50 protein-coding genes (1 of these 50 running past the window's edge) are annotated in these 57671 nt (G+C 70.4%); 30 read left to right on the top strand and 20 right to left on the bottom strand.

What is annotated here, in order from left to right:
• A protein-coding gene (locus ABZ441_RS23405; protein ID WP_358977458.1) for a PQQ-binding-like beta-propeller repeat protein crosses the window boundary here: on the top strand, positions 1-1209 show its 3' portion. The gene continues 1161 nt to the left of window position 1, outside the view; the window shows 1209 of its 2370 coding nt (coding positions 1162-2370); its start codon lies beyond the left edge, outside the window; its stop codon occupies positions 1207-1209.
• 4 nt (positions 1210-1213) lie between these two features.
• Here ABZ441_RS23405 and ABZ441_RS23400 read toward each other — a convergent pair whose 3' ends face one another.
• Positions 1214-1879 (bottom strand): hypothetical protein, encoded by a 666-nt coding sequence (locus ABZ441_RS23400; RefSeq protein ID WP_358977456.1) that lies wholly within the window; start codon positions 1877-1879, stop codon positions 1214-1216.
• A gap of 213 nt (positions 1880-2092) precedes the next feature.
• Between ABZ441_RS23400 and ABZ441_RS23395 the strand changes: the two genes are divergently transcribed.
• A complete protein-coding gene (locus tag ABZ441_RS23395) occupies positions 2093-2626 on the top strand; it encodes a hypothetical protein (protein WP_358977454.1) in 534 nt (177 codons plus the stop codon).
• 72 nt (positions 2627-2698) lie between these two features.
• Here the strand turns inward: ABZ441_RS23395 and ABZ441_RS23390 are convergent, their stop codons facing one another.
• The 3 genes from ABZ441_RS23390 to ABZ441_RS23380 all read right to left on the bottom strand — a co-directional run bounded on the left by ABZ441_RS23390 (position 2699) and on the right by ABZ441_RS23380 (position 6604).
• On the bottom strand, positions 2699-2875 hold the full coding sequence (locus ABZ441_RS23390; RefSeq protein WP_358977452.1) for a hypothetical protein: 177 nt from the start codon (positions 2873-2875) through the stop codon (positions 2699-2701).
• Positions 2876-3083: 208 nt separating this feature from the next.
• Complete coding sequence (locus ABZ441_RS23385) at positions 3084-6038, bottom strand: BTAD domain-containing putative transcriptional regulator (RefSeq protein ID WP_358977450.1); 2955 nt, start codon at positions 6036-6038, stop codon at positions 3084-3086.
• 362 nt (positions 6039-6400) lie between these two features.
• Entirely contained in the window at positions 6401-6604 is a 204-nt protein-coding gene (locus ABZ441_RS23380) for a cold-shock protein (protein WP_003967102.1), read from the bottom strand.
• 286 nt (positions 6605-6890) lie between these two features.
• Here ABZ441_RS23380 and ABZ441_RS23375 point away from each other — a divergent pair, with 286 nt between their 5' ends.
• The 4 genes from ABZ441_RS23375 (at position 6891) to ABZ441_RS23360 (ending at position 11751) form a co-directional block, all read left to right on the top strand.
• Positions 6891-7769: a menaquinone biosynthesis protein gene (locus ABZ441_RS23375; protein ID WP_358977448.1), complete on the top strand. Its 879-nt coding sequence runs from the start codon at positions 6891-6893 to the stop codon at positions 7767-7769.
• 393 nt (positions 7770-8162) lie between these two features.
• The gene (locus ABZ441_RS23370) at positions 8163-9827 is read left to right on the top strand and encodes a serine/threonine-protein kinase (RefSeq protein WP_358977445.1); all 1665 of its coding nucleotides are present in this window, start codon (positions 8163-8165) and stop codon (positions 9825-9827) included.
• A 72-nt stretch (positions 9828-9899) separates the two neighbouring features.
• Positions 9900-11099 carry a cyclic dehypoxanthinyl futalosine synthase gene (gene mqnC / locus ABZ441_RS23365; protein ID WP_358977443.1) on the top strand — a complete coding sequence of 400 codons (1200 nt, stop codon included), beginning with the start codon at positions 9900-9902 and terminating at the stop codon, positions 11097-11099.
• Between the two features lie 7 nt (positions 11100-11106).
• Positions 11107-11751, top strand: a complete 645-nt coding sequence (locus ABZ441_RS23360; RefSeq protein WP_358977441.1) for a hypothetical protein — start codon at positions 11107-11109, stop codon at positions 11749-11751.
• Positions 11752-11900: 149 nt separating this feature from the next.
• Here ABZ441_RS23360 and ABZ441_RS23355 read toward each other — a convergent pair whose 3' ends face one another.
• Positions 11901-12839, bottom strand: a complete 939-nt coding sequence (locus ABZ441_RS23355; RefSeq protein WP_358977439.1) for a DUF3152 domain-containing protein — start codon at positions 12837-12839, stop codon at positions 11901-11903.
• 364 nt (positions 12840-13203) lie between these two features.
• Between ABZ441_RS23355 and ABZ441_RS23350 the strand changes: the two genes are divergently transcribed.
• Positions 13204-13896 (top strand): demethylmenaquinone methyltransferase, encoded by a 693-nt coding sequence (locus ABZ441_RS23350; protein ID WP_358977437.1) that lies wholly within the window; start codon positions 13204-13206, stop codon positions 13894-13896.
• A 6-nt stretch (positions 13897-13902) separates the two neighbouring features.
• Here ABZ441_RS23350 and ABZ441_RS23345 read toward each other — a convergent pair whose 3' ends face one another.
• Entirely contained in the window at positions 13903-14421 is a 519-nt protein-coding gene (locus ABZ441_RS23345) for a GNAT family N-acetyltransferase (protein WP_358977435.1), read from the bottom strand.
• 97 nt (positions 14422-14518) lie between these two features.
• Here ABZ441_RS23345 and ABZ441_RS23340 point away from each other — a divergent pair, with 97 nt between their 5' ends.
• Positions 14519-15802, top strand: coding sequence for a geranylgeranyl reductase family protein (locus ABZ441_RS23340; protein ID WP_358977433.1), 1284 nt, complete (start codon positions 14519-14521; stop codon positions 15800-15802).
• 48 nt (positions 15803-15850) lie between these two features.
• Complete coding sequence (gene mptB, locus ABZ441_RS23335) at positions 15851-17332, top strand: polyprenol phosphomannose-dependent alpha 1,6 mannosyltransferase MptB (protein ID WP_358977431.1); 1482 nt, start codon at positions 15851-15853, stop codon at positions 17330-17332.
• Positions 17333-17398: 66 nt separating this feature from the next.
• Here the strand turns inward: mptB and ABZ441_RS23330 are convergent, their stop codons facing one another.
• Positions 17399-18229 carry a C40 family peptidase gene (locus ABZ441_RS23330; protein ID WP_358977429.1) on the bottom strand — a complete coding sequence of 277 codons (831 nt, stop codon included), beginning with the start codon at positions 18227-18229 and terminating at the stop codon, positions 17399-17401.
• 996 nt (positions 18230-19225) lie between these two features.
• On the opposite strand from ABZ441_RS23330, the gene ABZ441_RS23325 reads away from it, so the two are divergent.
• The 15 genes from ABZ441_RS23325 (at position 19226) to recQ (ending at position 37430) form a co-directional block, all read left to right on the top strand.
• A complete protein-coding gene (locus ABZ441_RS23325) occupies positions 19226-19585 on the top strand; it encodes an NADH-quinone oxidoreductase subunit A (protein WP_003992243.1) in 360 nt (119 codons plus the stop codon).
• Between the two features lie 17 nt (positions 19586-19602).
• Positions 19603-20157: an NADH-quinone oxidoreductase subunit B gene (locus ABZ441_RS23320; protein ID WP_014154689.1), complete on the top strand. Its 555-nt coding sequence runs from the start codon at positions 19603-19605 to the stop codon at positions 20155-20157.
• Positions 20154-20864, top strand: a complete 711-nt coding sequence (locus tag ABZ441_RS23315) for an NADH-quinone oxidoreductase subunit C (protein WP_358977426.1) — start codon at positions 20154-20156, stop codon at positions 20862-20864. The genes ABZ441_RS23320 and ABZ441_RS23315 overlap by 4 nt, the downstream gene beginning before the upstream one ends.
• Positions 20864-22240 (top strand): NADH-quinone oxidoreductase subunit D, encoded by a 1377-nt coding sequence (locus ABZ441_RS23310; RefSeq protein WP_358977424.1) that lies wholly within the window; start codon positions 20864-20866, stop codon positions 22238-22240. Before ABZ441_RS23315 ends, ABZ441_RS23310 begins: the two co-directional genes overlap by 1 nt.
• Before the next feature lie 29 nt (positions 22241-22269).
• Positions 22270-23085 carry an NADH-quinone oxidoreductase subunit NuoE gene (gene nuoE, locus ABZ441_RS23305; protein ID WP_358977542.1) on the top strand — a complete coding sequence of 272 codons (816 nt, stop codon included), beginning with the start codon at positions 22270-22272 and terminating at the stop codon, positions 23083-23085.
• Complete coding sequence (gene nuoF / locus ABZ441_RS23300) at positions 23085-24458, top strand: NADH-quinone oxidoreductase subunit NuoF (RefSeq protein WP_358977422.1); 1374 nt, start codon at positions 23085-23087, stop codon at positions 24456-24458. The genes nuoE and nuoF overlap by 1 nt, the downstream gene beginning before the upstream one ends.
• The gene (locus ABZ441_RS23295; protein ID WP_358977420.1) at positions 24455-26962 is read left to right on the top strand and encodes an NADH-quinone oxidoreductase subunit G; all 2508 of its coding nucleotides are present in this window, start codon (positions 24455-24457) and stop codon (positions 26960-26962) included. The genes nuoF and ABZ441_RS23295 overlap by 4 nt, the downstream gene beginning before the upstream one ends.
• Positions 26959-28377 carry an NADH-quinone oxidoreductase subunit NuoH gene (nuoH, locus tag ABZ441_RS23290; protein ID WP_358977418.1) on the top strand — a complete coding sequence of 473 codons (1419 nt, stop codon included), beginning with the start codon at positions 26959-26961 and terminating at the stop codon, positions 28375-28377. The genes ABZ441_RS23295 and nuoH overlap by 4 nt, the downstream gene beginning before the upstream one ends.
• Positions 28370-28966, top strand: a complete 597-nt coding sequence (gene nuoI, locus ABZ441_RS23285) for an NADH-quinone oxidoreductase subunit NuoI (RefSeq protein ID WP_358977416.1) — start codon at positions 28370-28372, stop codon at positions 28964-28966. Before nuoH ends, nuoI begins: the two co-directional genes overlap by 8 nt.
• Positions 28963-29814, top strand: a complete 852-nt coding sequence (locus ABZ441_RS23280) for an NADH-quinone oxidoreductase subunit J (protein ID WP_358977414.1) — start codon at positions 28963-28965, stop codon at positions 29812-29814. Before nuoI ends, ABZ441_RS23280 begins: the two co-directional genes overlap by 4 nt.
• Entirely contained in the window at positions 29811-30110 is a 300-nt protein-coding gene (gene nuoK, locus ABZ441_RS23275) for an NADH-quinone oxidoreductase subunit NuoK (protein ID WP_014154680.1), read from the top strand. Before ABZ441_RS23280 ends, nuoK begins: the two co-directional genes overlap by 4 nt.
• A gap of 12 nt (positions 30111-30122) precedes the next feature.
• Positions 30123-32018 carry an NADH-quinone oxidoreductase subunit L gene (gene nuoL, locus ABZ441_RS23270; RefSeq protein ID WP_358977411.1) on the top strand — a complete coding sequence of 632 codons (1896 nt, stop codon included), beginning with the start codon at positions 30123-30125 and terminating at the stop codon, positions 32016-32018.
• Between the two features lie 4 nt (positions 32019-32022).
• Positions 32023-33633, top strand: coding sequence for an NADH-quinone oxidoreductase subunit M (locus ABZ441_RS23265; protein WP_358977409.1), 1611 nt, complete (start codon positions 32023-32025; stop codon positions 33631-33633).
• Entirely contained in the window at positions 33630-35294 is a 1665-nt protein-coding gene (nuoN, locus tag ABZ441_RS23260) for an NADH-quinone oxidoreductase subunit NuoN (protein WP_358977407.1), read from the top strand. The genes ABZ441_RS23265 and nuoN overlap by 4 nt, the downstream gene beginning before the upstream one ends.
• 117 nt (positions 35295-35411) lie before the next feature.
• Complete coding sequence (gene recQ, locus ABZ441_RS23255; protein ID WP_358977405.1) at positions 35412-37430, top strand: DNA helicase RecQ; 2019 nt, start codon at positions 35412-35414, stop codon at positions 37428-37430.
• 28 nt (positions 37431-37458) lie between these two features.
• Here recQ and ABZ441_RS23250 read toward each other — a convergent pair whose 3' ends face one another.
• The 4 genes from ABZ441_RS23250 to ABZ441_RS23235 form a co-directional block, all read right to left on the bottom strand.
• Positions 37459-38067 carry a Uma2 family endonuclease gene (locus tag ABZ441_RS23250; RefSeq protein WP_358977540.1) on the bottom strand — a complete coding sequence of 203 codons (609 nt, stop codon included), beginning with the start codon at positions 38065-38067 and terminating at the stop codon, positions 37459-37461.
• A gap of 161 nt (positions 38068-38228) precedes the next feature.
• A complete protein-coding gene (gene fahA, locus ABZ441_RS23245; protein ID WP_358977403.1) occupies positions 38229-39458 on the bottom strand; it encodes a fumarylacetoacetase in 1230 nt (409 codons plus the stop codon).
• A 110-nt stretch (positions 39459-39568) separates the two neighbouring features.
• Complete coding sequence (locus ABZ441_RS23240; RefSeq protein ID WP_358977401.1) at positions 39569-41593, bottom strand: CocE/NonD family hydrolase; 2025 nt, start codon at positions 41591-41593, stop codon at positions 39569-39571.
• 9 nt (positions 41594-41602) lie between these two features.
• Positions 41603-43102, bottom strand: a complete 1500-nt coding sequence (locus ABZ441_RS23235; RefSeq protein ID WP_358977399.1) for a peptide MFS transporter — start codon at positions 43100-43102, stop codon at positions 41603-41605.
• 156 nt (positions 43103-43258) lie between these two features.
• Here ABZ441_RS23235 and ABZ441_RS23230 point away from each other — a divergent pair, with 156 nt between their 5' ends.
• From ABZ441_RS23230 to ABZ441_RS23210, 5 genes are all read left to right on the top strand, one after another.
• A complete protein-coding gene (locus ABZ441_RS23230) occupies positions 43259-44269 on the top strand; it encodes a polyprenyl synthetase family protein (RefSeq protein ID WP_358977397.1) in 1011 nt (336 codons plus the stop codon).
• Between the two features lie 260 nt (positions 44270-44529).
• Positions 44530-45762 carry a DUF2092 domain-containing protein gene (locus ABZ441_RS23225; protein WP_358977395.1) on the top strand — a complete coding sequence of 411 codons (1233 nt, stop codon included), beginning with the start codon at positions 44530-44532 and terminating at the stop codon, positions 45760-45762.
• Positions 45763-45892: 130 nt separating this feature from the next.
• Positions 45893-46885 (top strand): ABC transporter ATP-binding protein, encoded by a 993-nt coding sequence (locus ABZ441_RS23220; RefSeq protein WP_358977393.1) that lies wholly within the window; start codon positions 45893-45895, stop codon positions 46883-46885.
• Positions 46872-47759: an ABC transporter permease gene (locus tag ABZ441_RS23215; RefSeq protein ID WP_358977391.1), complete on the top strand. Its 888-nt coding sequence runs from the start codon at positions 46872-46874 to the stop codon at positions 47757-47759. Before ABZ441_RS23220 ends, ABZ441_RS23215 begins: the two co-directional genes overlap by 14 nt.
• A 199-nt stretch (positions 47760-47958) precedes the next feature.
• Positions 47959-48630: a TetR/AcrR family transcriptional regulator gene (locus ABZ441_RS23210; RefSeq protein WP_358977389.1), complete on the top strand. Its 672-nt coding sequence runs from the start codon at positions 47959-47961 to the stop codon at positions 48628-48630.
• A 62-nt stretch (positions 48631-48692) separates the two neighbouring features.
• Here ABZ441_RS23210 and ABZ441_RS23205 read toward each other — a convergent pair whose 3' ends face one another.
• The 5 genes from ABZ441_RS23205 to ABZ441_RS23185 all read right to left on the bottom strand — a co-directional run bounded on the left by ABZ441_RS23205 (position 48693) and on the right by ABZ441_RS23185 (position 52678).
• Positions 48693-49502, bottom strand: a complete 810-nt coding sequence (locus tag ABZ441_RS23205) for an HAD family hydrolase (protein WP_358977386.1) — start codon at positions 49500-49502, stop codon at positions 48693-48695.
• A gap of 65 nt (positions 49503-49567) precedes the next feature.
• A complete protein-coding gene (locus tag ABZ441_RS23200) occupies positions 49568-50017 on the bottom strand; it encodes a VOC family protein (RefSeq protein ID WP_358977384.1) in 450 nt (149 codons plus the stop codon).
• A 111-nt stretch (positions 50018-50128) separates the two neighbouring features.
• Positions 50129-50578: a hypothetical protein gene (locus tag ABZ441_RS23195; RefSeq protein ID WP_358977382.1), complete on the bottom strand. Its 450-nt coding sequence runs from the start codon at positions 50576-50578 to the stop codon at positions 50129-50131.
• A gap of 131 nt (positions 50579-50709) precedes the next feature.
• Positions 50710-51702: an EamA family transporter RarD gene (rarD, locus tag ABZ441_RS23190; protein ID WP_358977380.1), complete on the bottom strand. Its 993-nt coding sequence runs from the start codon at positions 51700-51702 to the stop codon at positions 50710-50712.
• Positions 51703-51817: 115 nt separating this feature from the next.
• Positions 51818-52678 (bottom strand): SDR family oxidoreductase, encoded by an 861-nt coding sequence (locus ABZ441_RS23185; protein WP_358977378.1) that lies wholly within the window; start codon positions 52676-52678, stop codon positions 51818-51820.
• Between the two features lie 129 nt (positions 52679-52807).
• On the opposite strand from ABZ441_RS23185, the gene ABZ441_RS23180 reads away from it, so the two are divergent.
• Positions 52808-53215, top strand: coding sequence for a helix-turn-helix domain-containing protein (locus ABZ441_RS23180; RefSeq protein WP_358977376.1), 408 nt, complete (start codon positions 52808-52810; stop codon positions 53213-53215).
• Positions 53216-53223: 8 nt separating this feature from the next.
• Here the strand turns inward: ABZ441_RS23180 and ABZ441_RS23175 are convergent, their stop codons facing one another.
• The 4 genes from ABZ441_RS23175 to ABZ441_RS23160 all read right to left on the bottom strand — a co-directional run.
• Positions 53224-54282, bottom strand: a complete 1059-nt coding sequence (locus ABZ441_RS23175; RefSeq protein WP_358977374.1) for a 2-oxoacid:ferredoxin oxidoreductase subunit beta — start codon at positions 54280-54282, stop codon at positions 53224-53226.
• Complete coding sequence (locus ABZ441_RS23170; RefSeq protein ID WP_358977372.1) at positions 54275-56221, bottom strand: 2-oxoacid:acceptor oxidoreductase subunit alpha; 1947 nt, start codon at positions 56219-56221, stop codon at positions 54275-54277. Before ABZ441_RS23170 ends, ABZ441_RS23175 begins: the two co-directional genes overlap by 8 nt.
• Positions 56222-56494: 273 nt before the next feature.
• Positions 56495-57154: a response regulator transcription factor gene (locus ABZ441_RS23165; protein WP_358977538.1), complete on the bottom strand. Its 660-nt coding sequence runs from the start codon at positions 57152-57154 to the stop codon at positions 56495-56497.
• Positions 57155-57360: 206 nt separating this feature from the next.
• Positions 57361-57671 (bottom strand): ATP-binding protein (locus ABZ441_RS23160; protein ID WP_358977370.1); only part of this gene is annotated, 311 nt, incomplete at its 5' end.

Raw genomic sequence — 57671 nt, 5'->3', positions numbered from 1 at the left:
CCCGCCGGGCACCCTTCCGCCGCTCCGGCCGCTCCGCTGCCCGCCCCCGCACCGGCCCCCGACGCGGCGCCGGAACGCTGGCGTCCGTGGCGTTTCCGCATGTCGAACGACGTATGGGGTACGCCCGTCGTGGTCGGCGACCTGCTGTACGTGACGTCCTTCGAGGTCCACGCCCTGGACGTGGGCAACGGGAGACGTCAGTTCAAGACCCGCGACGTGGCCTGGTCGATGGCCGTCGACGGCGGCCGGATCCACGCCTCGGACGGACCGTCCCTGTACGCGTTGGACGCGGCGACCGGCACCGAGCGGTGGCGGCTCCGGACGGACGCCTGGGTGTACTCCCTCAAGGCCGACCGGGGCACCGTCCTGACCGGGACGCGAGGCGGCGGCGTGCAGGCGTGGGAGGCGTCCAGCGGCGAGAAGCTGTGGGAGACCACGGGAGTCCAGACGGACTTCGAGACGCCGGAGGCCGGGCCCGTCATCCACGACGGCACGGTCTACCTCTGGCAGGACGCCCGGCTGCGGGCCGTCGACGCGCGCACCGGCACGGAGCGCTGGTCGTACCCCGTCGGCGACGCCGCGTCCTGCGGCGGAGTCCCGGTCCGCCTGACGCCCGCCCCCGACGGCTTCGTGTACGTCGCCGCGGGGACGCGTGTGCTGGCCGTGGACACGGTCTCGGGCCGGGTGCGCTGGCACTTCGAGTCACCGGCGGTCTTCCTCTCCCCGCCCGCCTTCGCGCCGGGTCCCGCGGTCACGGGCGGCGGTGTGTACCTCGCCGACTACCTCGGCACCGTGTACGCCCTGGACGCCTCGACCGGCAAGGACCGCTGGCGGATCGCGACGGAGGCACGGCAGTCCGTCGAGCCCGCGCTGGTGACGGGGGGCAACGTGCACGTCGGAAGCGGCAGCGCGCTCTACACCCTGGACGCGGTGACCGGCACGCCGAAGTGGCGCTTCGCCGCGGGCGGTGAGGTGGTCGGCGCACCCGTGGTCGCGGACGGGCGGGTCCACTTCGGCTCGGCCGACCATGTGCTCTACACCCTGGACGCGGCGGGCGGCCAGCTCCGCTGGAAGCTCGCCACGGGCGGTGAGATCACGGGTTCCCCGGTGGTGCAGGGGGGTGTCGTGTACGCCTGCAGCAAGGACCGCTGCGTGTACGCGCTGGACGCGCTGAAGGGCACCGGGACGGGCAACAGGGCCCGTACCTGAGGCCTCAGGGGTGGGGCGGGTGATACCGGTCCCGGTCCTGCCGGTCGCCCTCGTCGGGGTACTGGACCGGGTACTGGGCGGTGTCCTCGTCGGAGGGCGAAGCCCGGTGCCGGCCGGGCCCGGTGTACGGATCCGCCTCGGGCTCCGGCCCCGGCGACGTCTGCGCGGCCGGGCCCGGCTCCTGCGTCGGCGGCCAGGTGTCGGGGTGGTCGTCCGGCGGCACCGGATACGGTTCGGCGGCCCGCCTCTGCCGCGTTCTCCTGCGCCCCGACATCACCAGCGCGCCCAGCAGGAGCAGCACACCGCCGGCCAGGGCCTGCGCCACGCCCCAGCGGAGGCCGGAGCCGGCGCCGTCGACCGTCAGGCTTCCCGCGGCCTGCCCCTGGCGGACCATCCACAGCACGGTGAAGCCGAGGACGACGAGCCCCGCGAGGGCCACCACCCAGCGTGACCGGAGCACGACCCCGACGATCGTCACCAGGGCGGCGAACAGGAACGGCAGCAGGACCGAGCCCATGACGGACGACGACACCTCGGTGATGCCGCCGAACAGGTCCTGGATGCGGTAGTCCCGCCCGAGGCGGTCGGCGTACCAGCTGTGGAAGGGGCTCTGCACGGCGGCCGCCGCTCCCACAAGGGCGACGACGGAGCCGAGGACATTGCGGATCATCGACAGCCTCCCGGGCCATGGCGCACGGCTGTGCGCACCGCTCCCCGGCTCGACGCTACGCCCGGCCGATCGTCCCTGCCATCGGAGACCATGACAAGACCGTGACAGGGTCATGACTGCCCCATGGGTGAGGGGCGGGGATGCTGTGAGTAGCGTTGTCACGCGGCCGTGCGACGGCCCGAGGAGCCGACTACAGCTAGGGGGGCTGCATCGATGGTGCGGCGACAGATGAGGTTCGCGGCGGTTCTGGTCGTGGTGGTGCTCGCGCTCACCGGATTCTCCACGTCGAGTCACGGCGGCAAGAGCGGGAAGAGCCGCAGCGGTTCCGGCGGTGGAGGCTGCTCCAACTCCAAGAAGAGCAACAGCGGCTACCGCGACTACGACGACGATGACTACGACGACAGCTCGTCGGGCTCGTCCGGCGGTTCCACGTACTCCGACCCGACGCCGAGCCCCACCGCCTCGGACGCCCCGGACGTCCGCGTCGTCCGCTGCGCCCAGCCCAAGAAGGGCAAGCGCAGGGCGGTGACCTCCTCGACAGTCGAGATCCGCTCGACGGCGTCCCTCTCGCACACGTACGAGGTCGACGTGAAGTTCCTGGACTCCACGGGCCGGACCGTCGACACGGGCGAGGCCACGGTCGACCTGGACTACGACGAGGCCAGGACCCTGACGGTCAAGATGGACACCCCGCGCCTGGCCTCCAAGGTGAAGCGCTGTCAGGCCACGGCGGAACTGCTCTACTGACGCCGCGGACATGCAGCGGCCGCGACGGCTCCCCCTCCGCGCCGCCGCGGCCGCACCCCGTGTGTGTGAGGTCTACTTGGGCGTCGGAGCCGACGCGTGGCTGTCCAGTGTGGTCAGCTCTTCGCCGGAGGCGTGGCTGTCCTGGACCTTGAGCTTCTCGCCGGAGGCGTGGCTGTCCAGGGTGGTGAGCTCCTCGCTGGAGGCGTGGCTGTCCAGCGGCTTGACTGTGGGCTTCTTGGCGTCGCTCATCGTGTGTCAACTCCCGTTGTTCATGCGGTCGTACAGATCGGCGCGTCCGCCCGGCAATTCCCCCGTGGATCGCCGGGCGGACACCTCTGGGCCGTTCACCATAGAGGGGCGGCCCCTCGTCGATCCGCCTGCCCCCCGACGCGACGGCTCGATGGATGTAAGAGTGACGTCCGCCGATAAACGAACGATGAACGCCGTGGACGAGCCCTCAGGCAGCCACGGCGGGCGTCAGAAGCCGCCGGACCTCATCGGTCTCGGCCGAGCCCAGTTGCTCGTAGATGGCCAGGGCTTCGTGCCAGCACGCCCGGGCCCGGTCCGGCTGCTCCAGATGTTCCAGCGCGCGCCCCAGAACGGTGAGGACCGTACCCCGACGCCACTCACCTCCGATGCCCCGGAGAGCGATCGCCTGCTCCGCGTGGGCGGCGGCGAGCGTGAAGCGCCGGGCCGCGAGGTGCACTTCGGCGAGTCGGAAGTGCGTCACACCTTCCCAGAGGGGCTGGCGGTTCTCGTGGAAGATGCCGAGGGCCTGCGTCAGTTGCTCGAGCGCCTCCGAGAGGCGCCCCGCCTGGGTGAGGGCGAGACCGAGGGCATAGCGTCCGTTCGCCAGGCGCAGTGCGAGCCCCAGCCGGTCATAGATGGCGATCCCCTGCTGGGCCAGTTCCACGGCGCTGTCCGTCCGCGCGAGAGCAAGGTGAATCCTGGAGAGGTTGCAGAGGGCGCTGGCCTCGCCGGGCCTGTTTCCATCCGCGCGGAACGCCTCGATGGCCTCCTGGAGGTAGGTCGCCCCCTCCTCGGGATGATTGCGGTAGATGGAGAGGATGCCTCGTTCGTTGGGCGCGTTCCCGCTGGTCCACGGGTCGCCCGCGGCGGTGCCGAGGGCCATGGCATGGTGCGCCTCGCTGTCGGCCTGCTCGAACCGTCCAGCCGTGCTGTACACCTGCGTGAGCGTAGTGCGGGCGCGCCCTTCCGCACGGGCGTCACCCGCGGTCATGGCCGCGTCGCGCAGCGCGAGAGCCGCGGTTTCGTAGCGGCGGGCGTTCGCTCCCGACTCCGCGAGGTCCTTCACAGCCATCAGGAGGTCGACGGCTCGTCGCAGGGAGCGCTCGCCGTGTGACTGGAGTACGCATGCGAGCAAGCAGTCCGCCTCGGCGTAGAGCCAGTCGAGGGCGTGCGGCCGTTCGGCGAAGGCGAGCCCTGGGTGACGGGTGGGTTCCAGGTGGTCGACCGTGCGGTCCCCCGGCCGCTCCAGCGCGTACACCCCCGCCGCCGTCGCCAGGTAGAAGTCCAGCAGCCGCGACAACGCCAGTTCCCGTCCCTCCGGCGGCTGTTCGTCGCGTTCGGCGCACGCCCGCGCGTAGAGGCGCACCAGGTCGTGGTAGCGGTAGCGGCCCGGGGCCGCCGACTCCAGGAGGCTGGTGTCCACCAGGGACTCCAGGAGGTCCTCCGCCGTGTGGGGGTCCAGGTTCAGCAGCGCGGCCGCCGCGGCGAGGGAGATGTCCGGGCCGTCCGCCAGGCCGAGGAGGCGGAAGGCGCGGGCCTGGGCCGGTTCCAGCTGGCCGTAGCCGAGCTCGAAGGTGGCCTTCACCGCGAGGTCGCCGGCCTGGAGCTCGTCGAGCCGGCGGCGTTCGTCGGCGAGCTTCGCGGCCAGCACCGAGACGGTCCACGTGCGGCGGGCGGCCAGCCGGGAGGCGGCGATGCGGATGGCCAGCGGCAGGAAGCCGCACGCGGCCACCACGTCCAGGGCCGCCTCGCGCTCCGAGCGGACGCGTTCGTCGCCGACGATGCGGGTGAAGAGCTCCAGCGCCTCCTCGGGGGACATCACGTCCAGGTCCACCAGGTGTGCTCCGGCCAGGTCGACCATGCGGACACGGCTGGTGACCAGTGCCGCACAGCCTTCCGTGCCGGGAAGCAGGGGCCGGATCTGGGCCGCGTCGTTGGCGTTGTCGAGCAGCACGAGGATGCGGCGGCCGTCGAGGGTGGAGCGGTAGAGCGCGGCCCGTTCGTCCAGGGAGTCAGGGATCGCGGACTCGGCGGTGCCCAGCGCGCGCAGGAACGCGCCGAGGACGGTCTCGGGTTCGGCGGCCCTGGCTCCCGCGCCCTGGAGGTCGACGTACAGCTGGCCGTCCGGGAAGTGCGGGCGTGCCTGGTGGGCGACGTGGACGGCGAGGGTCGTCTTGCCGACGCCGCCGATACCGGCCAGCGCGGAGACCGCCATGACGGAGCCCTCGGCGCTCGCGAGCCGGTCACCCAGCTCGCGTACGAACGCGGCCCGTCCCGTGAAGTCCGGGACGGTGGCGGGGAGCTGTGCCGGACGGACCGGGACGGCGGTGGGGGCCGGCTCGTCGGCCGGGCGGGCCAGTTCCTCGTCCGCCCGCAGGATCCGCTGCTGGAGCTGGGACAGTTCGGGGCGGGGGTCGACGCCCAGTTCCTCCGCGAGCAGGCGACGGGTGTCGGCGTACACGGCGAGCGCCTCGGCCTGACGGCCGCTGCGGTACAGGGCGACCATCAGCAGCTCGCGCAGGCGCTCGCGCAGGGGCTGCGCGGCGGTGAGCGCGGTCAGTTCGGAGACGGCCTCCGCGTGGCAGCCGACCTCCAGGTCCAGGTCGAGACGGGTCTCGGTGAGCTGGAGGCGCCATTCCTCCAGGCTCGTGCGCTGGTTCTCGGCGTACGGGCCGGGGAGGGAGGCGAGGGCCTCGCCGTCCCAGAGGCCGAGCAGCTTGTTGATCAGCGCACGGGCCTTTCCGCGGTCCCCGCCTCCGCGGGCCTTCTCCGCCTCGGACGCGAGGTCCTGGGCGAGCGTCAGGTCCAGGGCCTCACGGGGGACCCGGACGGCGTATCCGCCGGCCTCGCTGACCAGGGTGTCCTGGCCCAGGGTCTTGCGGAGCCGGGACGCGTACGTGCGTACCGTGGCAAGCGCCTGGGACGGGGGGTCGTCACCCCAGAGGGCGTCGATGAGTTCGGCTGCGGTGGCCGTGCGGCCGTCACGCAGGAGCAGCGCGGCGAGCAGGGCGCGTTGCTGCGGAGAACCCGACGGCAGGGCCTCGCTGCCGCGCCAAGCGCGTACGGGGCCGAGCACGGTGAACCGCAGCTCGGTGCCGGCCGCCCGTTCCCGCGGCACGCGTTGCTCCGGAACGCGCACGCCGGGTCCGTTGTCGCGGTCCATGATGCCCCCCTTCCTGCTTGCCCCGCCGGTACCGCTGTTCCCGCTCTGCTCCGTACCGCTGGTATCGCGGTCAACAGTCTGCCTTGTTCCGGGCGGGCCCGTCAGTATCGGGTGGCGCTCTGCACAGGCCCTCGACACGATCGGGGGACGGGTGCCCGTACGGAGGGTGACGTCGGGTCAGCCGGCGAGGGGCAGCCGGAGTTCGGTGACCCACTTCTCGCGGTCCTCCGGTCACGCCCGGGTGTGACCGGAGGGACGTCGTCCGTCTCTCGAGAAGGCAGGAGCCCCGTTCCCCCACCGAAGCGGGGGAGCGGGGCTCCTTGGGTACTGCTCACTCGGCCGCGATCGGCCGACCCGGGCAACTAGGCCGGGGTGACGTTCTCAGCCTGCGGACCCTTGGGTCCCTGAGTGACGTCGAAGTTCACGACCTGGTTCTCCTCGAGGGAGCGGAACCCGGACGCGTTGATCGCGGAGTAGTGGACGAAGACATCCGGGCCGCCGCCGTCCTGGGCGATGAAGCCGAAGCCCTTTTCAGCGTTGAACCACTTGACGGTTCCGGTAGCCATAAGCCCTCCTTGGGCCAAAGGGTTGCCCTGCTCCAGAACCTGCAAACAAGTCTGAAAACTACAAAAGCCTGCGGGTTACATGCTCCGCAGGCTCTGTACTGCAAGGGAAACCAAACTGCAACTTGCGGGCGAGCCTAGCACGCAGTCTGCGGGGAGCGGTAGAGGGAAAGATCACTTCACCCGCATGTTTGACCGGGCCCCCCGAGAGGTGACGGACAAGGCCTTCGCGGAGCGGTCCGGGTGCCCCGATGGAGGCTGCCGGAAGCGACAGGTCTAGCCTCGCGATGTGGACAATTCAACCGTCTCTCCCGTAGAAGGCGACGACCGTCGCAGCAGGCCGCGCGTCGGCCACATCCAGTTCCTGAACTGCCTCCCCCTCTACTGGGGCCTGGCACGGACCGGGACGCTGCTCGACCTCGAGCTGTCGAAGGACACTCCTGAAAGACTCAGTGAGCAGCTGGTCAGGGGGGACCTCGACATCGGTCCCGTCACCCTGGTGGAGTTCCTGCGCAACGCCGACGACCTGGTCGCCCTCCCCGACATCGCGGTCGGCTGCGACGGCCCCGTCATGTCGTGCGTGATCGTGTCCCAGCTTCCCCTGGACCAGCTGGACGGGGCCCGGGTGGCCCTCGGCTCGACCTCGCGCACCTCCGTACGGCTGGCCCAGCTGCTGCTCGCCGAGCGGTACGGTGTCGCGCCCGACTACTACACCTGCCCGCCGGACCTCGGCCTGATGATGCAGGAGGCCGACGCGGCCGTCCTGATCGGTGACGCCGCGCTGCGGGCGAACCTCCACGACGCCCCCCGGCTCGGACTGCAGGTCCACGACCTGGGCGCGATGTGGAAGGAGTGGACCGGGCTGCCGTTCGTGTTCGCGGTCTGGGCGGCGCGCAAGGACTACCTGGCCTCGCACCCCGACTACGTGGAGAAGGTCCACGAGGCGTTCCTGGCCTCCCGTGACCTCTCGCTCGAAGAGGTCACCAAGGTCGCCGAGCAGGCGGCGCGCTGGGAGTCCTTCGACGCCGAGGTGCTGGAGCGTTACTTCACCACCCTGGACTTCCGCTTCGGCCCGGACCAACTGGCGGGCGTGCGCGAGTTCGCCCGGCGGACCGGCCCGACGACCGGCTTCCCGGCGGATGTGAAGGTGGAACTGCTCGGCGGCTGACGCCTCGGGCGGCATCCTCGGGCGACACGGGAATGGTGCGGAAAGAAGATGAATCCCGTACCTTCCCGGGTCTTCCCCGGCGGCCCGCCTTTCTCCCTGACGCGTGGTTCCGGCATTCCGTTCCCGTGAATGGGGGGTGAATGTCCGGAGTTCCGTCGCGGAGCCCCTCCGGCCGGAAGGCCGGACCATTAGCGGAAGCCTCCGGAACGCCTTCCGGTTTACCTCCGGTGAAGCGGATCGGCGCGGGGGAACGACGTATTCGCGCCTTTCCATGTGGCGAAATCCCTGCTTCGTGCCCATAGGGGCGATATCGGCGCCAGGGGTCTGAGTGACCCCGTCGCCGGGGCGGCCTAGGCTGCCGTCCGAGTCCCGGGGCCCACAGGGGGAGACCGCATGCAGCCGCTGGAAGCCGGCGAACCGCACACCATCGGCGCCTACCGGCTGCTCGGCAGACTCGGCGCGGGCGGGATGGGCCGGGTCTATCTGGGCCGCAGCGCGGGCGGACGTACCGTCGCGGTCAAGGTCGTGCACCCCCACTTCGCCCTCGACGAGCAGTTCCGCGCGCGGTTCCGGCGCGAGGTGGACGCCGCGCGGCGCCTCGGCGCGCAGTGGACGGCCCCCGTCCTGGACGCCGACCCCGACGCGGCCGTGCCGTGGGTGGCGACCGGCTACGTCGCCGGGCCACCGCTCTCCGACGCCGTCACCCGTCACGGCCCACTGCCCGAGTACGCCGTACGGGCCCTGGGGGCCGGGCTCGGTGAGGCCCTCGACGCCGTACACGCGCACGGCCTCATCCACCGGGACGTGAAGCCGTCCAACGTCCTGCTCGCCCTCGACGGGCCGAGGCTGATCGACTTCGGTATCGCCCGGGCGCTCGGCGCCACGGTCTCCCTCACCTCCACCGGCGTCTCCGTCGGCTCGCCCGGCTACATGGCGCCGGAGCAGATCCGCGGCCTGGACATCTCCGGCGCGGCCGACGTCTTCTCCCTGGGGGCGGTCCTGGCCTACGCCGCGACCGGCAGCGCCCCCTTCGTGGGCGACTCCTCCGCCGTACTCCTCTACAAGGTCGTGCACGAGGAGCCCGAACTCGGTGAACTGGAGGGCGGGCTCCGGGAGCTGGTGGCCGGTTGCCTTGCCAAGGACCCCGCCGAACGGCCCGCCCCCGCCGAGCTCGCCCGCAGGCTCGCACCCGGCGGGGCCGCGGCGCTGGTGTCGCCCGGCTGGCTGCCGGGGCCGCTGGTGCGTGAGGTCAGCAGGTCGGCGGTGGCCCTGCTGGACCTGGAACCGCAGGACGAGCCGGTGCGGTCGGGTCCGGTGCCCTTCAGCAACGCGTCCCTCGGGAGCGCGGCGCCCGCCGCCTTCGGGCCGCCGCCCCCGTCCGCCCCGCCGCCGCCCGGCCCGGAGACGGCGGGGGAACGGGGCCCCGGCGCCCGTATCGCCGTCGCCGTGGACACCGGACCGCAGCCCGGCACACGCCGGGGGCGGCGGGTCAGCTGCACCGTCGCGCTGGCCGTCGCGGGCGCGCTCGCCGCGGTGACCGTCGGCGCCGCGACGCTGGGGGACCTGTTCCCGGGCGGCGACGGCGACACCGGTCGCGGCAACGACGCCGCGCAGCCCCCGGTGGCCACAGGGTCGCGGAACCCGACATCCGGTGCACCGGAGGCCCCCGCGGGGTCCGCGCCCGTGAGCACGCTGCCGAAGGCGTTCGCCGGTACGTGGAAGGGCCCCACGACCGAACGCAGCGGCGCGCCCCACGGCACACTCACCGCTGTGTTCGTCGAGGGGAAGAAGGGGGAGGAGGTGGCCCGGCTGTCGTACAGGTTCGACGCGCTCGGAACGACCGTCGTCTGCAAGGGCGTCGGAACCCTCGCCTCCGGCACGGCCACCGAGGTGAAGGTCCGGGAGCGCGCCGACCCGGACGCCCGCACCGGCGCGATGTGCACCGGCGGCGAGGCCGACCTGGTCTTCACCCTCGCTCCCGACGGCACCCTGCGTTACGCCTCCCACGAGGAGGCCGCGGGCAGGCCGAAGGGCACACTCACCCGGTCCGACGGCTGACCCCGGCAGGGGCTGGCGTAGGCTGGATCGGTCTGTCGATCCGCAGAGAAACCCCCGAAAGGTGACAGCCCGGTGACCGAGAAGGCCGACCTCCAGCCCGTCCTCGACCGCGCCGCCGAAGGCGGGCGGATCTCCCCGGAGGAGGCGCTCGACCTGTACAGGTCGGCACCGCTGCACGCGCTCGGGGCAGCGGCCGACGCCGTACGCCGCCGCCGCTACGCCGGTACGGAGCACATCGCGACGTACATCATCGAGCGCAACATCAACTACACCAACGTGTGCGTCACGGCCTGCAAGTTCTGCGCCTTCTACGCGGCGCCCAAGGACACGGCCAAGGGCTGGTCCCGCGACCTCGACGACATCCTGCGCCGCTGCGCGGAGACCGTCGAGCTGGGCGGCACCCAGATCATGTTCCAGGGCGGCCACCACCCGGACTACGGCGTCGAGTACTACGAGGAGCACTTCTCCGCGATCAAGAAGGCGTTCCCGCAGCTGGTCATCCACTCGCTGGGCGCCTCCGAGATCGAGCACATGGCCCGGATCTCCGGCGTCTGCGCGAAGGAGGCGATCGAGCGGATCCACGCGGCCGGTCTCGACTCCTTCGCCGGTGCCGGCGCCGAACTGCTGCCCGCCCGGCCGCGTACGGCGATCGCACCGCTCAAGGAGTCCGGCGAGCGCTGGCTGGAGATCATGGAGATCGCCCACGGCCTCGGTGTCGAGTCCACCTCCACCATGCTGATGGGAACCGGCGAGACCAACGCCGAGCGCATCGAGCACCTGCGGATGATCCGCGACCTGCAGGACCGCACGGGCGGCTTCCGCGCGTTCATCCCGTACACCTACCAGCCGGAGAACAACAAGCTGAAGGGACAGACGCAGGCCACGCTCTTCGAGTACCTGCGGATGATCGCCATCGCCCGGCTGTTCCTCGACAACGTCGCCCACATCCAGGGTTCCTGGCTGACCACCGGCAAGGAGGTCGGCCAGCTTTCCCTGCACTACGGCGCGGACGACCTCGGCTCGATCATGCTGGAGGAGAACGTCGTCTCCTCGGCCGGCGCCAAGCACCGCTCGAACCGGCTCGAGATCATCGACCTGATCCGCAAGGCGGGACGCGTCCCCGCCCAGCGCGCCACGACCTACGAGCACCTGGTCGTCCACGACGACCCGGCGAACGACCCGGTCGACGAGCGCGTGGTCTCGCACATCTCCTCCACGGCGATCGCGGGCGGCACCGCGCACCCGGAGCTGAAGCTCCTCGACGCCAACTGAGCCGCCCGTGCTGACCGTTCACGCCGCGCCGCTGGTCCTTCCGGTCGGCGCGGCAGGCATCGGCGGGGGTGCCGTCGCCGTGGACGGCGACCGGGTCGTGGCCCTCGGGCCGTACGGACAGGTCGTGGACGCCCACCCGTCGGCCCGGGTCCGGCAGTGGCCGGGGGTCCTCACCCCGGGGCTGCGCCAGTGGGACGGCCTCCCGCTGCTGACCCGCTGCTACCACCCCGACCCGCGCGAGGCGGACGAACTCGGCGAGGAGCCCCTGGCCGGAGCCGCGTTCGAGCGCCTCGCCGGGCAGCTGGACGGGCCCCGCCGGGCCGGCAGCGTACGGCGCGGACTGCAGCGCATGCTGCGCCACGGCACCACGCATCTCGCGGTCGGCTCCGCCGGACCCGCCGTACGCACCGCCGTACGCCGCGCGGGTCTGGTCGAGGTCCCTGCCGCCGGACCCCCTGCGGGCGGACCGAGCCTGGACCCCTTCGTGCGCGGACGCGACCTCCCGGGCTCCGTGCACGGCCCGCTCGCCGTCGGCGGCCGGGCGGACCTCGCGGTCTTCGACGTGCCGGACGAGGCGGCCCTGTGCGCGGCGGGGGCCGCGACCTGTGTGGCCACGGTGCTCGGCGGGCGGCTGGTGTACCGGCGGCGCTGAGCCGCCGTCCCGTGGCGTCCCTCCGCCGGTGCTGCCTCCCGTGGCGTTTCAGGACGCCGGGCTGCCTCCCGTGGCGTTTCCCGCCTTCCCGGGGAGTGCCAGGACCACGTGCCGCGGAGCCGACTCCCCGGAACGCCCCGGCGGTGTCCTCACGGCACGGACGGCCCACCCAGGTAGCGGCCTTTCTCGTCGTACGGCCAGGCGTTGGACGTGCAGCCCTTCAGCCCCTTGATCTGCTGCATCATGGCGGGGGCCGGCTTGCCGGGGCCGGGGCAGGTCTCGTGGCCGTGGCCCAGCCAGTGGCCCACCTCGTGATTGATGATCAGCGCCCGGTACTCCGACGCGGGACCGTCGAACGTCGGCGAACCCAGTTGCCACCGGGCCAGGTTGACCATGACGTTCTCCCCGCCGCGGCAGTTCACCTCGCCGCCGGTGTTCAGCCCGTAGTGCCCGCAGAGCCGGTCGGTGGTCTTCGGCGTCCCGATCCGGATCACCAGCCCGGCAGGTCCGTCGGCGACCTGACGGAAGGTGCGGCTTCCGTCCTTGCCCCAGCCCCGCGGGTCGGCGAGTATCTCCGCGATCTCCTCCGCCGCGCTGTCCGGGTCCACCCCGATGCCGTCCTCCACCTCGACGCGGTAGCGGCTGCCGCCGCCACCGGACGAGACGCCTTCGCGCGCCACGGTGAAGGTGCCGGGGCCCGAGGCCGGTACGGAGTCCGGGTCGACGGTTTCCTCGGTGTTCCGCGAGCCCCCGGGCGACTTCGGGGTCTTCGGGCTGGGCGACGGCTTCGGCGAGGCCGACGCCTCGGGTGTGGCGGGGGCCGACGACGAGACTGATCCGTTCCCCGGGGGCCGGGCCGGCTCACGGTCGGCCGCGAGCGCGGAGCCGTCGTCCTGCCACGGCGGGGCGACGTAGAGGAACGCCGCCGCGGCCGCCGACGCGACCACGGCCCCGGCCAGGGCCGTCCGTCTTCGCCGTAACTGTCTTCGGCGGGCCATGGCCCGCTTCCGGGACCGTGTGCGTAAGGCCCGTGATCCCGGGGCGGGCGCACCGGCCCGCCGTATTCGTTCTGTGTCTCCACTGCGCATGTTCCGGTAAGTATCCGTGGTCTCGATGTGGCCGTCCAGGTCGGATGGATCATCCTGCCCGCACGCTGACCTGCTGCTCGAGCACCGGGTGCCGGTCCGCGTACCTCGCGACGTCCAGCAGTCCGCCCCCTGCTCCGCCCGGGAGCTGCCGGGCGGGCACCGGTGCGGAAACCCCTTTCCCCTCGCCCGGTGAGACGTGGATCAAGGGGGTGCTGTTCCGGAAAGTCGAAGGCAATCGACCGCCGGGGTCTCTCGCGGCCGTCCGGACGACCGCGCGGCACCGGGCGGGCGCATCCGGGCCCGAAGTCCGAAGCCGTCCCACGCCGCCGCGAGAGACGGGGAGCCGGGCTGCTTGAATGGGAGGGTGACCCGAGCATCCCTGGACAAGCAGCCGCACGAAGTCGCCTCGATGTTCGACGACGTGGCGGCGAACTACGACCTCACCAACGACGTGCTGTCGCTCGGACAGGCGCGGCTCTGGCGCAAGGAGGTCGCCCGGGCCGTCGACGCCCGACCGGCCCAGAAGATCCTCGACCTGGCCGCCGGGACCGCGACGTCCTCGCAGCCGTTCGCGCGGGCCGGTGCCTACGTGGTGCCCTGCGACTTCTCGATCGGGATGCTCCGGGTCGGCAAGGAACGCCACCCGTGGATGCCGTTCACCGCGGGCGACGGCACGAAGCTCCCCTTCAAGGACGAGACCTTCGACGCGGTCACCATCTCCTTCGGGCTTCGCAACATCCAGGACACCGGTGCCGCGCTCAGCGAGCTGTACAGGGTCACCAAGCCCGGTGGCCGAGTCGTGATCTGCGAGTTCTCCCAGCCGACGTGGGCGCCCTTCCGGACCGTCTACACCGAGTACCTGATGCGTGCGCTGCCGCCGGTCGCGCGGGCCGTGTCCTCCAACCCGGACGCCTACGTCTACCTCGCCGAGTCGATCCGTGCCTGGCCCGACCAGGCCGGCCTCGCGTCACTGCTGCAGAAGGCCGGCTGGTCGAAGGTGGCCTGGCGCAACCTCACCGGCGGAGTGGTGGCGCTCCACCGGGGCGTGCGCGACTGACCGCGCTCAGAGCTCCAGCCGGAAGCAGTACGCCTCCTGCTCCGACACCGGGCTCCGGTACGTCTCGGCCTGACGCATACCGAGACGTACCGCCACCGCCACCGACCGGGCGTTCCGCGTGTTGATCATCGCCACGACCTCCCGCACCCCGAGCGACCTCATCCGCTCCAGGGTCACGCGCGCGGCTGCGGTCGCGTAACCCTGCCCCCAGGCGGCCCGTCCCAGCCGCCAGCCGAGTTCGATCTCGCCCACCGGGCCGAACGACTCGTGCGGCCACGGCTGGGCGCCCGTGAAGCCGAGCACCTGACCGGCGTCGTCCAGCACGGTCCACAGACAGTGGCCGAGCTCGGCGTCGTGCCGGCGCTGGCGGGCGGTCAACTCGTCGTACACCGAGTACTCCGCCCTGCGGCCGCCGTGGAACTCCATCACCTCCGGATCGTCGAACACCCGGTACCAGGCAAGGGCGTCCTCGTCGGTGGGGACGCGCAGATGTACGGACGGCGTCGAGTCAGGTGCGTACGGCATCGGGGAGCCCTTCGGGAGGTTGATCAGCAGGCACCCATAGACTGCACGCGACATGTGCCGCGCGGCACGCGAATTCGAGTCTTCGGGAGATCCGACCGTGACCGAGCCCCTCTCCGAACACAGCGCGGACGTGATCGTCGTCGGGGCGGGCCCAGCCGGCTCCACGACCGCGTACTACCTCGCCAAGGCCGGACTCGACGTCCTCCTTCTGGAGAAGACGGCCTTCCCGCGTGAGAAGGTCTGCGGCGACGGTCTCACCCCGCGCGCCACCAAGCAGCTCGTCTCCATGGGCATCGACATCTCCGAAGAGGCCGGCTGGCTGCGCAACAAGGGCCTGCGCATCATCGGAGGCGGCGTCCGCCTCCAGCTGGACTGGCCGGACCTCGCCTCGTACCCGGACTACGGTCTGGTCCGCAAGCGTGACGACTTCGACGAGCAGCTGGCCCGCCAGGCGCAGAAGGCCGGCGCGCGACTGTACGAGCGCTGCAACGTCGGGGAGCCGGTCAAGGACGAGCGCACCGGCCGCATCACCGGCGTCCACGCGAAGCTCGGCGAGGAGAAGACCCCGGTCACCTTCCACGCCCCGCTCGTCGTCGCCGCAGACGGCAACTCCACGCGGCTCTCCCTCCACATGGGCCTGCACCGCCGTGAGGACCGCCCGATGGGCGTCGCGGTCCGCACGTACTTCACCTCGCCCCGCCACGACGACGACTACCTGGAGTCGTGGCTGGAACTCTGGGACCGGCGCGGTGCCGAGGACCGCCTGCTGCCGGGCTACGGCTGGATCTTCGGCATGGGCGACGGCACGTCCAACGTCGGCCTGGGCATCCTCAACTCCTCGGCGGCCTTCAAGGAGCTCGACTGGCGCGAGGTCCTCAAGGCGTGGTGCGCGTCCATGCCCGAGGACTGGGGCTACACCCCCGAGAACATGACGATGCCGATCCGCGGTGCCGCACTCCCGATGGCCTTCAACCGCCAGCCGCACTACACCAAGGGCCTGCTGCTCGTCGGTGACGCCGGCGGGCTGGTCAACCCGTTCAACGGCGAGGGCATCGCGTACGCAATGGAGTCGGGCCAGATCGCCGCGGACGTCATCGTCCAGGCGCACGCCCGTGCCACCCCGGCGCAGCGGGAACTGGCCCTGCAGCACTACCCGAAGATCCTCAAGGACACCTACGGCGGTTACTACACGCTGGGCCGCGCCTTCGTGAAGATGATCGGGAACCCGAAGGTCATGAAGATCGCCACCCAGCGCGGCCTGACCCACCCGCTCCTGATGAAGTTCACGCTGAAGATGCTCGCCAACCTCACCGACCCGACGGGCGGCGACGCCATGGACCGCATCATCAACGGACTCTCGAAGGTCGCCCCCAAGGCCTGACCGCCGACGCCCGGCCCCCGGCCGCCCGCGCTGCGATAGGTTCGGGCCATGGGGGCAACAGGCGCATGGACCACCGGCGGCTTCCGACGTCTCGGCGCTGCCGGGTCGGCGGCGATCGCGCTGGGAGGCTGGGCCGTAGGCACGCTCCCGGCCCACGACCCGTGGGGCCTGTGGGTGGCCCACGGCCCCGGGGTGAGAGCCGCGGGCTACGCACTGGCCTACGGCGGACTGACGGTGCTCGTCGTCGCCTGGTGGCTGTACGGGAGGGCCGGAGCCTCCGTACGCGACACCCTCGTCACCCTCGGGTGGTGGACGGCGCCACTGGTCCTCGCGCCCCCGCTGTACAGCGCCGACGTCTACAGCTACATCGCGCAGGGCGCGATGGTCGTCGAAGGACACGACGTCTACAGCGTGGGACCGTCCGTCCTCGACCCCGACGGGCCGGGCGGCTACGCGGCGGCCAGCGTCGGCGGGCACTGGACCGACACCCCGGCCCCGTACGGCCCGTTCTTCCTCCTCCTCGCGCGCGGCGTGGCCTGGGCGACCGGCGGCACGATCGTGCCCGCCGTGCTGGGGATGCGCCTGATCGCCCTCGGCTCACTGGTCCTGATCGTGTGGGCCCTGCGCAATCTGGCCCGGGAACACGGCCGCAGCGAGAGCGCCGCGCTGTGGCTCGGGGCGCTGAACCCTCTGCTGCTCATCCACGTGGTCGGCGGCGTCCACAACGACGGGCTGATGACCGGTCTCATGCTGGCCGGCGTACTGCTCGCCCTGCGCGGCAGATGGATCACCGGGTCGGCGGTCATCGGGCTCGCCATGATGGTGAAGTCACCCGCTGCGGTGGCGCTGCTGTTCGTCGGCGTCCTGGTGGGCCGGGCCGCGACCGGCCCGGTCGCACGGCGGGTGGCGAAGGGGCTGCTGGCCCCGGGACTGGTCGCGGGGGCCGTCGTCGTGGGCGTGACGTTCGTCGGCGGCACCGGCTTCGGCTGGATCGGGACGCAGAGCGTCGCGGCACGCATCCACACCGCGCTGTCCCTCAGCAGCGACATCGGCCTGGGCCTGGGCGAACTCCTGCGTCTGCTGGCCGGAACCGACCCGGACCCGGTCAAGGCCGCCGTGCAGAACCTGGGCCTGCTGGTCGCGCTGGTGCTGATCGTCCGACTCGCCTGGCACGCGGCGACCGGACGTACAGAACCCGTTTCCGCCCTGGGCACCGCTCTGCTGGTCCTCGTCGTGCTCTCGCCGATGGTGCAGCCGTGGTACCTGCTGTGGGCCACGGCGGTGCTCGCCGCCACCGTGAGCGGCGGCCGGGCCATGGGCGCGGTGACCGTGCTGTCGGCGGCGCTCGTCTACGAGACGCAGCCCTCGGGCTCGACCCCGCCGTACGGCTTCGTGCTGGCGGCCCTCGCGTGCGCGGTGGGCGTGGCGCTCCTGCGCCGGGAACGGGCCGACGGGGAGCGGGGACGCGTGCCGGGTCAGCGCCGGCCGACGGAAGCCGTCGTGGAGGCGGACGCGCCCACGGCACGATGACGGGCCGTCACTCCGGATGGCGGAGTGACGGCCCGTGGTCGTGCTCAGGAGTGCGGAGCTTGTGAATCAGAGAACGCGGACCGCGCCGGACGGCGGGTCGTAGTCCAGCGTCTGCTGAACGACACCGGTGCTGGAGTTCTGCGCACCGACGAACTGGCCTCCGCCCACGTAGATCCCGACGTGGTAGGCGCTGCCCGCACCGCCCCAGTACAGGATGTCGCCGGGCTGGAGGTTGTCGAGCGAGACCTGGGTCCCGGCCGTCGACTGGCTCTGCGAGACGCGCGGCAGGTCGATGCCCACCGAGCCGAAGGCGGCCTGGACCAGACCCGAGCAGTCCCACGAGTTCGGGCCTGTGCCGCCGGAGACGTACGCGTCGCCGACCTGGGACTGCGCGAACGCGATGACGGACGCTGCGGACCCGGTGGCGCTGGAGGAGGACGAGGAGGACGAGGAGGAGGAAGAGCCGGAGGACGCGCTGAGCGTGGTGCGCTCGGCGGAGCGGGAGGCACGCTCGGCGGCCTCCGCCTTGGCCTTGGCCTCCGCCTCGGCGGCTGCTTCGGCCTTCTTCTCGGCCTCGGCCTTGCGGACCGCCTCGGCCTTGGCCTTCTTGGCGGTCTTGGCTGCTGTGGTGGCGGCGGCGTCCTCGTGGGCCTGGGTCTCCAGGTCGAGGGCGACCGCCTTGGTTGCCTGCGCGGACGCGGCGACGGATTCGGAGAGCCCGGCCGTGATGGTGGGCATCTCGATGGTCTGGGTCACCGGCTCGGCCTGAGCCGGACCGGCGGCACCCGCGACCGCGATGGTGCTGAGCATGCCACCGGCAACTCCTGCCCGCAGGGCCGTCTTCGAGGCACTTCGGCGGGGCTTCCGGTGGCTGGGTATGTGAGCGGTGTGGGACATGGGTACTAGCGCTATCAGGGCTGTAGGGGTCCCATCAAGAAACGTGTGTTGCGACACAGTTACGTTCGGAATCCATGAATCCGCTTATTGGGGGCCTTTATTGACGCCCTAAAGGGCAAATCGGGCACCTCGACGCACCCCTGTGATCACGGCGTTCAATCAATACGCCCGAATTGCCCGTCGCTTACCATCCGTTCACACGGTTGGCCAAGCCCGCTTTTCTTGAAGCGGGCATGGAGTGATGCAGGTCACAGCGTGGCTCTTCCGTGAGAGGCAACCGCGCGGCCGTGCGCCGCGTGCGGGGGGCGGCCGGCCGCCCTCTCGCGACGACCTGACCTATTGGTGAGTCATGTCCGTTTTCGCGGCGGCCCGTCGGGGGTGGCCGCCGGGCGGCCGGCCGGGGGTGGCCGGGATGACCGGAGCCGGCCGCCGGGGTCGGCCACGAAGGTCGGCCGAGGGGTGCCGGTGGGTCCGGCTGGTGATCCGCCCGTCGCACTCCTCGTTCTCCCTGGCCCTCGCGCCCCCGGCCCGGGTGTGCCGCGCGTCCACCCCGCGCCCCCGTGTGCCCGGAAGTTCGTGAATGCGTGCGCATTGTCCACATCGGTACCGGAGGCACCCCGTCCGAGTGGCTGCCGCATCGGGCCGGTCCCTATATCACCGGCTCGGTGTCCATCGCCAATTTGCTTGTACGGTCCGCCGATTGATAGTGCCGTGAGCCTTTGACCAGCGGTAACGCTCCAAGATGTCACGTCTCGTAACCGCACGGCCGCTTCGCGTACGAAGATCACCGCTCATCCGCCTTCATGATCGTTCGTCAGGTGGTGGAGATCACAAAGACGTTGGTGCACCCCGTGTCGCAGATCACAGGACGGCGGGCATAGGATGCGGGGCAGTCGGGCTTGTGAACTGCCTCACATGTGCACGATCTTGATGAGGTGGCGAGCCGGTCGCCCGATGCGGTCCAACGGTCAAGGACGACTGGAAGGAGCGAGGAGCGTGAATGCCTACGCGCCCATCCTCGTGCTCGGCGCCCTAGGGGCAGGGTTTGCGATCTTCTCCGTGGTCATGGCCACGCTTATCGGCCCGAAGCGGTACAACCGAGCAAAGCTCGAAGCGTACGAGTGCGGTATCGAACCCACCCCCACTCCAGCCGGAGGTGGCCGTTTCCCGATCAAGTACTACCTGACGGCGATGCTGTTCATCGTCTTCGACATCGAGATCGTCTTCCTCTATCCCTGGGCGGTCACCTTCGACGCCCTGGGGATCTTCGGGCTCGTGGAGATGCTGCTCTTCGTGCTCACCGTCTTCGTCGCCTACGCGTATGTGTGGCGCCGGGGCGGCCTGGAATGGGACTGAGGGGCTGAGGGGCACACATGGGACTCGAAGAGAAGCTGCCGAGCGGCTTCGTGCTGACCACTGTCGAGCAGGCCGCCGGCTGGGTGCGGAAGTCGTCCGTCTTCCCGGCCACCTTCGGCCTCGCCTGCTGCGCCATCGAGATGATGACGACCGGCGCGGGGCGGTACGACCTGGCCCGGTTCGGGATGGAGGTCTTCCGCGGTTCGCCGCGGCAGGCGGATCTGATGATCGTCGCGGGACGGGTAAGCCAGAAGATGGCGCCCGTCCTGCGGCAGGTCTATGACCAGATGCCGAGCCCCAAGTGGGTGATCTCCATGGGGGTTTGTGCGTCATCGGGTGGAATGTTCAATAATTACGCCATTGTTCAGGGTGTTGATCATATTGTCCCGGTCGACATCTATCTGCCGGGATGCCCGCCGCGTCCCGAGATGCTGATCGACGCCATCCTCAAGCTCCACCAGAAGATCCAGGGCTCCAAGCTCGGGGTCAACGCGGAGGAGGCCGCCCGCGAGGCGGAGGAGGCGGCTCTCAAGGCACTCCCCCTGATCGAGATGAAGGGGCTGCTGCGGTGAGCGACGAACAGAACGACAGCGGGGTACCCGCCCCGCGCGACGACACCGGCGAGGTCATCGGCGTACGCAAGGGGATGTTCGGCGCCAACAACGGCGGCGACACCTCCGGCTACGGCGGACTCGTCCGCACGGTGACCCTTCCGGGGGCGTCCTCCCGGCCCTACGGCGGCTGGTTCGACGAAGTGGCCGACGAGCTGGAAGGGGCCCTGGAGGAACAGGACCTGCTCCCCGCCGACGCCATCGAGAAGACGGTCGTCGACCGGGGCGAAGTCACCTTCCACATCGCCCGTGAGCACCTGCTCCAGGTCGCCCGCACCCTGCGCGACGACCCCGCCCTGCGCTTCGAGCTGTGCACGGGCGTCAACGGTGTCCACTACCTGGGAGATAAGGGGCGTGAGCTGCACGCCGTCTACCACCTGCGCTCGCTCACCCACGGGCGGCTGATCCGCCTCGAGGTGTCCGCGCCGGACAGCGACCCGCACATTCCGTCGCTCGTCGAGGTCTATCCGGCCAACGACTGGCACGAGCGCGAGACCTACGACTTCTTCGGCCTGGTCTTCGACGGGCACCCCGCCCTGACCCGGATCATGATGCCGGACGACTGGCAGGGCTTCCCGCAGCGCAAGGACTACCCACTCGGCGGCATCGCGGTCGAGTACAAGGGCGCCCAGATCCCGGCTCCGGACCAGCGGAGGTCGTACAGCTGATGACCACTCCCCACTCCCACCCGTCTCCCGGCCACCACCCCACACCGGGTCCCTCCGGGACGCCCTTTTCCGATGCCCGCGCCACGACCGAGGGGACTGTATATACAGTCACCGGCGGCGACTGGGACGAGGTCGTCGAGTCCGCCGCCAAGTCGGACGACGAACGCATCATCGTCAACATGGGTCCCCAGCACCCCTCCACGCACGGCGTGCTGCGGCTGATCCTGGAGATCGACGGCGAGACCGTCACCGAGGCCCGCTGCGGCATCGGCTACCTCCACACCGGCATCGAGAAGAACCTCGAGTTCCGGAACTGGACGCAGGGCACCACCTTCGTCACGCGCATGGACTACCTGACCCCCTTCTTCAACGAGGCGGCGTACTGCCTCGGGGTAGAGAAGCTGCTCGGCATCGAGGACCAGATCCCCGACCGGGCCACCGTCCTGCGGGTGCTCCTGATGGAGCTCAACCGGATCTCGTCGCACCTGGTCTGCATCGCCACCGGCGGTATGGAGCTCGGTGCCACAACGATCATGATCTACGGATTCCGCGATCGTGAACTCGTTCTCGATCTCTTCGAGCTGATCACCGGGCTCCGGATGAACCACGCGTTCATCCGCCCCGGCGGCCTCGCCCAGGACCTTCCCATGGGCGCGATCGACCGGCTCCGCGAGTTCATCAAGACCATGAAGAAGAACCTGCCGGAGTACGACAAGCTCGCGACCGGCAACCCCATCTTCAAGGCCCGCATGCAGGACGTCGGCTACCTCGACCTGACCGGCTGCATGGCGCTGGGCGCCACCGGCCCGGTCCTCAGGTCCGCCGGACTCCCGCACGACCTGCGCAAGACCGATCCGTACTGCGGCTACGAGACCTACGACTTCGACGTACCGACCGCGGACACCTGCGACTCCTACGGGCGCTTCCTCATCCGGCTGGAGGAGATGCGCCAGTCGCTCAGGATCGTCGAGCAGTGCCTGGAGCGCCTGGAGCCAGGACCGGTCATGGTCGCCGACAAGAAGATCGCCTGGCCCGCGCAGCTCGCGCTGGGACCCGACGGCCTCGGCAACTCGCTCGACCACATCAAGAAGATCATGGGCACCTCCATGGAGGCCCTGATCCACCACTTCAAGCTGGTGACCGAGGGCTTCCGGGTCCCGGCCGGGCAGGTGTACACCGCCATAGAGTCCCCCAAGGGCGAACTCGGCGTGCACGTCGTCTCGGACGGCGGCACGCGCCCCTTCCGGGTCCACTTCCGCGACCCCTCCTTCACCAATCTCCAGGCCATGGCGGCGATGTGCGAGGGCGGCCAGGTCGCCGACGTCATCGTCGCCGTCGCGTCCATCGACCCCGTGATGGGAGGCGTCGACCGGTGACCGCGTCCAACCAAGAAGTCAGCCTGGGGATGCCGCAGCTCCCCGCCCCCGCCTACCCGGCCGACGTACTCGCCCGGCTCGAAGCGGACGCGAAGGAGGTGATCGCCCGCTACCCCGACAGCCGCTCCGCGCTGCTGCCCTTGCTGCACCTGGTGCAGTCCGAGGAGGGGTTCGTCTCCCGTACGGGCATGGCGTTCTGCGCCGACCAGCTCGGCCTCACCACCGCCGAGGTCACCGCGGTCGCCACCTTCTACACGATGTACCGCCGTCGGCCCGGCGGTGACTACCAGGTCGGGGTCTGCACCAACACCCTCTGCGCGGTCATGGGCGGCGACGCCATCTTCGACCGGCTCAAGGAGCACCTGGGCGTCGGCAACGACGAGACGACCGAGGACGGCAAGGTCACCCTCGAACACATCGAGTGCAACGCGGCCTGCGACTTCGCCCCGGTCGTGATGGTCAACTGGGAGTTCTTCGACAACCAGACGCCGGAGAGCGCGACGCGGCTCGTCGACGACCTGATCGCCGGTCGTACCGTCGAGCCCACACGGGGCGCGCCGCTGTGCGGCTACAAGGACACGGCGCGCATCCTCGCCGGCTTCCCCGACCGGCGTCCCGGCGCGGTCGAGGCGAGTGGCGGCGCCGGCGCCGCCTCCCTGGTCGGGCTGAAGCTCGCCAAGGGCGAGACCGCCCCGAAGACGCGCGTGGTCGGCCCCCGAGGTGAGGCCCCGGGCGACCAGCCGCAGAAGGGCGCCGAGCACCTCAGCTCTCATGACGCGCCACAGCAGACCTCGGCCTCCGACCCGGAGCACCCGGCCGGGCCCGCCGCCGAGGAGGGGGAGTGATGACCTTGGCAGCCGAGATCGACAAAAACGGGACCAGCCCGGAGAAACTCCTGGCCCCGGTCCTCTCCTCCTTCTGGGACGAGCCGGAGTCCTGGACGCTGGACACCTACCACCGCCACGACGGGTACGAGGGTCTGCGCAAGGCCCTGGCGATGCAGCCCGACGACCTCATCGCGTACGTCAAGGACTCCGGTCTGCGCGGACGCGGCGGCGCCGGCTTCCCCACCGGGATGAAGTGGCAGTTCATCCCGCAGGGCGACGGCAAGCCGCACTACCTCGTCGTCAACGCCGACGAGTCGGAGCCGGGGACCTGCAAGGACATCCCGCTCCTCTTCGCGAACCCGCACAGCCTCATCGAGGGCATCGTGATCGCCTGTTACGCGATCCGCTCCTCGCACGCCTTCATCTATCTGCGCGGCGAAGTGGTCCCCGTACTGAGGCGGCTGCACGAGGCCGTGCGCGAGGCCTACGCGGCGGGCTACCTGGGGAAGGACGTCCTGGGCTCGGGGCTCGACCTCGAACTCACGGTGCACGCGGGCGCGGGCGCCTACATCTGCGGTGAGGAAACCGCGCTCCTCGACTCGCTCGAAGGACGGCGCGGCCAGCCCCGGCTGCGTCCGCCCTTCCCCGCCGTCGCCGGTCTGTACGCCTGCCCCACCGTCGTGAACAACGTCGAGTCCATCGCCTCGGTTCCCGCGATCCTGAACAAGGGCAAGGACTGGTTCAAGTCGATGGGCAGCGAGAAGTCCCCGGGCTTCACGCTGTACTCGCTCAGCGGGCACGTCACCAGCCCCGGCCAGTACGAGGCCCCGCTCGGCATCACCCTGCGCCAGCTGCTCGACATGAGCGGCGGCATGCGGGCCGGGCACCGCCTGAAGTTCTGGACCCCCGGCGGCTCCTCCACCCCGATGTTCACCGAGGAACACCTCGACGTGCCCCTGGACTACGAGGGTGTCGGCGCAGCCGGATCGATGCTCGGTACCAAGGCGCTGCAGTGCTTCGACGAGACCACCTGCGTGGTGCGCGCCGTCACCCGCTGGACTGAGTTCTACGCACACGAGTCCTGCGGCAAGTGCACGCCGTGCCGCGAGGGCACCTACTGGCTCGTCCAGCTGCTCCGCGACATCGAGGCCGGCAAGGGACAGATGTCGGACCTCGACAAGCTGAACGACATCGCCGACAACATCAACGGCAAGTCCTTCTGCGCCCTCGGCGACGGTGCGGCCTCGCCGATCTTCTCCTCGCTGAAGTACTTCCGCGAGGAGTACGAGCAGCACATCACCGGCAAGGGCTGCCCCTTCGATCCCGCACGGTCGACCCTCTGGGCCGACGACAAAGACGACAAGAACGCTCACCGGGGGGTGAACGCATGACAGTCACCACGAGTGCGCCCTCCGGGGGCGGCGAGGCGGCCGTTCCGCCCGAGGACCTCGTCACGCTCACGATCGACGGCATCGAGATCAGCGTGCCCAAGGGCACCCTCGTCATCCGCGCCGCCGAACTGCTCGGCATCGAGATCCCGCGCTTCTGCGACCACCCGCTCCTCGACCCCGCCGGCGCCTGCCGGCAGTGCATCGTCGAGGTCGAGGGCCAGCGCAAGCCGATGGCGTCCTGCACCATCACGTGCACCGACGGCATGGTCGTGAAGTCACAGATCACCTCGCCGGTGGCGGAGAAGGCCCAGAAGGGGGTGATGGAGCTCCTGCTCATCAACCACCCGCTGGACTGCCCGGTCTGCGACAAGGGCGGCGAGTGCCCCCTGCAGAACCAGGCGATGTCGCACGGCGGCGCCGACTCCCGCTTCGACGGCAAGAAGCGCACCTTCGAGAAGCCCGTCCCCATCTCCACCCAGGTGCTGCTGGACCGCGAACGCTGCGTGCTCTGCGCACGCTGCACCCGGTTCTCCAACCAGGTGGCGGGCGACCCGATGATCGAGCTGATCGAGCGCGGCGCGCTCCAGCAGGTCGGTACGGGCGAGGGCGACCCCTTCGAGTCGTACTTCTCCGGCAACACCATCCAGATCTGCCCGGTCGGGGCGCTCACCTCGGCGGCGTACCGCTTCCGCTCCCGGCCCTTCGACCTGGTGTCGACGCCGTCGGTGTGCGAGCACTGCGCGGGCGGCTGCGCGACCCGGACCGACCACCGGCGCGGCAAGGTCATGCGGCGGCTCGCCGCCAACGACCCCGAGGTCAACGAGGAGTGGCTCTGCGACAAGGGCCGCTTCGGCTTCCGCTACGCCCAGCAGCGCGACCGGCTCACCACCCCGCTCGTGCGCAACGCGGAGGGCGTGCTGGAGCCGGCGAGCTGGCCCGAGGCACTGGAAGCGGCGGCGGCCGGTCTCTCGGCCGCGCGCGGCAGGACCGGTGTCCTCACGGGCGGCAGGCTGACCGTCGAGGACGCCTACGCGTACAGCAAGTTCGCGCGGGTCGCCCTCGACACCAACGACATCGACTTCCGGGCCCGCGTCCACAGCGGTGAGGAGGCCGACTTCCTCGCCTCGCGGGTGGCCGGCCGAGGCCGCGACCTGGACGGCAGCGGGGTCACGTACACCGCGCTGGAGAAGGCTCCGGCCGTCCTGCTGGCCGGCTTCGAGTCCGAGGAGGAGGCGCCCGGCGTCTTCCTGCGGCTGCGCAAGGCGCACCGCAAGCACGGGCAGCGGACGTTCGCGCTGGCCTCGCACGCCAGCCGGGGCCTGGAGAAGGCGGGCGGCACCCTGCTCCCCGCTGCGCCCGGCACCGAGACCGAATGGCTGGACGCCCTCGCGGGCGGGATCGGCCTGGAGAGTGACGGAGCCGTCGCCGCCGAGGCGCTGCGCGGCGAAGGCGCCGTGATCGTGGTGGGCGAGCGGCTCGCCGCCGTGCCCGGCGGACTCACCTCCGCCGTGCGCACCGCCGCGGCCACCGGCGCCGCACTGGTGTGGATCCCGCGCCGGGCCGGCGAACGCGGCGCACTGGAGGCGGGCGCGCTCCCGTCGCTGCTGCCCGGCGGCCGTCCCGCGACGGACCCCCGTGCCAGGGAGGAGGTGGCGTCCGTCTGGGGCGTCGCCGAACTCCCCTCCGGCTTCGGCCGCGACACCGGCCAGATCGTGGAGGCCGCGGCCACCGGCGAGCTGGGCGCACTGCTGGTCGCGGGCGTCGACCCCGAGGACCTGCCCGACCCGGCCGGGGCGCTCAAGGCGCTGGACGAGGTCGGTTTCCTGGTCTCGCTGGAGCTGCGGCCCGGTGCCGTCACCGAGCGCGCCGACGTGGTCCTCCCCGTGGCGGCCGTCGCGGAGAAGCCCGGCACCTTCCTCAACTGGGAAGGCCGGGCTCGGCTGTTCGAAGCCGCGCTGAAGCCCGAGCAGATGCCGAGGACGCTCTGCCCGACCGACGCGCGGGTACTGCACATGCTGGCCGACGCGCTCGACGTCCACCTCGGACTGCCCGATCTGAGGGCGGCCCGCCGTGAACTCGACCGCCTCGGCGGCTGGGAGGGCGGCCACGCCGACGACCCGCGGACGTCCTCCACCCCGGTGCCCCGGCCCGGCGACGGCGAGGCGGTCCTCGCGGGCCACCGGATGCTGCTCGACCGGGGCCGGCTCCAGGAGGGCGACGAGGCGCTGGCCGGCACCCGGCACGCGGCGGTCGCCCGGCTCTCCCCGGTCACCGCGGCCGAGTCCGGGGTGAAGGACGGCGACCTGCTCGCCGTCACCGGCCCCGCCGGCACCACCGAACTCACCCTGGCGGTGACCGAGATGCCGGACCGGGTGGTCTGGGTGCCGCTCAACTCCGTCGGCCGGGGAGTCCCCGCCGACACCGGCGCCCAGCCGGGCGGACTGGTCCGGATCGGTCCGGCCGCCCCGGGTTCCCACGTCGTGACAACGGAGGTAGGAGAGTGACCGGCCTCGCCCAACTCGCCGCGGCGCCGCAGGGTGCCGTCCTCGCAGCCGAGGACCTCTCGATGTTCGGCACGGACCCCTGGTGGCTCGTCGTCGTCAAGGCGGTGTTCTGCTTCGCGTTCCTGATGGTGACCGTGCTGTTCTCCATCGTGTGGGAGCGCAAGGTCGTCGCCTGGATGCAGCTGCGCATCGGTCCCAACCGGCACGGCCCCTGGGGCATGCTCCAGTCGCTCGCCGACGGCATCAAGCTGATGCTGAAGGAGGACGTCGTCGTCAAGCGGGCCGACAAGGTCGTCTACATCCTGGCCCCGATCGTGGCCGCCGCCCCGGCGTTCATGGCGATCGCGGTGATCCCGTTCGGCCCGTCCGACAACCAGGTGTCGATCTTCGGCCACCGCACGACGATGCAGCTGACCGACCTGCCGATCGCGATGCTGTACATCCTCGCGGTCGCCTCCGTCGGCATCTACGGCATCGTGCTGGCCGGCTGGTCCTCCGGGTCGACGTACCCGCTGCTCGGCGGGCTGCGCTCCTGCGCCCAGATGATCAGCTACGAGATCGCGATGGGCGCCGCCTTCGCCTCGGTGTTCCTCTACTCCGGCTCGATGTCCACGTCGGAGATCGTGGCGGCGCAGGAGGACCGCTGGTTCATCCTCCTGCTGCCGGTCTCGTTCATCATCTACGTCGTCACGATGGTCGGCGAGACCAACCGGGCCCCGTTCGACATGCCGGAGTCCGAGGGCGACCTGGTCGGCGGGTTCAACACCGAGTACTCCTCGATCAAGTTCGCGATGTTCATGCTCGCCGAGTACGTCAACATGGTCACCGTCTCCGCGGTCTCCGTCACCCTGTTCCTGGGCGGCTGGCGGGCTCCGTACCCGGTCAGCACCTTCTGGGAGGGTGCCAACCAGGGCTGGTGGCCGATGCTCTGGTTCGTCATCAAGGTGCAGCTGCTCCTCTTCTTCTTCATCTGGCTGCGCGGCACCCTGCCCCGTGTCCGCTACGACCAGCTGATGAAGCTCGGCTGGAAGGTCCTGATCCCGGTCTCCGTGGTCTGGCTGATGCTGGTCGCCACGGTCAGGGCGCTGAACAACGAGGGCTACGACTACTCGAAGATCCTCCTGTACGTCGCCGGAGCCGTGATCGCGGTCCTGTTGATCTCCTTCGTCGCCGACACCTTCCGCGACCGGAGGACCAGGGCCGCCGAGGAGGCGGCCGGACCGGAGCCCGCGTTCGACCCGATGGCGGGCGGGTACCCGGTGCCGCCGCTGCCCGGCCAGACGCTGCCGCCGGTGCCGCGCCGCACGCCCCGGCGCGAGCGGGAGCTCGTTGTCAGTGGCGGGCCGGATACTCGCAGTGACGAGAACGTGGCTGCCGGAAGTTCGAGTGACGGAAGGGAGGCTGACGGTGTCTGAGTCATCGGAACCCTCAGGAGAGAAGTTCCAGAATCCTGTGGCCGGCTTCGGCGTGACCTTCAAGGCCATGTTCAAGAAGCGGCTGACCGAGCAGTACCCGGAGACGCAGAAGGTGACGGCGCCGCGCTTCCACGGCCGGCACCAGCTCAACCGTCACCCGGACGGTCTGGAGAAGTGCGTCGGCTGCGAGCTCTGTGCCTGGGCGTGTCCCGCGGACGCGATCTACGTGGAGGGCGCGGACAACACGGACGAGGAGCGCTACTCCCCGGGCGAGCGCTACGGCCGCGTCTACCAGATCAACTACGCGCGCTGCATCCTGTGTGGACTCTGCATCGAGGCGTGCCCCACCCGGGCACTGACCATGACCAATGACTTCGAGCTCGCCAACACCACCCGCGAGAGCCTCATCTACACCAAGGACGAGCTGCTCGCGGGACTTGAGGAAGGCATGGTCGACAGCCCGCACGCGATCTTCCCCGGCATGGACGAACAGGACTACTACCGTGGCCTGGTGACCGAGGCCGCTCCCGGTGCGGAGCGCCAGGTCGCCGTCTCCAAGGGAGAGACGGACAAGGAGGTGGACGCATGAACGCCACCCTGGCCGCAGCCACCACCACCTCGACCGGCGAGGCCGTCCAGTTCTGGATCCTCGGCACCGTCGCCGTCATCGGTGCGCTCTCCACCGTCCTGATGAAGAAGGCGGTCCACAGCGCACTGTCGCTCGCCGGCACCATGATCGTGCTGGCGGTCTTCTACCTCGCCAACGGCGCCTACTTCCTGGGCATCGTCCAGGTCGTCGTCTACACCGGCGCGATCATGATGCTGTTCCTCTTCGTGGTCATGCTCGTCGGTGTCACGGCGGCCGACTCGCTGAAGGAGACGCTCAAGGGCCAGCGCTGGCTGGCCGCCGCCTGCGGACTCGGCTTCGGCATCCTGCTGATCGCGGGAATCGGACAGGCGTCCCTGAAGACGTTCAACGGTCTGGGGGCGGCGAACGCCCGGCACGGCGGAAACGTCGAGGGGCTCGCCAACCTCATCTTCACCAAGTACGTCTTCGCGTTCGAGATCACCGGTGCCCTGCTGATCACCGCGACCGTCGGCGCGATGCTGCTCACGCACCGCGAGCGCACCGAACGCGCCAAGACACAGCGGGAGCTCTCCCAGGAGCGGGTGCGCAGCAGTCACCTGCCGCCCCTGCCCGCTCCCGGTGTCTACGCCCGGCACAACGCCGTGGACGTCGCCGGACTGCTCCCGGACGGCACCCCGTCCGAACTCACCGTCATGCAGACGCTGCGGCAGCGCGGACAGATCCGTGACGTGTCCAGTGAGTCGCTCGCCGACCTCAAGGCGCTCGAACAGCGGTCCGGGGAGCGGCTCGGCCGTGACCGCGGCCCGGACCGTGACCCTGCGGAAGAAGAGGAGGAGGTCGCCAAGTGAATCCGGTCAACTACCTCTACCTCGCGGCCCTTTTGTTCACGATCGGTGCCTCCGGCGTGCTGATCAGGCGGAACGCGATCGTGGTGTTCATGTGCGTCGAGCTGATGCTCAACGCCTGCAACCTCACGCTCGTCGCGTTCTCCCGGATGCACGGCAACCTCGACGGACAGATCATCGCCTTCTTCACGATGGTCGTCGCCGCCGCGGAGGTCGTCATCGGGCTCGCGATCATCGTGTCGCTCTTCCGCTCCCGCCACTCGGCCTCGGTCGACGACGCCAGCCTGATGAAGCTGTAAGGGGTCGGAATCGTGGAAAACCTGATTGCGCTGCTGGTCGCGGCGCCCCTGCTCGGAGCGGTGGTCCTGCTCTGCGGCGGCCGCCGGCTCGACCGGGCCGGACACTGGATCGGCACGGCGCTCGCCGCCGCGTCGTTCGTCATCGGTGCCGTGCTGTTCACCGACATGCTGGGCAGGAACGCCGAGGACCGCGCCCTGCACCAGCACCTGTACAGCTGGATCCCGGTCGAGGGGTTCCAGGCCGACGTGGCCTTCCAGCTCGACCAGTTGTCGATGACGTTCGTGCTGCTGATCACTGGTGTGGGCACTCTGATCCACATCTACTCCATCGGCTACATGGAGCACGACGAGCGGCGACGCCGCTTCTTCGGCTACCTGAACCTGTTCCTCGCGGCGATGCTCATCCTGGTCATCGCCGACAACTACCTGCTGCTGTACGTCGGGTGGGAGGGCGTCGGTCTGGCGTCGTACCTGCTCATCGGCTTCTGGCAGCACAAGCCCAGCGCGGCCACCGCCGCCAAGAAGGCCTTCCTGGTCAACCGGGTCGGCGACATGGGCCTGTCCATCGCGATCATGCTGATGTTCACCACCTTCGGCACCTTCGCCTTCGGACCGGTCTTCGAGGCGACCGGGGACACCAGCGAGGGCAAGCTCACGGCCATCGGCCTGATGCTGCTCCTCGCCGCCTGCGGCAAGTCGGCCCAGGTGCCGCTCCAGTCCTGGCTCGGGGACGCGATGGAGGGCCCGACCCCGGTCTCGGCCCTGATCCACGCCGCCACCATGGTGACCGCGGGCGTCTACCTCATCGTCCGCTCCGGCGCCGTCTTCAACGGGGCGCCCGACGCACAACTGGTCGTCGTGGTCGTCGGCGCCGTCACGCTCCTCTTCGGTGCGATCGTCGGTTGCGCGAAGGACGACATCAAGAAGGCCCTCGCCGGGTCGACGATGTCGCAGATCGGCTACATGATCCTCGCCGCGGGCCTCGGCCCCATCGGCTACGTCTTCGCGATCATGCACCTGGTGACGCACGGCTTCTTCAAGGCCGGGCTCTTCCTCGGCGCCGGTTCGGTCATGCACGGCATGAACGACGAGGTCGACATGCGGAAGTACGGCGGCCTGCGGAAGTTCATGCCGGTCACCTTCGTCACCTTCGGCCTCGGCTACCTGGCGATCATCGGCTTCCCCGGCCTGTCCGGCTTCTTCTCCAAGGACATGATCATCGAGGCGGCCTTCGCCAAGGGCGGCACCGAGGGCTGGATCCTCGGCTCCGTCACGCTGCTGGGCGCCGCGATCACCGCGTTCTACATGACGCGCGTGATGCTTCTGACGTTCTTCGGCGAGAAGCGCTGGCAGCCGGACGCGCAAGGCCACGAGCCGCACCCGCACGAGTCGCCGAAGTCCATGACGATCCCGATGATCGTGCTGGCCTTCGGGTCGGTCTTCGCCGGAGGCTTCTTCTCCATCGGCGACCGGTTCATGCACTGGCTGGAGCCCGTCACCGGACACGACCACGGACACGCACCGGTCAGCGCGACCACCGTCACCGCCGCCACCATGGTGGTGCTCGTCATCGGTGTCGCCATCGCCTGGTCGATGTACGGGCGCAGGCCCGTTCCCGTCGTCGCCCCGCGCGGCTCGCTGCTCACCAGGGCGGCCCGCCGGGATCTCCTCCAGGACGACTTCAACCACGTGGTCCTGGTGCGCGGCGGCGAACACCTCACGCGCTCCCTGGTCTACGTCGACCACACCCTGGTCGACGGCGTCGTCAACGGCACGGCCGCCTCGATGGGCGGGCTCTCCGGCCGGCTGCGCAAGCTGCAGAACGGCTATGCCCGCTCCTACGCGGTCTCGATGTTCGGCGGTGCGGCGGTACTCATCGCCGCGACCCTGCTGATGAGGGCGGTCTGATCCCATGTCCTTTCCCCTCCTGACAGCGACGGCGGCGCTCCCGGCGATCGGCGCGATCGCCACCGCCGCCGTCCCGGCGGCCCGCCGCACGGCGGCCAAATGGCTCGCCCTGGCCGTCTCACTGGTGACGCTCGTCCTGGCCGGCGTCGTGTTCGCCCGCTTCGAACCCGGCGGCGACCGCTACCAGCTCACCGAGTCGCACGCCTGGATCAAGGACTTCGGCGTCCGTTACGAACTGGGCGTCGACGGCATCGGGGTGGCGCTCCTCGCGCTCACCGCGCTGCTGATCCCCTTCGTGGTCCTGGCGGGCTGGCACGACGCCGATCCTTCCCCAAGCTCTCAACTCCGTTCGAGCAGGGGAGGCCCCAATGAGACCAACCCGTATCACTGGCGCCCGACCCAGGGCTTCTTCGCCCTGATCCTGATGGTCGAAGCGATGGTGATCCTGTCCTTCGTGGCCACCGACGTCTTCCTCTTCTACATCCTCTTCGAAGCCATGCTCATCCCGATGTACTTCCTCATCGGAGGCTTCGGGGACCGGGCGCACTCGGGCAGTGACGAGAACGCCGCGGCCCAGCGCAGCTACGCGGCCGTGAAGTTCCTCCTCTACAACCTGGCCGGCGGGCTCATCATGCTGGCCGCCGTCATCGGGCTCTACGTCGTCGCGGGGAGCTTCTCGCTCTCGGAGATCGCCGAGGCGCGGGCCAACGGCTCGCTGGACATGGCGACCTCCACCGAGCGGTGGCTGTTCCTCGGGTTCTTCTTCGCCTTCGCGGTGAAGGCCCCGCTCTGGCCGTTGCACACCTGGCTGCCGAACGCGATGGGGGAGGCGACCACCCCGGTGGCCGTCCTGATCACCGCGGTCGTCGACAAGGTCGGCACCTTCGCGATGCTCCGCTTCTGCCTCCAGCTGTTCCCGGAGGCCAGCAAGTGGGCGACGCCGGTGATCCTCGTCCTGGCGCTGATCTCCATCGTCTACGGCGCCCTGCTCGCCGTCGGCCAGCGCGACATCAAGCGGCTCATCGCCTACGCGTCGATCTCGCACTTCGGTTTCATCGTGCTCGGCATCTTCGCGATGACCAGCCAGGGCCAGTCGGGCGCCACGCTCTACATGGTCAACCACGGACTCTCGACCGCGGCGCTGATGCTGGTCGCCGGCTTCCTGATCACCCGGCGGGGCTCCCGGCTCATCGCCGACTACGGCGGGGTGCAGAAGGTGGCGCCCCTCCTTGCGGGAACCTTCCTCATCGGCGGACTGGCCACCCTGTCGCTGCCCGGTCTGGCCCCGTTCGTCAGTGAGTTCCTGGTCCTGGTCGGTGTGTTCAGCGCGTACCCGGTGGCCGGCGTCATCGCCACCGTCGGCATCGTGCTCGCCGCGCTCTACGTCCTCGTCCTCTACCAGCGGACGATGACGGGACCGGTCAGGGAGGGGATCGGGGGCATGCCCGACCTCAAGGTCCGTGAGCTGGCGGTGGCACTTCCGCTGATCGCCCTGCTGATCTTCCTGGGCGTCTTCCCGAAGCCGCTCACCGAGGTCGTCAACCCGGCGGTGCAGCACACCATGCAGGACGTACAGAAGAAGGACCCCCAGCCCGAGGTGGAGGCCGCCAAGTGAGCGCAACAGCTGTCCACAGCCTGTGGACCATGGCGGGGGAGGTGACATCCGCCGCCCCGGGCGACAAGTTCACCGCGCCGACCATCGAGTACGCCCAGCTGGCGCCCGTCCTGATCGTGGTCGGTGCCGCCGTCCTCGGAATCCTGGTCGAGGCCTTCGTCCCGCGACGGGCCCGCTACACCACCCAGGTGTTCCTGACGGTCGTCGCGATCGCCGCCGCCTTCGCAGCGGTGGTGGGTCTCGCCGCCGACGGGTACGCCACGAAGAACGCGCACATCGCCGCGATGGGCGCGGTCGCGGTCGACGGACCCGCCCTGTTCCTCCAGGGCACCATCCTGCTCGTCTCCATGGTCTCCGTCTTCACCTTCGCCGAGCGCCGCCTCGACCCGGCCTCGCACGGCAACCGTGTGGACTCCTTCGCCGCGCAGGCCGGTTCGGTGCCCGGCAGCGACGGGGAGAAGGCCGCGGTCAAGGCCGGGTTCACCACGACCGAGGTCTTCCCGCTCGCCCTCTTCTCCGTGGCGGGCATGCTCGTCTTCCCGGCGGCCAACGACCTCCTGACGCTCTTCATCGCGCTCGAGGTCTTCTCCCTCCCGCTCTACCTCCTGTGCGCCGTCGCCCGCCGCAAGCGGCTGATGTCGCAGGAAGCCGCCGTGAAGTACTTCCTGCTCGGCGCGTTCTCCTCGGCGTTCCTGCTCTTCGGGATCGCCCTGCTCTACGGATACGCGGGCACCGTCTCGTACGCGGGCATCGGACACGTCGTCGACGGCTCCGTGCAGCAGATCGACCCGGCCCTCGCGGGCACCATGGGCAACGACGCGCTGCTGCTGATCGGCGCGGCGATGATCCTCATGGGCCTGCTCTTCAAGGTCGGCGCGGTCCCCTTCCACATGTGGACCCCGGACGTCTACCAGGGAGCCCCGACCCCGGTCACCGGCTTCATGGCGGCGGCCACGAAGGTCGCCGCGTTCGGCGCGCTGCTGCGCCTGCTCTACGTGGTGCTGCCCGGTCTCACCTGGGACCTGCGTCCCGTCATGTGGGGTGTCGCGATCGTCACGATGCTGGGCGGGGCGATCGTCGCGATCACCCAGACCGACATCAAACGGCTCCTGGCCTACTCCTCGATCGCCCATGCGGGCTTCATCCTCGCCGGTGTCATCGCGGCCAGCCCCGAGGGCATCTCGTCCGTCCTCTTCTACCTGGCCGTGTACTCCTTCGTGACCGTCGGCGCCTTCGCCGTGGTCACGCTCGTACGCGACGCGGGCGGCGAGGCGACGCACCTGTCGAAGTGGGCCGGGCTCGGCCGCCGTTCGCCGCTGACCGCGGCGGTCTTCGCGGTGTTCCTGCTCTCCTTCGCCGGCATCCCGCTCACCTCGGGCTTCTCCGGCAAGTTCGCCGTCTTCAAGGCGGCGGCGGACGGAGGCGCGAGCGGCCTCGTCGTCGTCGGTGTGATCTCGTCGGCCATCGCCGCCTTCTTCTACATCCGGGTCATCGTGCTGATGTTCTTCAGCGAGCCGAAGGCGGACGGCCCCACGGTCGCCGTCCCGTCCCCGCTGACCATGACCACGATCGCGGTCGGAGTCGCCGTGACCCTGGTGCTCGGGCTGGCCCCGCAGTACTTCCTCGACCTGGCGAGCCAGGCGGGAGTGTTCGTGCGGTAACGACGCGTACGCGCGGCGACGCCGGACGGGCCTTGGAAAGTCAAGCCCGTCCGGCGTTGTCGTAGGCGGCGCCTATGGTTGCCGGTGACGGGTGAAGACGGACGGACGGGCGCGACCATGAGTGTGACGACCGAGAGCGCTGCGCAGCAGACGCTGCACCGGGTGTTCGGGTACGAGGCGTTCCGCGGCGAGCAGGGTGCGGTGATCGAGCACGTCGTCGAGGGCGGCGACGCGGTCGTGCTGATGCCGACCGGCGGCGGCAAGTCCCTCTGCTACCAGATCCCCGCCCTGGTCAGGCAGGGGACCGGCATCGTGATCTCCCCGCTGATCGCGCTCATGCAGGACCAGGTGGACGCCCTGCGCGCGCTCGGTGTCCGCGCCGGCTTCATGAACTCCACGCAGGACTTCGACGAGCGCCGCTCGATGGAGGCCCAGTTCGTCGCCGGTGAGCTCGACGTGCTGTATCTGGCCCCCGAGCGGCTGCGCCTCGATTCGACGCTCTCCCTGCTGGCCCGTGGCGAGATCTCCGTCTTCGCGATCGACGAGGCGCACTGCGTCGCCCAGTGGGGCCACGACTTCCGCCCCGACTACCTGGCCCTGTCCGTCCTGGGCGAGCGCTGGCCGGACGTACCGCGCATCGCGCTGACGGCCACGGCGACCGACGCCACGCACCGGGAGATCACCCAGCGGCTGGGCATGCCCGACGCCAGGCACTTCGTGGCCGGCTTCGACCGTCCGAACATCCAGTACCGCGTCGTGCCGAAGTCCGACCCGAAGAAGCAGCTGCTCACCTTCCTCAAGGAGGAGCACGCGGGCGACGCGGGCATCGTCTACTGCCTCTCGCGCAATTCGGTGGAGAAGACCGCCGAGTACCTCTGCCGTAACGGCATCGAGGCCGTGCCGTACCACGCGGGCCTGGACGCCGGGACCCGCGCCGCCCACCAGTCGCGTTTCCTCCGCGAGGAGGGCCTGGTCGTCGTCGCGACCATCGCCTTCGGTATGGGCATCGACAAGCCCGACGTGCGCTTCGTCGCGCACCTCGACCTGCCCAAGTCCGTCGAGGGCTACTACCAGGAGACCGGCCGCGCGGGACGTGACGGGGAGCCCTCAACGGCCTGGATGGCCTACGGGCTCCAGGACGTCGTCCAGCAGCGCAAGCTGATCCAGGGCGGCGAGGGCGACGAGGCGTTCCGGCGCCGGGCGGCTTCGCACCTCGATGCGATGCTGGCGCTCTGCGAGACCGTCCGGTGCCGTAGGGCCCAGCTCCTGACGTACTTCGGCCAGGAGCCCGCCGAGACGTCCTGCGGCAACTGCGACACCTGCCTCACCCCGCCCGAGACCTGGGACGGCACGGTGGCTGCCCAGAAGCTGCTGTCCACCATCGTCCGGCTGAAGCGGGAGCGGAACCAGAAGTTCGGGGCCGGCCAGATCATCGACATCCTGCTGGGCCGCAAGACGGCGAAGACCATCCAGTTCGACCACGACCAGCTGTCGGTCTTCGGTATCGGGGAGGAGCTCGCCGAGGCGGAGTGGCGCGGCGTGGCACGCCAGTTGCTCGCCCAGGGGCTGCTGGCCGTGGAGGGCGAGTACGGCACGCTGGTGCTGACCGAGGAGAGCGGCTCCGTGCTCGGCCGGGAGCGGGAGGTCCTGCTCCGCAAGGAGCCGAAGCGGCCCACGACCCGGTCCGGCGGGACGGGCGAGCGCAAGGCGAGGTCCGCGGCGGCGGTGGCCGACCTTCCGGCGGAGGCGGTCCCGGTCTTCGAGGCGCTGCGCGCCTGGCGCGGCGCCCAGGCCAAGGAGCTCGGCCTCCCCGCGTACGTGATCTTCCACGACGCGACCCTGCGGGAGATCGCCGCCCTGCGACCCGGTTCCCTCGCGGAGCTGGGAGGCGTCAGCGGGCTCGGCGAGAAGAAGCTGGCGACGTACGGCGAGGGAGTGCTGGAGGTGCTGGGGGGACTGGGGGGCGCGGGTCCGTCGGCGGTTCCCCAGGAGGAAGCGGCCCCGCCGGAGGCTTCCCGGGCGGAAGCGGCGGCGGCCCCCGCGGCGGCCCCGGCAGCCGCCCCACCGGCCGGGCCCGCCGTCCGGGCCGCGGATCCGGAGTTCGGCTGGGACGAGGAGCCGCCCGAGTACGAGTGAGCCGGGCGGCCGGAGGTTCGGGGCGGACCTATCGCGGGTCCGCCGCCTGGCGTCGGGTCACGATCGCATTCAGATCGAGATCGACGGGGAAGGGCGTGGAGACCTTCATCCGGTCGTGGAAGATCCCTGTCGACGTGTACGCACCGGTCGCGGGTTCCAGCTCGAAGACGTAGGCGACGGCTCGACCGTCCTGGTTCTCCACCCGCCAGAAGTGCGGAATCCTGGCCCGTGCGTACTTCACGGGCTTGGTCTCCCGGTCTCGGGTGACGGACTCGTCGGACACGACCTCGATCGCCAGCAGCACACTGTTCGCGGGGAACCGTGTCTGCCGCAGACTCTCGACGGCGTCAGCGTGCACCACGACGACATCGGGTTCCGGCCGATTCTGGAAATCGATGTCGATGGTGAACTCGCGAAAGACTTCCAGGCCGAGCGGTGCGACCGACTGCAGCTGCCACTTCAGGTAGTCGATCGCACGCTCATGGAACACCGTCTGCGGACTCACGAAAACAAGGCTCCCGTCGATCAGCTCCGTGTGCGGAGGCAGATTCGGGAGTGTGTCCAGGTCATCGGCGGTCCAGCCGCCCACGGGCGGGACCGCCCACCGCGGCTCGGGGGCCTCCGGTTCGATGCGCATCAGTGCTCCCATGGGACGGAGTCTCGCGGGTGGGTTCAGCGTATCCGGCGAGAACAGACCAAGGCCGCCCAAACGTGTGAGCGACTCACGCGTCGTTGACCACCACCCGGCCGGGCTCCCCGAGGAGCAGTGGCTCTTCGGGGAGCCCGGCACGGCATCGCTCACGACGAGGCGGTGATCCGTCCGGTGACCTCGCCGAGCCCGACCCGGGTGCCGTGCGGTCCGGGGGCCCAGGCGGTCAGGGTGACGGTGTCGCCGTCCTCCAGGAACGTCCGCTTGCCCTCGGCCAGGTCCAGCGGATCGCGGCCGTTCCAGGTGAGTTCGAGCAGGGAGCCGCGCTGCCCCGGCTCCGCGCCGCTGACGGTGCCCGATCCGTACAGGTCTCCCGTGCGCAGCGAGGCGCCGTTCACCGTCATCTGAGCCAGCTGCTGGGCGGCCGTCCAGTACATGGAGTCGAACGGCGGCTCGGAGACGGTCTGCCCGTTGATCTCCACGGAGATCCGGATGTCGAAGCCGCCGGGCTCCTCGTCCTCCGCGTCCTCCAGGTACGGGAGCAGCTCGAAGTCCCGGGCGGGAGGTGCCGTGCGGGCCGCGTCCAGGGCCTCCAGCGGGGTGACCCACGCCGACACGGAAGTGGCGAAGGACTTGCCGAGGAACGGGCCCAGCGGCACGTACTCCCAGGCCTGGATGTCCCGCGCCGACCAGTCGTTGAGCAGGGAGAGCCCGAAGACGTGCTCACGGAAGTCCCCGAGCGCGACGGGGGAACCCTGCTCCGACGGCACGCCCACCACGAAGCCGACCTCGGCCTCGATGTCCAGCTTCACTGAGGGGCCGAAGACGGGGGCGGGGTCGGCCGGAGCCTTGCGCTGCCCCGAGGGGCGCACCACGTCCGTGCCGGAGACGACGACCGTGCCTGCACGCCCGTGGTAACCGATCGGCAGGTGCTTCCAGTTGGGCGTGAGAGCCGCCCCGTCCGGGCGGAAGATCCTCCCCACGTTGGTCGCGTGGTGCTCACTGGCGTAGAAGTCGACGTAGTCCGCCACCTCGTACGGCAGGTGCAGGGTCACCGAGTCGAGCGGGTACAGCAGTGGTTCCAGGTCAGGGCGGTGGGACGGGACCGTCACCCACGCCGTGAGTGCCCGACGCACGTCCCGCCACGCGGTCCGCCCCGCCGCCAGCAGCGGCATCAGGCTCGGCTGCGCCAGCAGTCTGGCGTAGGGCGAACCCAGTGCGTGGGCCGCCGCTCCGGCGTCCAGCACGTGTTTGCCCACACGGACTCCGACCCTTCGGTCCTCCGGGTGTCCGGGGGTGGAGAACACACCGTACGGAAGGTTGTGCGGACCGAAGGGATCGCCTTCGGCCAGGTCGAGCGGGCTGCTCTGCTCGGGCATCTGTCGCTGCCCCTTTCCAGTCGCTTGAGGAACACGTTACGTCGCCGTCGCCGGTCGGCGGCAGTGCCTCAAGTAGGCGTAATGCCCGGAAAGTTACGTGATAACCCTGCTCAGCCCGCCGTCCGCGGGATCCGTTTCTCCCAGGTCCGGTGGAAGACGATCTCGTCACCGTCCCTGCACACCACCTCGTTGGACGTGATGAAGTCGTCCGCGTCCGAGCTCAGCTCCGAACGCGTCTCGACGCGTACGTCCCAGGACATCTCCGGCCGGTGCAGCCGGATCGCCCAGTCCGAGCGGGCCCGGGCCGACAGCGGATCGTCCTGCTGGATCGTGTAGGTCTCCAGCGCGTCCTCGGTGAACTCCAGCCCGTCGGGGTAGACCCGCGTGCCGCCGTAGCGCGGATCGACCTCCAGCCGCCACTCGCCCTTGGCGACGTCCCGGACCACCAGGCGCTCCGGGCGCTGCTCGTCGAGCGTGACCGGGAAGACGACGCCGAGCGGCTCCGCCTGCTCCGGCTCGCCGAAGGTGATCGCCGGGTCCTCGGTGTGCCGGCGCACCGGAAGCTCGACGAGGCTGCCCTCCGCCTCGAGCGTGAAGCCCGCCGAACCGGCCTGGGGCCAGATCCACGGCCAGTACGAGGAGGAGAGGGCGACCCTGATCCGGTGGCCTGGCGGGAAGGTGTGCCCGATGCCGTTCAGCTCGAAGGTCACGTACTCGGTCTCCCCGACGGGCCAGTCCTCCGCGCGGTCGCGCCCGTGTCGGGTGGCCAGATTGAGGGCCCCGCGGGTCACCAGGGTGGAGGCCCCGTCCGGGGCCACGTCGCAGAGCCGGGCGATCACTTGGCCGCGCGGTACGTCCATCCGGACCAGGAGCGTCACCCGTGGACGGCCGAGGATCTCGATCGGGGCGTCCTCGACGGGGAACTCGAAGCACACCGACTTGGCGTCCTCGTCCCGCTGGTCGGGCGGCAGGTCGGCGTCGTTGCCGAACGGGAAGAAGCGCCCCGCGTCCAGCCCGGTCTGCTGCGGTGAGCGGACGGTCTGCGGTCCGCCCTCCAGGGCGTACGTCACCGGGGTGACGTTCCCGGAGGGCCAGCCGGCGTCGCCGACCCAGCGGCCCGGCAGCGTCTCGTAGACCGTGGCGGGGCGGTGCGAGCCGCTGATCCAGGACCGCAGCAGGGGCTCGTTCATCACCCCGGTGTCCTCGTCCTTGAGGTGCTGGTCCCACCAGCGCAGCGTCTCCTGGAGGAAGCCGATCGCCGGCCCCGGCGGGAGCCCGCGGTCCGGGTACTGGTGCGACCAGGGGCCGATCAGTCCGCGCACCTGCCCGGGGTCCAGATGCTCGACGAGCCTGAGGACCGTGTCTCGGTAGGGGTCGTGCCAGCCGCCCACCGCCAGGACCTTCGCCTGGATGGCGCCGTAGTCCTCGCAGACACTGCCGTGCTTCCAGTAGTCGTCGCGGGTCTGGTGGGCCAGCCACGTGTGGATGAACGGCTCCACCTTCTCGAGTCTCCGCAGCCACATGTCCCGCCAGTCGTCGCCGACGTCCGCCGGGTCCGGGGGCCGCGAGACGAACGCCAGCATGGTGGAGGCCCAGGCGTGCATGTCCACACCGAGGACGGAGCCGCCCATGTAGTGCACGTCGTTGTCGTAGCGGTCGTCGGCCGAGCAGACGGTGACGACCGCCTTCAGGGGCTCAGGTGCGAGCGCCGCGATCTGGAGCGAGTTGAAGCCGCCCCAGGAGATGCCGAACATGCCGACCCGCCCCGAGCACCACTCCTGCTGCGCCAGCCAGTGCACGACCGCGACCCCGTCCGCGAGTTCCTGTGCGTCGTACTCGTCGCCCGGCATGCCCTCGCTGTTGCCGTGCCCGCGCACGTCGACGCGCACGGAGGCATAGCCGTGGCCCGCGTACCAGGGGTGGCGCTGCCAGTCACGAGGGGCCGTCCAGTCGCTGAGCCGGTAGGGCAGGTACTCCAGCAGTGCGGGCACCGGTTCGTCGGTGACCGGCCGCCAGATCCGGGCGTACAGCTGGGTGCCTCCCCCAGAGCCTCCGGCCTGGGAGGGGCCCCCATCGAGGGGGATGTAGAGGTCCTCGTGGGTGGTCTCGTACGGGAAATCGGTGCGGATGTGCATGGCTGTACCTCAGTGGACGGGGTGCATGGTGCGCCTGAGCCAGGGAGCAGCGGCGATGACGGCCACACCGGCCGCCACCGCGATGGCGCCATTGACACCGAAGTAGGCGGGGTTGGAGACCTCGCCGTAGAGCTTCACGATCTGTGCCTGGATGCCGTTGGCGAGGGCCAGGGACAGGAACCACAGCGCCATCGTCTGGCTGGCGAAGGCCTTGGGGGCGAGCTTCGTGGTGGCGGACATGCCGGAGGTCTCCAGCAGGATGTCGCCGAGGCCGAGCAGCAGGTAGGAGCCGACGATCCACCAGACGGCCATCTTGTACGTCTCGTCGGCGTGACCCGAGGTCGGCAGGACCATCAGCAGGAAGGACAGACCGCCGAGGACGACCCCGATCGCGATCTTGTTGGACGCGTGCGGCTGGCGCGGGCCCATCCTGGCCCACACGGCGGCGACCACGGGCGCCAGTGCGACCTCGAAGGCACCCAGCGCGGAGGCGTACCAGCTCGCCGGGAAGTGGAAGCCGAAGATCTCCGCACGGGCGTTCGTCGAGGCGAGCAGGATCATGGTCGAGTAGGCCTGGAACAGGATGAAGTTGAAGACGACGGAAGCCAGGAACAGCACGACGTACGGCCGGAGCCGGCCGCGTTCCTCCGCGGTGACCCGGGGGCTCCTGAACATCACGACGAAGTAGACGACGGGCGCGATCACCGAGACGAGGGTGAGTACGTCGACGAACCGGTCCATCGTGAGCCAGCCGGCCAGTGCCAGGGCCGTCGCCACCAGCGCGACCACCACGATGCCGGCCACGATCGTCAGCACGGCCCTGCGCATCGGCCCCGGGGCGAGGGCGTACTCCGCCGAGTGCTTTCGCCCGGCCAGGTGACGCCTGCCGGCGACGTACTGGATCAGGCCGAGCGTCATACCGAACGCGGCGGCCGAGAACCCCCAGTGCCAGCTCGCGTGCTCACCCAGCCAGCCGGTGACCAGCGGGCCGGCGAAGGCGCCGATGTTGATGCCCATGTAGTACAGCGCGAAGCCGGCGTCGCGTCGGTTGTCCTCGGTGCCGTAGAGCTTGCCCACCATCGAGGCCACATTGGGCTTGAGCAGGCCCGTGCCCGCGCTGATCAGACCGAGGCCCACCCAGGTCATCGTGGCCGTCGGCACCGCCATGGCGTAGTGGCCGCAGGCGATGAGAACGCCGCCGTACAGGACGGCGCGGTACGAACCGAGGATCCGGTCGGCCAGCCAGCCGCCCGCGACCGACACGAGATAGACGAGGGTGCCGTAGGCGGCGGACACCGAGGCGGCGGTGCCCGGGTCCATGCCCATGCCGCCGTCGGAGACCGTGTCGGCGAAGAAGAGGACCAGGATGGCCTGCATGCCGAGGAACGAGAAACGCTCCCAGACCTCCAGCCCGGACAGGGTCATCAGGCCCCGCGGCTGGCCGAAGAAGGCGTGGTCGTCTCCGGGCGGTGGCTGGGCCGGTTCGGTGCCGGTTGCGGTGTGGGACAAAACGACAACTCCTGATCGTATGAGCTGATGCCGAACATACCGGCGGTGGCGGGAAGGCGCCCACGGTGATCCAAAGGGGACCGGATACGCTGAGTTGATTGAGGACAGCGACACATCGACATTCCGTGTGATCGTCAGCAGACAGGAGATCCCCTCGTGACCGTCGTCGGGCCGTTCGGACTGAGCGTGCGGGACCAGGCACTTGAGGCCGACGTCCAGGCCGGTTTGGCCGCTGTCGAGGCGGGGCTGCTGGCTGCCACCAAGAGCGAGGTCCCGTTCATCACGGAGGCCGCGCAGCATCTCGTCAGCGCGGGTGGCAAGCGTTTCCGGCCGCTCCTGGTGATGCTCGCATCCCAGTTCGGTGACCCCGACGCGCCGGGTGTGGTCCCCGCGGCCGTGGTCGTCGAGCTGACGCACCTGGCGACGCTGTACCACGACGACGTGATGGACGAGGCGGACGTACGCCGCGGGGTGGACAGCGCCAACACCCGCTGGGGCAACTCCGTCGCCGTCCTGACGGGCGACTTCCTCTTCGCCCGCGCCTCGCACATCCTGGCCGACCTCGGGCCGGAGGCCGTCCGCATCCAGGCGGAGGCGTTCGAACGCCTGGTCACCGGTCAGATCCTCGAGACCGCGGGCCCGCGCGACGGCCGCGACCCCGTCGACCACTACATGGACGTCCTCGGGGGCAAGACCGGCTCGCTGGTTGCCGTGTCCGGCCGGTTCGGCGCCCTGATGGCGGGGGCCGACGAGTCGGTCGTCGACATCCTGACCCAGTACGGCGAGCGTCTCGGGATCGCCTTCCAGCTCGCCGACGACGTCCTGGACATCGCCTCCGACTCCCACGAGTCGGGCAAGACGCCCGGCACCGACCTGCGCGAGGGCATCCCCACCCTGCCGGTCCTCCACCTGCGCGCGCGGGCGGCGGCCGAAGGGCGTCCGGAGGACACGGCGCTCGTGGAACTGCTGGACGGCGACCTCGGTGACGACGCCCGGCTCGCGGAGGCGCTGCGCGGGCTGCGCGCCCACCCGGCACTCGAACAGGCGCGGCGCGACACCGTCCGCTACGCCCAGGAGGCACGCGCGGTGCTGGCGCCGCTGCCCGAGTGCTACGCGAAGGCCGCACTCGAAGAACTGTGCGACGCCGTGGTGCACCGCGCGGGCTGACGTCACCGCGTGGGGGCCGACCCCCGAGAGCCTCGGCCGGCCCACGCGTGCCCGACGGACCCCTAAGGGCTCGCCGGGCCGCGCGGCACCGGGGTCATCCCGTAGAGGTACGCACACTTGCTCCCGAGGGCTGACGCTTGACCCCGCCCGATTTGGTCAGATGGAGAACAACCACTCCTGACCACATCGGGTGAGAATGGCGGCGGGGAGTGGACGAGGGCAACGGGATGGCAGCCGCCGACCACGGAGGTAGAGCACACATGGCACCGAACGACAGCGCAGAGACCAACGGCGAGGCCACGGGCACTGTCGTGGGCCGCCGGAAGGCGGCGCGCTACATCGTCCCGTTCGCGGTGGCGGGAGTGGCGGCGGCGACGATCGGGCTCGTCCCGGCGCTCGCGGACTCCGGCGACCCGGAGCTGCCCGGCATCACGGCGCAGGAACTCATCGAGAAGATCGCCGCGTCGGACCAGGAGCAGCTGTCCGGCACGGTGAAGGTCAGCACCGACCTCGGCATCCCGTCGCTCGGCGGGCTGGCGGGCTCGTTCGCACCGGGCGGGGGGCAGGGGGAGTCGAGCGCGTCCCCCGACGCCAAGCTGATGGAGCTCGCCTCCGGTACGCACACGCTCCGGGTCGCGGCCGACGGGCCCGGCAAGCAGCGCCTGTCGATCCTCGGCGAGGGCTCGGAGTACAGCCTCGTCCACAACGGGGACGACGTCTGGGGCTACGACAGCGAGAGCAACGAGGTCTACCACGCGGAGTCCGACGGGAAGGAGCGGGCGGGCGACAAGGCCGGCGAGCACAAGGCGCCGAAGGGGATGCCGGGCACTCCCAAGGAGCTCGCCGAGGAGGCGCTCGCCGCCGCGGATGACACCACGTCCGTCACCGTCGACGGCACGGCGCAGGTGGCGGGGCGCGACGCCTACAAGCTCCTGATCAAGCCGAAGCAGTCCGGTTCGACGATCGGCTCCGTCACGGTGGCGGTCGACGCCTCGACCGGCGTACCGCTGAAGTTCACGCTGGCCCCGAGCAGCGGCGGCAAGGCCGCGGTCGACGCCGGCTTCACGTCGGTCGACTTCACGAAGCCCGACGCCTCCTCCTTCTCCTTCACCCCGCCCAAGGGGGCGAAGGTCACCGAGGCCGACGAGCTGCAGGCCGAGGCGGAGAAGAAGGGCGCGGTCGACAAGGCGCAGAAGGACCTCAGCGCGCTGGAGGACTTCAAGGGCCTCAACGTCATCGGCAAGGGCTGGAACGCCGTCGCCGCCATCGAGCTTCCCGGCGGGGCGGCGATGCCGGCCCAGGGCTCCGGCGACGTACCCGCGCAGGCGCAGCAGTTCCTCGACGCGCTCGGCGACAAGGTCAGCGGTGACTTCGGCTCGGGCACGGTCTTCAAGACGCGCCTGGTCAACGCGCTGCTGACGGACGAAGGCAAGGTCTACGTCGGCGCGGTCACCGAGGACACGCTGGTGAAGGCGGCCGACGCCGCCGAGTAGGACGCACGCCGAACGCCCCGCCCCGTCGTACGCTCCGTACGGCGGGGCGGCTCGGCTTCCGAGGCGGGGGCGGCGGCCACAGGGCGTACGACACGGGCGCCGGACACGGCGGGACGGACCGGGAGCGGGCATGACCGACACAGCGGCCGCGACGGCGGACACCGGGCCGGACGCGGGGCCGGAGCCCGGCAGCGTGATCGGAACGCGCGGGCTCACCAAGCGTTACCGGGGCGGGCAGTTGGCCGTCGACGGACTCGACCTCGCGGTCCCCTCCGGAAGCGTCTTCGGCTTCCTCGGGCCCAACGGCTCGGGCAAGACCACCACGATCCGGATGCTCATGGGGCTCATCGCCCCGACCTCCGGCACCGCACACGTCCTGGGCCGCCCCATGCCGGCCGCATCCCGCAGCGTGCTTCCGCAGGTGGGCGCGCTCATCGAAGGGCCCGCGCTGTACGGGTTCCTGACGGGCCGCGGCAATCTCGTACGCTTCGACTCCGCCGACCCGGCGGCCGATCCGCGTACCCGGCGCACGCGCGTGGAGCACGCCCTGGAGCGGGTCGGACTCGGCGCCGCGGCCGGCAAGAAGGCCAAGACGTACTCCCTCGGGATGAAACAACGCCTCGGGCTGGCCGCGGCCCTCCTCCAGCCGCGCCGGCTGCTCGTGCTGGACGAACCGACCAACGGCCTCGACCCGCAGGGCATGCGTGAGATCCGTTCCCTGGTCCGGGAGCTGGCGGCGGAGGGAACCACCGTCTTCCTCTCGTCCCACCTGCTCGACGAGATCGAACAGGTCTGCACCCACGCGGCGGTCATGGCCCGCGGCAGGCTCCTGGTGCAGGGGCCCGTCGCCGCACTCGCCGCGGGCGCCCGCGGCCGGCTCACCGTCACCACCCCCGACCCGGGCGACGCCGCCCGCATCCTGGCGGCGCACGGGGCGACGGGCCTCATGACCGACGGGGACCGGGTGAGCGCCGACGCACCACCGGGCGAGGTGGAGCCGGCGGACCTCAACGCCGCCCTCGTGCGCGGCGGCGTACGCGTACGCGCCTTCGGCATCGAACGGGCCTCGCTCGAGGACGCCTTCGTCGCACTCACCGGAGAGGGATTCGATGTCGCAGGCTGAACTCACGGCGGTACCCGCACCCCGCACCCCGCCCCGTGCGCTGTGGGCGTTCGGCATCCTCCGCTCCGAACTGGCCACCACGCTCCGCCGGTGGCGCACTCTCGCCCTGCTCGGGGTGCTGGCGGCCGTGCCCGTCCTGATCGGGATCGCCGTCCGGATCGAGACCGGCGACGGCTCGCGGGGCGGGCCCGACGGCGGGGGAGGCCCGGCCTTCCTCTCCCAGGTCACCAACAACGGGCTGTTCCTGGTCTTCGCGGCACTCTCCGCGACGCTCCCCGTCTTCCTCCCGATGGCCGTCGGCGTCATCGCGGGGGACTCGGTCGCAGGCGAGGCGAGCGGCGGCACACTGCGCTATCTGCTGGTCGCACCGGCGGGCCGCACCCGGCTGCTGCTCGCGAAGTACGCGGCCGTGCTGGTGTTCTGCCTGGTCGCCACCCTGGTCGTGGCGGCGTCGGCGCTCGCGACCGGGGCGCTGCTCTTTCCCGTCGGTGAGGTCACGACGATCTCGGGGACCCGGATCGGCTTCGGCGAAGGACTTCTGCGGGCCGGGCTGATCGCGGTCGCCGTGGCGGTGTCCCTCATCGGTTTCGCCGCGCTGGGCCTCTTCGTCTCGACGCTCACCGACAGCGGGGTCGCGGCGATGGCGGCCACGGTCGGGGTGCTGATCACCGTGCAGATCCTGGATACGATGCCGCAGCTCGACGGGATCCACCCGTATCTCTTCCCGCACTACTGGATGTCCTTCACGGATCTCTTGCGCGATCCGGTCTACTGGGACGAGGTGACGAGGAATCTGGGTCTGCAGGCGCTGTACGCGGCAGTGTTCGGCTCCGCGGCCTGGGCGCGCTTCACGACGAAGGACGTCAGCGTCTGAGCCAGGGAGGGCACGGGCCGCCCGTACCGTCGGCCGGTCGAGCCGTCCCCCGATCGGCTCGTCGCGGCACGAACGGCACGAACGGTGTGCTCCACGGAACGTCACGACACGGTACGTTCCGTTTCCAGCCTGGTCATTGTTCGACTTTTGGCGACGACCTGTCAATAAGCGGTGGGCGTAATCCCCCTATGCTCACCGAATGATCACATCGCCGAGTTCCCTGCGCCGCAGCGAGAGGTCACGACGGGCGACGCTGGACGCCGCCCTGGAGCTGTGCACGGAGAAGGGGTACGGCCGGGTCACCATCGAGGCGATCGCGGCGCGCGCCGGGGTGAGCAAGAAGACGATCTACCGCTGGTGGCCGTCGAAGGGCGCGGTGATGCTGGAGGCGTTCACCGAGGTGTTCGTCGGCGCCACACCGTTCGTCGACACCGGTGACATCGCCGCCGATCTGCGGACGCACATCAACGGCGCGGTGAAGATGGTCTCCACCCCGCCCTACGGCCCGGCATACGCCGGGATCCTGTCGGAGATGCACCACGACGACGACCTCGCGCGGGCGGTCCTGGAGCAGCTGGTCAGCCCTCGTTTCGAGGCCGCCGTGGGACGCCTGCGCGGTGCCCAGGAACAGGGGCAGGTCCCGGCGGGCGCAGACCTGCCGCTGGCGGTGGAGATGCTCTACGGCCCGGTGTACTACCGCCATGTGCTGCGTACGCCGGCCCAGGACGAGGCGACGGTCGCCGCGCTCGTGTCCCATGTCCTGCGGTCCCTGGCCCCGCCCGGGGACGCCGCTCCGGCAGGCACCCCGGGCGAGGTCCCCGCCCAGGGCGGTGCCGCCGCCCGGAGTGACGCCCCCGACGCCCGGAGCTGAGGTCCCCGCTCCGGTGTGCGCTCCCGGCCCGGGTGTCCTCCGGTCGCCGGGGGCGCGTGGTCTCAGGCGAAGAGCCGGTCCAGGACCACCGCGACACCGTCGTCCTCGTTCGAGAGGGTGATCTCGTCCGCCGCCGCCCGCAGCTCGGCGTGCGCGCCCGCCATCGCCACCCGGTGGCCCGCGAGGCGGAACATCGGCAGGTCGTTGGGCATGTCGCCGAACGCCACGGCCCCGGCGAGGTCCCGCCCCAGCAGGCCGGCGGCCAGGGAGACCCCGGTGCCCTTGTCCACGCCGTACGGCGCCAGCTCCACCGTTCCCGGGCCGGCCATCGTGACGGACGCCAGATCGGCCACCGCCCCACGGGCGGCCGCGGCCAGTTCGTCGTCCGTCAGTTCGGGGTGGCGTATCAGGACCTTGATGACCGGCTCCGCCCACAGATCCGCGCGGCGCCCGGCCCGCTGAGCGGGAAGCGAGGGGTGCGGCATGCGGTAGCCCGGCTCGATCAGCGTCATGCCGTCGGTGCCGTCCTGGTCCACCGCGGCGAACACCGGCCCCACCTCGGCCTCTATCTTGCCGAGCGCGGTGTCGGCCAGGTCCCGGTCCAGCGTCACCGAGCTCAGCATCCTGGCCGTCCCCGCGTCGTACACCTGCGCGCCCTGCCCGCAGACCGCGAGGCCGTCGTAGCCGAGGTCCGCGATCAGGGCGCGTATGCCGGGCACGGGGCGGCCCGTGACGATCAGGTGCCGCGCCCCGGCCGAAGCGGCGCGGGCGAGGGCGGCGCGGGAACGGGAGCTCACGGTGTCGTCGGCACGCAGCAGCGTGCCGTCCAGATCCGTGGCGACCAGGGTGCAAGCGGCGGGTGGCGTGAACATGAGCCCAGCCTAGAGAGATCGCTCTCCGGCCGTACATCGCTGACCTGTGAGGACGGGCGGCTCGCTCAGTGCACGCAGAATTCGTTGCCCTCCGGGTCCAGCAGCACCTGCCACGACCCCCCGGGCTCGTCGACGCTCCGCAGCACACTCGCGCCCAGTCCCACCAGCCGTTCCACCTCTGCCTCGCGCTGCCCGGGGGCCGGGTGGACGTCCAGGTGGAGGCGGTTCTTCACCGTCTTGGGCTCGGGGACGCGCTGGAAGAGCAGCCGTCGCCCGAGCCCGGTCCCGCTCTTGTCCTCGTACGGGTCATCCGGATGCCGCACCGCGGCGAGATCGCGAAAGGCGCGGTGGCCGTGCGGCTCGACCGTCGCCGCCTCGGTGACCGCGCCCACGGCGAGCAGCTCCTCGATCAGGGCGCTGTGGTCCTCGACGAGGTAGCCGAGGGCCTCGGCCCAGAAGTCGGCCTGGGCGTGCGGGTCGCCGGCATCGATGACGAGCTTCCAGTGCAGAGTCATGGACACCGTTCATAGTGGTTACCCGACGGGTCCGGCAACGGGCACGCCGGAACAGGGGTCGATTCCCCGCACACCGGGGGCGGGGCCGCCATGGCCTTCGGGGCCCGGAACTCATCGTGGCGGACAGGCCGTGCAGGCGTGGCCGCCGAGCTCCCCCAGCAGTTCCCCGGCCGCCGCGCGTACCGCGGGGTCGCCGTCCCCGGCCAGCCGCTCGGCCGTAGCCCGGCCGGCCTGGACCGCCAGATGCGCGTCCCTCGTCCACTCCGGGTGGCGGGTGTGACCGTGGGCGAGGATCGTCCCCAGCAGGGCGAGCACCCCCACGCGGTCCTTCACGGCCTCCATGGAGGCGAGCTCCCACAGGAAGGGCACCGTCGCGGCCGTCGCGTCGAACACGGCCAGGGCGCCGATCCACCGCGCCAGGTCGCTCAGCGCGTCATCGGCCGACTCGCTGTCGCCCCAGGCGATCCGCGACAGCATCCCGGGGACCTGGGAAGCTGAGCCCTTGGCATGACGCAGCTCATGCCACCGCACGTGCCTCATGTCCTTCAGGACGGTGCCCATCCGGGCACTCAATCAGCCTTTGCGAGTGCCGTCCACCATGTCTGCCCCCTACTCTCCGGTCGGGCTCGCGCCTGCTCCTCCGCTCGCCCGGAAGCCGCCGCACGGCGTCGCCGGGCCGAAGGGCGGCCCGGTCACCGCTTGACTGCGGGGGTCTCCACGTCCGGTGTCGAAGCGGAGGCTGTCGCGATGGGCGCCACGTCCTCGGCGGCCCGTACGGCCAGACGCAGGGCCTCGGCCCTGGTACGCCGTGCCGTCCGCAGGGCGTCCCAGGTCAGCAGTATCAGTGCCACCCAGACCAGCGCGAAACCGGCCCATCGCTCCGGGGGCATCGCCTCATGGAAGTACAGGATGCCCAGGGCGAACTGGAACACCGGTGCCAGGTACTGCAGCAGGCCGAGGACGGACAGCGGGACCCGGATCGCGGCGGCGCCGAAACAGACGAGCGGGATCGCGGTGACGATTCCGGTCGAGGCGAGCAGTGCCGCGTGCCCCGCGCCCCCGGAGAAGAACGTCGCGTCGCCGTTCACCCCGAGCCACAGCAGGAAGCCGAGCGCGGGCACGAACAGCACCGCGGTCTCGGCGGCCAGGGACTCCAGGCCGCCCATGTTGACCTTCTTCTTCACCAGGCCGTACGTCGCGAACGAGAACGCCAGCACCAGTGAGACCCACGGAGGCTGCCCGTATCCGATCGCCAGCACGAGCACGGCGGCGAAGCCGGTCGCCACGGCCGTCCACTGCACCGGCCGCAGCCGCTCACCGAGCAGCAGGACGCCCATGGCGATGGTGACCAGCGGATTGATGAAGTAGCCGAGTGACGCCTCGACGACGTGGCCGTTGTTGACGGACCAGATGTAGAGGCCCCAGTTGACCGAGATCACGGTCGCGGCCGTCGCGATCAGCGCCAGCCGCCGGGGCTGACGCATCAGCTCGCCGATCCACGCCCAGCGGCGCAGGAACAGCATGGCGATGCCGACGGCCCCCAGCGACCACACCATCCGGTGAGCGAGGATCTCCACCGCACCCGACGGTTCCAGCAGCGGCCAGAAGAGGGGGACGAGGCCCCACATCCCGTACGCGCCGACGCCGTACAGCAGGCCTGCCCGCTGTTCGTTCTTCCCCTTCACGGGCCCTCCCGGCACTCCTGCGCCGGCGACGGGCCGACTGTACGACGGTAGCGCCGGAAGTGCTCTGTGTCATTGCCGTCTCACGAAAACGGTCGTGACAGTGCGAGGGGTGTCCTCAGGCGGCGGCCACCGCGGCGGCGACCGTCTCGGACGCCGGGGTCGTCGGGCGGCCGATCAGACGGGCCAGGTCACCGCTCGTCCCGCCGAGCAGACCGCGTCCGATCGCCTCGTCCACGTCGACGAGGATCTCGGCGAACGGAGCCGGCACCCCGGCCTTCACGAGGATCTCCTGGTGCACGGAGGCGGGTACCTCCGTGTAGGTGATGTCCTTGCCGGCGGCGGCGGCGACCATGGCCGCGTACTCGGCCAGCGACCAGGCGACGTCACCGCTCAGCTCGTACACCGCGCCGAGGTGTCCCTCGCCCGTCAGCACGGCCGCGGCCGCGTCGGCGTAGTCGGCCCGGGTGGCGGAGGCGACCCGGCCCTCGCCCGCGTTGGCGACGACGGCGCCGTGCTCCAGGACCGGGCCCAGGTTCGCCGTGTAGTTCTCGGTGTACCAGCCGTTGCGCAGGAAGGTGTACGGGACCCCGGAGTCGAGGATCAGCTGCTCGGTCGCCTTGTGCTCGGCGGCCAGCAGGAAGTCGGCGTCGGGGCCGCCCAGCACACCGGTGTACGCGAGCTGCGCGACGCCGGCGGCCTTCGCCGCCTCGATCACGGCGGTGTGCTGCGCGATCCGCTTCCCGACCTCGCTGCCCGAGATCAGCAGCACCCGGTCGCCGGACCGGAAGGCGCCGGCGAGGGTCTCGGGACGGTCGTAGTCCGCGATGCGGATCTCGACACCCCGGGCGGCGAGGGCTGCGGCCTTCCGCTCGTCGCGGACGACGGCGGCGACGGACTGTGCCGGAACCGTGGCGAGCAGCCGCTCGACGACGAGACGGCCGAGTTCACCGGTTGCTCCGGTGACGACGATGCTCATGGGTTTCCTCCTGTGTGCCGGGCCTGGTCGCCCGGCGGGTGCGCGGATCCTCTGATGCGGACTCTTGCCACTCACCCTAGGGGGTGCGCTTTCCAGAAGAAAGTACCCACTTTGAAGTAAGGTACTGGCATGAGCGTAAGTCCTATAGGGGCCCCGAGCGTCAACCAGCCGATGTGCCCCTCCCGGCTGGTCCTGGAGCACGTCACCAGCCGCTGGGGGGTGCTGGTGCTCGCCGCACTGCTTGAGCGGTCGCACCGTTTCGGTGAACTGCGCCGCACCGTGGGCGGCGTCAGCGAGAAGATGCTGGCGCAGACCCTCCAGACGCTGGAGCGGGACGGTTTCGTGCACCGGGACGCCAAGCCCGTGATCCCTCCGAGGGTGGACTACTCGCTCACCCCGCTGGGGGAGGAGGCCGCCGAACAGGTCTGGGGCCTGGCCCGGTGGACGGAACGGCGGCTGGAAGCGGTGGAGCGCGCCCGCGAGACATACGACGGGGCCCGGAGCCGAACGGCTCCGGGCCCCGGTGGACAGGGGTGACGGCGAGATCAGCCGACCACGGTCCACGTGTCGTTACCGGCCAGCAGGGTGCTGAGATCACCCTTGCCGTGCTGTTCGATCGCCGTGTCGAGCTGGTCGGACATGAGCGCGTCGTAGACGGGGCGTTCCACGCTGCGCAGGACGCCGATCGGTGTGTGGTGCAGGGTGTCGGCGTCGGCCAGCCGGGACAGCGCGAACGCGGTCGTGGGGCTGGGGTTGTGGGCGTCGTGGACGAGGATCTGTGACTGGTTCTCCTCGGTGACCGCCACGACGCTCAGGTCACCCGTGAGCGTGTCGCGGACGACCCCCTTGGAGTCCTCGGTGCCGAAGCGGATGGGCTTGCCGTGTTCGAGGCGGATGACCGCCTCCTCGGCCCGCTCCTTGTCCTTGAGCACCTCGAAGGCGCCGTCGTTGAAGATGTTGCAGTTCTGGTAGATCTCCACGAGTGCGGTGCCGGGGTGGTCGGCGGCCGCGCGCAGCACGCTCGTGAGGTGCTTCCGGTCGGAGTCGACCGTCCTCGCCACGAACGTCGCCTCCGCGCCCAGAGCCAGGGAGACGGGGTTGAAGGGGGCGTCGAGTGACCCCATCGGCGTCGACTTGGTGATCTTTCCGAGCTCGGAGGTGGGGCTGTACTGCCCCTTGGTGAGCCCGTAGATCCGGTTGTTGAACAGCAGGATCTTGAGGTTGACGTTGCGGCGCAGGGCGTGGATGAGGTGGTTCCCGCCGATGGACAACGCGTCGCCGTCACCGGTGACGACCCAGACGGACAGGTCGCGGCGCGAGGTGGCCAGACCCGTCGCGATGGAGGGCGCGCGGCCGTGGATCGAGTGCATCCCGTAGGTGTTCATGTAGTACGGGAAGCGGGACGAGCAGCCGATGCCGGAGACGAACGTGATGTTCTCCTTGGCCAGCCCCAGCTCGGGCATGAACCCCTGAACGGCGGCCAGGACCGCGTAGTCGCCGCAGCCCGGGCACCAGCGCACCTCCTGGTCGGACTTGAAGTCCTTCATGGACTGCTTGCCCTCGGCCTTGGGGACCAGTTGGAGGAGTTCGTTGGCGTCAGGCATCGATGGCCTCCTTGAGGGCTGTGGCGAGCTGCTCGGCCTTGAAGGGCATTCCGTTGACCTGGGTGTAACTCTGCGCGTCCACGAGGTACTTGGCCCTCAGCAGCAGGGAGAGCTGCCCGAGGTTCATCTCCGGGACGACGACCTTGTCGTAACGCCTCAGCACCTCACCGAGATTCCGCGGGAACGGGTTGAGGTGGCGCAGATGGGCCTGTGCGATGGTCTCGCCGGCCGCGCGGAGCCGGCGCACCGCCGCCGTGATCGGCCCGTACGTCGAACCCCAGCCCAGTACCAGGGTCCTCGCGCCGGCCGGGTCGTCGACCTCGAGGTCGGGGACCTCGATGCCGTCGATCTTGGCCTGGCGGGTGCGGACCATGAAGTCGTGGTTGGCCGGATCGTAGGAGATGTTCCCCGTGCCGTCCTGCTTCTCGATTCCGCCGATCCGGTGTTCCAGGCCCGGGGTGCCCGGTACGGCCCAGGGGCGGGCCAGGGTCTCCGGATCCCGCTTGTACGGCCAGAACACCTCCGTGCCGTCCGCGAGTTCGTGGTTCGGCCCGGTCGCGAACTGCGTCCGCAGGTCCGGGAGGCTGACGACCTCGGGGATCCGCCACGGCTCGGAGCCGTTCGCCAGATACCCGTCCGAGAGCAGGAACACCGGAGTCCGGTAGGTCAGCGCGATCCGGGCGGCGTCCAGCGCCGCGTCGAAACAGTCCGCCGGGGTCCTCGGCGCCACGATCGGTACGGGTGCCTCACCGTTGCGCCCGTACATGGCCTGAAGTAGATCGGCCTGCTCGGTCTTGGTCGGCAGACCGGTGGAGGGGCCGCCGCGCTGGATGTCGATGATCAGCAGCGGCAGCTCCAGCGACACCGCCAGGCCGATCGTCTCCGACTTCAGTGCCACCCCCGGGCCCGACGTGGTCGTCACACCCAGGGACCCCCCGAACGACGCGCCGAGCGCCGCCCCGATGCCGGCGATCTCGTCCTCCGCCTGGAACGTCCGCACGCCGAAGTTCTTGTGCTTGCTGAGTTCGTGCAGGATGTCGGATGCCGGAGTGATCGGATACGAGCCCAGATAGACCGGCAGATCCGCCTGCCGGCCCGCCGCCACCAGCCCGTACGACAATGCCAGGTTCCCCGAGATATTGCGGTAGGTGCCCGTCGGGAAGGCCTTCGACGCCGGGGCCACCTCGTACGAGACGGCGAAATCCTCGGTGGTCTCACCGAAATTCCAGCCCGCGCGGAACGCCGCCACGTTCGCCTCGGCGATGGCCGGCTTCTTCGCGAACTTCGACCGGAGGAATGCCTCCGTCCCCTCGGTCGGACGGTTGTACATCCACGACAACAGCCCGAGCGCGAACATATTCTTCGACCGCTCGGCCTCCTTACGGGAAAGCCCGAACTCCTTCAAAGCTTCGATCGTCAAGGTCGTCAAGGGCACGGGATGCACGTTGTAGGCCTCGAGCGAACCGTCTTCGAGAGGAGATTCGGCGTAACCGACTTTCGCCATCGGACGCTTCGTGAACTCGTCGGTGTTCACAATGATGTCGGCCCCGCGAGGTACGTCGGCGATATTCGCCTTCAGTGCGGCGGGATTCATCGCGACCAGCACATTCGGTGCGTCGCCGGGGGTCAGGATGTCGTGGTCCGCGAAATGCAATTGGAACGACGACACGCCCGGCAGCGTCCCGGCGGGCGCCCGGATCTCGGCCGGGAAGTTCGGCAGCGTCGACAGGTCGTTCCCGAACGACGCCGTCTCGGACGTGAACCGGTCACCCGTCAACTGCATGCCGTCACCCGAGTCACCCGCGAAACGGATGATCACTCGGTCCAGGCGGCGGATTTCCTTCTCGGTGGCACCCGTGCGATCAATGAGCGGGGCTCGTTGCTCCCCGACGACAGTCTCTTCGGACTTTCCGGCTGGGCTACTGACCTGGCTGGTCACTGAACTGGACCTCCCTCGGGGCGGCGGCTCGGGACCGGCCGACCCGCCGGCGGTCCAGGCCCCACCCTACTTCTGTAAGGGTCGCCTTCCTTGGACCGGTCGTATGGTGGACGCGTTTCTGGACATGATCGCGTCGCCCTTCGCCATGTGTTCCGGCCCTCGCGTTCACCGGATGAACGGCTCCCCTTCGTGCCTGTCCTTTCGCCGTATACCTGGGGTTTTGTTTCGCCGCGGGTGGATCATCCGGATCATCGCGAGTAGATCATCTCTTTGTCACGAGTTCAGATAAGTGAGAACGGCGAGAACGCGTCGGTGATCCCCGTCACTGGGTGACAGGCCGAGTTTCAGGAAGATGTTGCTGATGTGCTTCTCCACGGCCCCGTCGCTGACCACCAACTGCCGGGCGACGGCCGAATTCGTACGCCCCTCCGCCATCAGGCCGAGGACCTCCCGCTCGCGCGGCGTGAGCCCCGCCAGCACGTCCTGCTTGCGGCTGCGGCCCAGCAGCTGTGCCACGACCTCGGGGTCCAGGGCGGTCCCGCCCTTCGCCACCCGCACCACGGCGTCCACGAACTCCCTGACCTCGGCGACCCGGTCCTTCAGGAGATAGCCCACCCCGCGGCTGCTGCCGGCCAGCAGTTCGGTGGCGTACTGCTCCTCGACGTACTGCGAGAGCACCAGCACCCCGATGTGCGGATACTCCTTGCGCAGCCGCACCGCGGCCCGCACGCCCTCGTCGGTGTGCGTCGGTGGCATCCGTACGTCGGCCACCACCACGTCCGGCAGCGCGTCCTGCCCCGCGAGGTCGGCCACCGTCTTGAGCAGTGCCTCGGCGTCTCCCACCCCCGCGACGACATCGTGCCCGAGATCGGTCAGCAGCCGGGTGAGCCCCTCCCGGAGCAGCACCGAATCCTCGGCGATGACGACCCGCACTCTTTCCTCCACGACTTTCTGTCCCCCACTGTCGGTGTCACCTGCGTGCGCCGTTGCGGGCGCAGCCCTGTGTGTCCAGCATTCCAGCATCGGCGCCCGGATGGGCCGTACACCAGCGGTTCCGGAGCCACCGGACGCGCCGCAGTGCCCCGGCCGCCGGGAGGGCGGCCGGGGCACTGCGGCTCCGGTTCGTGCGAGGCGGACTCTCAGCCCCGCCAGGGCAGTTCGGCCGTGACCGTGGTGGGGCCCTCGTCGGGGGAGTCGACGACGAGGACGCCGTCCACCGCGTCCAGCCGCTCCGCGAGCCCGGCCAGACCACCGCCCGCCGACACCCCCGCTCCGCCGCGCCCGTCGTCCGTGACCTGGAGCATCAGCCGGTCCGACACCCGCCATACGTCGACCGAGGCACGGGTGGCCCGGGCGTGCTTGCTGACGTTCTGGAGGAGTTCGGAGACGGTGAAGTAGGCGATGCCCTCGATGGCCTGTGCGGGGCGTGAGTCCAGATCCACCGTGACGT

It is taken from the genome of Streptomyces sp. NPDC005752 (assembly GCF_040630715.1).
Lineage (GTDB): Bacteria > Actinomycetota > Actinomycetes > Streptomycetales > Streptomycetaceae > Streptomyces.
Note: the sequence above shows the minus strand (reverse complement) of the source record. Positions and strands in the feature narration are given on the sequence as shown.

What these genes read in the sequence shown, in the direction of transcription:
- ABZ441_RS23215 (WP_358977391.1), top strand. Translation starts at nt 46,872, where the DNA reads ATGTCGCAGGCTGAACTCACGGCGGTACCCGCACCCCGCACCCCGCCC.
- ABZ441_RS23390 (WP_358977452.1), bottom strand. Translation starts at nt 2,875, where the DNA reads ATGAGCGACGCCAAGAAGCCCACAGTCAAGCCGCTGGACAGCCACGCC.
- ABZ441_RS23205 (WP_358977386.1), bottom strand. Translation starts at nt 49,502, where the DNA reads ATGTTCACGCCACCCGCCGCTTGCACCCTGGTCGCCACGGATCTGGAC.
- ABZ441_RS23250 (WP_358977540.1), bottom strand. Translation starts at nt 38,067, where the DNA reads ATGCGCATCGAACCGGAGGCCCCCGAGCCGCGGTGGGCGGTCCCGCCC.
- ABZ441_RS23370 (WP_358977445.1), top strand. Translation starts at nt 8,163, where the DNA reads ATGCAGCCGCTGGAAGCCGGCGAACCGCACACCATCGGCGCCTACCGG.
- mptB (WP_358977431.1), top strand. Translation starts at nt 15,851, where the DNA reads ATGGGGGCAACAGGCGCATGGACCACCGGCGGCTTCCGACGTCTCGGC.
- ABZ441_RS23225 (WP_358977395.1), top strand. Translation starts at nt 44,530, where the DNA reads ATGGCACCGAACGACAGCGCAGAGACCAACGGCGAGGCCACGGGCACT.
- ABZ441_RS23240 (WP_358977401.1), bottom strand. Translation starts at nt 41,593, where the DNA reads ATGCACATCCGCACCGATTTCCCGTACGAGACCACCCACGAGGACCTC.
- ABZ441_RS23200 (WP_358977384.1), bottom strand. Translation starts at nt 50,017, where the DNA reads ATGACTCTGCACTGGAAGCTCGTCATCGATGCCGGCGACCCGCACGCC.
- ABZ441_RS23385 (WP_358977450.1), bottom strand. Translation starts at nt 6,038, where the DNA reads ATGGACCGCGACAACGGACCCGGCGTGCGCGTTCCGGAGCAACGCGTG.
- ABZ441_RS23310 (WP_358977424.1), top strand. Translation starts at nt 20,864, where the DNA reads ATGACCACTCCCCACTCCCACCCGTCTCCCGGCCACCACCCCACACCG.
- ABZ441_RS23295 (WP_358977420.1), top strand. Translation starts at nt 24,455, where the DNA reads ATGACAGTCACCACGAGTGCGCCCTCCGGGGGCGGCGAGGCGGCCGTT.
- ABZ441_RS23265 (WP_358977409.1), top strand. Translation starts at nt 32,023, where the DNA reads ATGTCCTTTCCCCTCCTGACAGCGACGGCGGCGCTCCCGGCGATCGGC.
- ABZ441_RS23175 (WP_358977374.1), bottom strand. Translation starts at nt 54,282, where the DNA reads ATGCCTGACGCCAACGAACTCCTCCAACTGGTCCCCAAGGCCGAGGGC.
- ABZ441_RS23330 (WP_358977429.1), bottom strand. Translation starts at nt 18,229, where the DNA reads ATGTCCCACACCGCTCACATACCCAGCCACCGGAAGCCCCGCCGAAGT.
- ABZ441_RS23180 (WP_358977376.1), top strand. Translation starts at nt 52,808, where the DNA reads ATGAGCGTAAGTCCTATAGGGGCCCCGAGCGTCAACCAGCCGATGTGC.
- ABZ441_RS23380 (WP_003967102.1), bottom strand. Translation starts at nt 6,604, where the DNA reads ATGGCTACCGGAACCGTCAAGTGGTTCAACGCTGAAAAGGGCTTCGGC.
- ABZ441_RS23395 (WP_358977454.1), top strand. Translation starts at nt 2,093, where the DNA reads ATGGTGCGGCGACAGATGAGGTTCGCGGCGGTTCTGGTCGTGGTGGTG.
- recQ (WP_358977405.1), top strand. Translation starts at nt 35,412, where the DNA reads ATGAGTGTGACGACCGAGAGCGCTGCGCAGCAGACGCTGCACCGGGTG.
- ABZ441_RS23185 (WP_358977378.1), bottom strand. Translation starts at nt 52,678, where the DNA reads ATGAGCATCGTCGTCACCGGAGCAACCGGTGAACTCGGCCGTCTCGTC.
- ABZ441_RS23320 (WP_014154689.1), top strand. Translation starts at nt 19,603, where the DNA reads ATGGGACTCGAAGAGAAGCTGCCGAGCGGCTTCGTGCTGACCACTGTC.
- ABZ441_RS23355 (WP_358977439.1), bottom strand. Translation starts at nt 12,839, where the DNA reads ATGCGCAGTGGAGACACAGAACGAATACGGCGGGCCGGTGCGCCCGCC.
- ABZ441_RS23220 (WP_358977393.1), top strand. Translation starts at nt 45,893, where the DNA reads ATGACCGACACAGCGGCCGCGACGGCGGACACCGGGCCGGACGCGGGG.
- nuoE (WP_358977542.1), top strand. Translation starts at nt 22,270, where the DNA reads ATGCCGCAGCTCCCCGCCCCCGCCTACCCGGCCGACGTACTCGCCCGG.
- ABZ441_RS23210 (WP_358977389.1), top strand. Translation starts at nt 47,959, where the DNA reads ATGATCACATCGCCGAGTTCCCTGCGCCGCAGCGAGAGGTCACGACGG.
- ABZ441_RS23400 (WP_358977456.1), bottom strand. Translation starts at nt 1,879, where the DNA reads ATGATCCGCAATGTCCTCGGCTCCGTCGTCGCCCTTGTGGGAGCGGCG.
- ABZ441_RS23345 (WP_358977435.1), bottom strand. Translation starts at nt 14,421, where the DNA reads ATGCCGTACGCACCTGACTCGACGCCGTCCGTACATCTGCGCGTCCCC.
- nuoF (WP_358977422.1), top strand. Translation starts at nt 23,085, where the DNA reads ATGACCTTGGCAGCCGAGATCGACAAAAACGGGACCAGCCCGGAGAAA.
- fahA (WP_358977403.1), bottom strand. Translation starts at nt 39,458, where the DNA reads ATGCCCGAGCAGAGCAGCCCGCTCGACCTGGCCGAAGGCGATCCCTTC.
- ABZ441_RS23280 (WP_358977414.1), top strand. Translation starts at nt 28,963, where the DNA reads ATGAACGCCACCCTGGCCGCAGCCACCACCACCTCGACCGGCGAGGCC.
- ABZ441_RS23195 (WP_358977382.1), bottom strand. Translation starts at nt 50,578, where the DNA reads ATGGGCACCGTCCTGAAGGACATGAGGCACGTGCGGTGGCATGAGCTG.